The organism is Micromonospora inaquosa (assembly GCF_003857055.1).
GTDB lineage: Bacteria > Actinomycetota > Actinomycetes > Mycobacteriales > Micromonosporaceae > Micromonospora > Micromonospora inaquosa.
The window spans coordinates 1-45,787 of sequence record NZ_QGSZ01000364.1 but is presented as its reverse complement, the minus strand read 5'-3'; the positions used below and the strand labels follow the sequence as shown (position 1 = coordinate 45,787).

Sequence of the window (45,787 nt, the reverse complement as noted above, 5' to 3'; positions counted from 1 at the left end):
GCCTGGGGCCCACCCGGCCCGGGTGGCCCTGTCCAGGCCAGGCCGCCGAATCTGGGCCCGGCCGTTAGTGGGCGGCGGGAGTGAGGTCGGCTTCGACGGGTGGCGGGGTGACCGCGTCGGCGTTGCGGCGGCGGCGCAGCTCGATCGGGAGCACCACCAGTGTGACCAGCGCGCCGAGCGCACCGGTCACCACGAAGCCCCAGAGTGGTGCGCTGGCGTCGATCACCGCGCCGGCGAGCGGCGCGCCGATCGCGATGCCGACGGTGACAGCCGAGCCGTGCAGACCCATCGCCTCACCGCGTACCTCTGCCGGGACCAGGCGGCTGACCGCGTCCGAACCGGCCGCGATTGTCGGCGCGCAGAGCGCGCCGGCGGGGATCAGCGCCAGGCACAGCAGCCACCAGTGCGCACCGCCCAGACCCACCGGAATGGTGAACAGGGCCAGCGCGGCGGTCAGCGCCAACGGGGAGAACGAGCGGTGCACGGCCCCGTAGGCGAAACCGCCGGCCAGCGAGGCGACCGCCCAGATGGCCAGGACCGCGCCCGTCCAGCTGACCTCGCCGCTGGCTCGCAGGACGGCGACCACCGCCACGTCGGTGCCACCGAGCACGAGGGTCGCGGCGGCGCTGAGCGCCAGTACGGCAAGCAGTCGGGGTGTCAGCCACTCCCGACGCGGCACCTGGCGCTGTGGGCCGGTCGGCTCGGTGGCCTCCCGGATCGGTGGGTTGACCAGCCACAGGGCGATCCCTGCGGCGACGATGCCGCCACCGACCAGATACATGGTGGTCTGCGCGGAGATCGCGGTGACCAGGGCCACCGCCAACGCCGGGCCGATCATGAAGGACAGCTCCACCGACATCGAGTCCAGTGCGTAGGCCGGTCGGCGCTGGTCCTCGGGGACCAGCGCGGCGATCGACTGACGGACCACGGAGAAGATCGGTATGGCCAGGGAGCCGGCCACGAAGGCGGCCGGCAGGAGCAGCGGGTACGCCAGCGACGGCGCGGTGGACCAGAAGATCGCCTCGGCGATCCCGGTGAGCACCAGGACCGGGCGCAGTCCTCGTCGGTCCACCAGTCGGCCGAGCAGCGGCCCGCCGATCGCCGCACCCACGGTGACGGCCGCACCGACCAGGCCGGCCGCCCCGTAGCCCCGATCAAGATCGAACACCACGTGGAAGGTCAGCGTCACCCCGGTCGCGGTGAGCGGGATTCGAGCGAGGACGGCGATCAGCAGCAGCGACCGCAGGCCGGGCAGAGCGAGCGCCTGCCGGTAAGGCTTCATGTTCACGTGGGTCCGTACCTCCGGCGACATCCTCGACCGGCGGCGGTCCCTTGGCCAACCATTTACGGTCTCATGCGGCCCTGATCACAGGCTGGCCCTGCATGATCACCCCGGCGCCGTCCATCGAGCGGAGGGCCACGTCGGTGGTCGCCGGGGCGACGGCTGCGGTCAATTCGAGCAGCACAGTAGTGACGAAACCCTCCCGGGCGGCGTCCAGCGCGGTCGCCCGGACGCAGTGGTCCGTGGCGATCCCGACCAGGTCGACCCGGTCCACGTCGTGGCGGCGCAGCCAGTCGGCCAGGCATTCGCCGTCGTCGGCATGCCCCTCGAAACCGGAGTACGCCGCCGCGTGCTCGCCCTTGTGGAAGATCGCCTCGACCCGGGCGGTGTCCAGTTCGGGGTGGAACTCCGAACCGCTGGTGCCGACCACGCAGTGCCGGGGCCAGGACTCCACGAAGTCCGGCGGATCGCCGAAGTGGGCGCCCGGGTCGACGTGGTAGTCCTTGGTGGCGACCACGTGCGCCCACCGGTCCGGCTCGGCGGCGAGTAAGCGGGAGATGCCGGCGGCCACCCCTGCCCCGCCGCCGACGGCCAGCGAGCCGCCCTCGCAGAAGTCGTTCTGCACGTCCACGATGATCAGCGCGTTGGCCATCGGGTTTCCCTTCGAGATCGGATCGGCGGAAGGCTCAGCCAGCGGGTACGACGGTGACCGGCACGGCCGGGTCGCCGGTCGAAAGCTTCAGCCCCTCCCACGGGATGGAGATCAGACACTCACGCAGGTGCTCGCGTGACTCGTCGAGCGTGGGCAGCGGCACCGGCTCACCGGCGACCACGAACGACCGCTGGAGCAGGCGGTCGTTGGGCTGCCGGTCCGGCACGCCCTGCGGGACGATGATCTCCTCGGTGGCGGTGCCGGTCGGCTTGTGCCGGCGGACCGCGACCTTCCGACCGCCGATGGTCGCCTTGTGCTCGGAGCGCTTCACCACCGGCCGTCCCTCGACCTCGACCAGCTTGTAGACCAACCCGGCGGTCGGTGCCCCGGAACCGGTGACCACTGCCGTGCCGGCGCCGTACATGTCCACCGGTTCGGCGGCCAGCGCGGCGATCGCGTACTCGTCCAGGTCACCCGAAACGATGATCTTGGTCTCGGTGGCGCCCAGCGAGTCGAGCAACTCCCGGGACTGCTGAGCGATCACCGCGAGGTCGCCGGAGTCGATCCGCACCGCCCGCAGCTCCGGCCCGGCCACCGCGATCGCGTTACGGATGCCCTGGCTGATGTCGTACGTGTCGACCAGCAGCGTGGTGTCCTTACCCAGCGTGGCGACCTGCGAGGCGAACGCCGCCCGCTCGTCGTCGTGCAGCAGGGTGAAGGCGTGCGCCGCCGTGCCCGCCGTCGGGATGCCGTAGAGCGCACCGGCGGCGAGGTTGGACGTGAACCGGAAACCGGCCAGGTACGCGGCCCGCGCCGCGGCCACCGCCGCCTCCTCGTGTGCCCGACGCGACCCCATCTCGATCAGAGCCCGGCCCCGCGCCGCGGTCACCATCCGAGCTGCCGCCGCGGCCACCGCGCTGTCGTGGTTGAGCACGGACAGCACCAGCGTCTCCAGCACCACGCACTCGGCGAAACCGCCGGAGACGGTGAGGATCGGTGAACCGGGGAAGAACAGCTCACCCTCGGCGTATCCGTCGATGTCCCCGGTGAAGCGGTAGTCGGTGAGCCACGCCGCCGCCGTCTCGTCGACCACCCCGGTCCGCAGCAGGAACTCCACCTCGCTGGGCTCGAACCGGAAGTCGCGGATCAGCTCGATCAGCCGGGCCGTCCCGGCGACCACGCCGTACCGGCGGCCACTCGGCAACCGGCGGCTGAACACCTCGAAGACACACCGGCGGTCGGCGGTGCCGTCCTTCAGGGCCGCGCTGACCATCGTCAGCTCGTAGTGGTCGGTCAGCAGCGCGGGGCGGTGGATGCTCACCGCCCCAGCCTAAGGTTCAGCTCGTGTCGCCGCCGTCATGGCCCGGTATCGAGCGTAACGCCGCCCACAGCTCGGCCCGGCTGGTGACGCCGAGCTTGGCATAGATGCGCTGTAGGTGGTTCTCCACTGTGCGCGCGGAAAGGTAGAGCCGTTCAGCGATGGCCCGGCTGGCCGCACCGTGCGCGGCGAGACGGGCCACCTGCCACTCCCGTTCGGTGAGCACCGGCGCGCCGGCCTGGAGCGCCGGAGTCCGGATCAGGTCGCAGCGCCCGAGCAACCCGGCGAGGCGCTCCCGGGCGTCGTTGGCCGCGGCCGAGTGCTGCTGGCGCAACCGCTGAACGGCCTGGGAGGTGGCCTCGGCCGCGTACACGATCAACTCCAGTGCGGCGTAGTCGTCGGCGACCGCGAGCAGATCAGTGGAGGAATCGGTCACCGCGGCGCGGGCGTGCCGGGCCAGCAGCGGCGGGAGCACCCCGTCGACCCGCTCGGAGAGCTCGGCGAGGCGCTGCGCGACGGTGCGCCGACCGCCGTCGGAGCAGGTGGGCCCGACCGCCATGCCCGCCTGATCCAGTCGGACGAGGTCGTGCAGAACGTGCACCTCGTGCCCGGAGAAGCCGTCCGAGCGCAGCCGATCCACCAGGTCGCCCAGGTGCTTGATCGCGCCCATCAGGTCGCCCCCGGCGGCGAGCGACGCGCCCCGAGCCTGCTCCAGCCACGGGTAGAGCACCGCCATTCCCGGCGCGTGGGTGCGGTCGGCTTCGGCCATCGCCTCGGCTGCCTGCACGGCGTCACCGCGCAGCGCCGCCGACTGGGCGCGTTCGGCCTGGGCCAGACCGGCGTAGACCCGACTCGTGGCCAGCACCGCGCAGGCACTCAGGGAGGTCCGCATGGCCGCGCCGCTCTGCCCGCGCAGCCGGAACGAGAACGCCTGGAGGATGGCCAGATAGCCGGTGCCGAGGCGGAAGTCACCCTCCCCGGCGAGGTCGGCGAACTCGTCGGCGACGATCGCGTCGATTCCGGCCAGGTCGCCGGTGAGCATGAGCCGGGTGCCCCGGGCCAACTCCAGGGCCAGTTGGAGGTACGGCATGTCGGTGCGCCAGTTGGCTGCGGCCGAGTGCACCTGGGCGATCGCCGTACCGCTGAGGGTCAGCTCGCCCTGCGCGGCCTGGACGTACGCGATGGTGGAACGGGCCAGTTCGCGGGCGGCGACGCCGGCCGCCGGCCGGTCCAGGACGCGTTGGCTGAGTCGTACCGCGGCGGCCGTGTCCAGTCGGTGCAGGCGCATGATCGCCTCGAAGGCGTGCACCCGGGCCCGGTCGGCGGAGTCGCTGAGCTGCTCGACCTGGCCGGCGATCTCCTCCACCGTGGATTCCTGGCTCAACCCCCAGTAGCTGACCATGCCGCGGACGGTCAGCCAGCGACAGAATCGTCGTTCGTCGCCGGGCGCCGGGGTCACCGCGTCGAGGACTTCGATCGCCTCGCCGGGCCGGTCGGCGAACATCAGGATGGTGGCCAACAGCTCGGCGGCGTCGGAGCCGCCGTCGGCATTCAGCGCGGCCCGCGCCAGGCGGGTCGCCAGCGGTACGTCGTAGCGGGTGAACGCCTGTACGGCGGCCTCCAGCAGCAGGGCCGGGTCTTGTGCGGTGCCCGAGTCGAGTCGCCAGACGGCCACCCGCAGCAGGTCGTCGCGGCGGCGCTTGCCGACCTGTTCGAGTAGCTCGGCGAGGTGTGCCTGAAGCCGGCGGGTGCGGCTGACCGGACAGCGACGGCGCATCACCTCGCCGTAGAGCGGGTGGGCCAGCCGGACGTTGGTGCGTCGGTCGTGCTGGTCCACGGTGATCAGCCCGCGTTCCTCGGCGGTCTCCACGTCGGCCTGATCGGCGGCCTGTTTGAGCAGGTGCAGGCCGAGCGGTTCGCCGAAGGCGACAAGCTCGACGACCGCGCGGACGCCGTCGGTGAGCTTCCCGACCCGGGTGTCGATGAGGTCGGTCAGGTTGGGCGCCAGCTCCAACCGCCCGGTCCATTTCCAGATCCCGTACGTCTGCTTCAACTCCGCGCTGCCGTTGGCGGCGTGCACCAGCTCGCGCAGCAGCAGCGGGTTGCCGGACGACAGTCGGCCGAGCCGGTCGGCGGAGCCCGGGTCGACCGGGCCGCCCAGGATCGCCGCCAGCAGGCCAGCGGTCTCCGCCTGCGGCATCGGTGTCAGCTCGACGTGTTCGACCAGGTCGTCGGTCCAGAGTGCGCGGATCGGCAGCGGGATCTGCTCGCCGTCGCGCAGGGTGCCGACCACTGTGGCGTTCTCGGCGCGGGCGACCAGGTGCACCAGTGCGGCGGAGGGTGGGTCGAGCAGGTGGGCATCGTCGATGGCGAGCACGATCCGTCGGCCGGCAGCCTGCTGTTGCAGCACGTGGAGCGCCCAGCGCAGGACACCGGCGGGGGAGAGGCCCTGGGGCTGCTCGGCGGGGAGGACCTGGACCAGCCCGCCGAACGGCAGCGCCGCGGTGGTGGCGCTCGCGGCGATGGACCAGATCGCGAACCGGTCGGTGGGCAACGCGCCCACGCCCTCGCGCAGCAGTCGACTCTTGCCGATGCCAGCGCTGCCGCTGAAGAAGAGCCCGCGGCCGGCCTCACCGGTCACCGCCTCCAGCAGGCGGTTGAGCTCATCCGTGCGGCCGACGAACTCCCATCGACTCATCCGGGCAGCATATCGATCGGATTTCGTCCGCGCTCGCACCGTCACGGTGTGAAGTTGAGTAATCGCACAATTACCGGTGAGTATTCGAGGTGTTCTGCCCGGTCGTCAGCCCGCCCGTAGTCTTCCGACATCCGGGTTGGCGTACCGGAAGTTTCGCGACCGGACCTCCGATCACCTGCAACGGGAGGCACCTGATGAAGCAGGGCCCTCTCCCCTCGGTCGACTCGCCGGACGACATGACCGGCCCAACCGACCTACCCACCTGTGGCCCGCTCCCGACCCGGGTCGGCGTGACCGGCTCCGCCCCGGACGAGCCGCTCGGTGTGGTCGCCGTCGGCCCGGCCGGTGCCGAGCGGCGTGCCGTGCTCGCCACCCTGCTCGGGCTCGACCCGGTCATGCTCACCGTGCCCGCCGGCAGTTGGCTGGTGGTACGCGACGCCAAGGTGCCCACCCGGGCCGCGTTCGTGCCCGGTTACCGCCAGCCGCACTCGTACGGCGCGGACCGGGACGCGGCTGGTCCGGCGTTGGCCCGCCCGCCCCGGCGGGTCGAGCTGACAGTGCCCGAGCCCCTGCTGCGGCACTTCGCCCTGATCGACGTTCCGGACACCGCCACCCTCGGCGTCTCCGGCACCCGGGTGCTGCTCGAAGCGGCGGGCCGGGCCGGCGCGCTGCTGTTCGTGATCGCCGCCGACCAGGCTTTCACCGCCGCTGAGTTGAACCTGCTCGCCGAAGTCGCCCCGACTTCGGTGGAGGTCGTCTTCGCGGTCACCCCCGGCGCGGCGGGTTGGGCTCCGCTGGCCGACGGCGCGGCGACTACGGAGGGCGCGGGGGCGTCCGTCCCGCCGGTCGGGGGTGCGCAGACCGAGGTGGATGCGGTAGCGGTGACGGTGGAGGCACATCGGGCCGCGCTGCTGGCCGCGGTGCCGGCGCTGGCCGGCGCGCGGTGGTTCCCGGTCGACGACGCCGCCACCGCAGCCGATCTGCGACGGGCGCTGGTGGGTTGGGCGTCGCGTGAGGGGTTGCAGCGGGCCAGCGTCGACCCACCGGTCCTGCCGGGTCAGCAGGGCCGCGTCGCCGTGGCCGCCAATCCGGGTGACTGGTCCGAACGGCTCGACCGCCACACCCGCACGTGTGCTCAGCGGATCCGCCAGCACCTCGCCCTGGAGTTGGCGAACATCCACCTGCGGGCCGTTCAGGAGATCGTGTTCGGAGTCGGCTGCACCGGCCTACCGGATCTCCTCGACCGGGAGATGGCGGCGTTGTCGCTGTTGGCCACCGCGCAGTGCGATCAGGCGGTGCGCGGCATCGTGACCGACGTCGCGTCCCGGGTGCTGGCGCGCCGCCAACCGAAGGCGTGCGACGCCGGATCGCCAACGCGGTGCAGTACGGCCTGACCGATCACCGGCCCGGCCACGAATTGGACAAGGTGCTGTTGATCACCAGCACGGCCGGCGTGGCCGAGTTGACCGGCTCCGAGGCGATCGACGCTGCCGCCAGCTATCCGGTGGCGTCCCGTGACGAGGTGCTCCCGCCGGTCGCGGTGGCGCTCTCCGGTGGGTGCTGGCAACAGTGGCGTACCCCCGGCAACGACGACCACAGCGCGGCGCGGGCCTGGTCCCAGCGGGCGGTGCGCGAGGTCGAGCTGGGGTTGTCCAGGGAGATCTCCCGACGGTTCGAGGTGATCCGCCTCTCGCTGGGCGTGGTGCTCTCCGATGCAATTGATCACGGCATCCTGCTCGCCTGACGGCGCGCCCGCCGACCGGTCCGAGTCCGGTCCGGACCCCGCGTCCGGTGGCGTTCAGGGCGGGTCGGGAGTGCCCGGGGTGGGTGATCCGCGCCGGGCCGGCGTTCCGGTTCCTCGGTTCCGGGAAACCGGTGGCACGATGGGGGGCATGGCGGCTCCACAGGTTGTACCGGTCGAGACGCCGGACACTGACGAGGTGCCGGCGTCCGACCGGCAATGGGTGACGATCGTGTGGGACGACCCGGTCAATCTGATGACGTACGTGACCTGGGTTTTCCAGAAGCTTTTCGGCTACAGCCGGGAGAGGGCCGAACAGCTGATGCTGGACGTGCACCACAAGGGTCGTGCCGTGGTCTCCACCGGCGCCCGGGAGCGGATGGAGCACGACGCGTCACAGCTGCACGCGTACGGGCTGTGGGCGACGGTGGACAGGTCATGAGCATGTTCCGTCGCCAGGCCGGTCATTACGTCGCCGTCTTCGCCGTCGACGAGGTGCGGGTGCTGCGTAAGGTCGCCTCCGAGGTGGTGGGTCTGCTCACCGACGGCTTCGACCACACCGACCCGGTCGTCGGTCGGCTCTTCCCGGCGGTCTACCCGCAGGACGCCCCGGGCACGGCCGAGTTCCGCCGCTACACCGAGGGCGACCTGAAGACCGCGAAGATAGATCAGGCGGGGGCGATCCTGGCCGCGTTGCCGGACGACGCCGGTGGCGAGGTGCGGTTGGACGCCGAGGCCGCCGAGGCGTGGTTGCGGGCGCTGAACGACGCCCGGCTCGCGATGGGCGTCCGCCTGGAGATCAAGGACGGCACGGATCTGGGCGAGGAGTTGGACGACGCGGTCGCTGAGGACCCGGGTTCCAGCCGGGTGTTCCAGCTTTCGGTCTACGCCTATCTCGGGTATCTACAGGAGTCGCTGCTCAACGCCTTGATCGACTAGGGGTGACCGGCACCACTTCGGCCCGTGCTCGTCAGGCGTTAGGCTGGTGCACGTGCTGAGCATCGACCGGTCGATCATCGACGCGATCGTCGCCCACGCGCGGCGGGATCACCCCGACGAGGCGTGCGGCGTGGTCGCCGGTCCCGTCGGCAGCGACACCCCGACCCGGCACATCCCGATGGACAACGCGGCGCGGTCGATGACCTTCTACGAGTTCGACTCGATGGAGCACCTGCGCGTGTGGCGGGAGATGGACGACCGGGACGAGGAGCCCGTCGTCATCTACCACTCGCACACCGCCACCGAGGCGTACCCGTCGCGGACGGATGTCGCCTTCGCCGGTGAGCCGGGGGCGCACTACCTGCTCGTCTCGACCCGTGAGCCCGACTCGGAGGAGATCCGGTCGTTCCGGATCGTCGACGGCGTGGTCACCGAGGAGCCGGTCCGGGTCGTGGAGGCCGGCGTCGACCCGCACGCCGTTCAGTCCTACATGTTCGGGCAGAGCCCGGCGACGGTCGATTACGAGTGTTCCGGCCGCTGACCTGTCAGCGCCGCAGCCGTCTCGTCCCGTCACCGTAGGCACACCCGATCGAGGAGCTCGACATCATGGCTATTGAGGTTCGCATCCCCACCATCCTGCGCAGCTACACCGGCGGCGCCAAGGTCGTCGACGGCACCGGCGACACGCTCGCCGATCTGCTCACCGACCTGGATTCGCGGCACGGCGGTCTGCGCGGCCGGCTGATCACCGACGCGGGCACGTTGCACCGCTTCGTCAACGTCTACGTCAACGACGAGGATGTCCGCTTCCTCGGCGCGCTGGACGCGAAGCTCTCCGACGGCGACAGCGTCACGATCCTGCCGGCCGTGGCCGGCGGCGCGTTCGGCTTCGCCGCGGCAGCGGCGATCAGCTCGCACGGCGCTGCCGTCGCGGCTCGCTGAGGTCGGCCGCCATGGCGCGGTACGACAGCCTGCTCGACGCCTGCGGGGGCACGCCGCTTGTCGGCCTGCCCCGACTCTCCCCGACGGTGCCCGAGGGGGCCCCTCCGGTGCGGCTCTGGGCCAAGCTGGAGGACCGTAACCCCACCGGCAGCATCAAGGACCGCGCGGCGCTGTTCATGGTCCGGGCGGCGGAGGAGGCTGGCCGGCTCCGCACGGGTGACACCATCCTCGAACCGACGAGTGGCAACACCGGCATCTCGTTGGCGATGGTGGCCAAGCTGCGCGGCTACCGGCTGGTCTGCGTGATGCCCGAGAACGTCTCCACCGAGCGGGTCCAGTTGCTCCGGATGTACGGGGCCGAGATCATCTTCTCGCCGGCGGCGGGTGGCTCCAACCAGGCGGTCGCCACCGCCAAGCAGATCGCCGCCGAGCACCCCGACTGGGTGATGCTCTACCAGTACGGCAACGAGGCCAACGCGCGGGCGCACTACGAGACGACCGGGCCGGAGCTGCTGCACGACCTGCCCAGCATCACGCACTTCGTGGCCGGGCTGGGCACCACCGGCACCCTGATGGGCACCGGGCGTTACCTGCGGGAAAAGGTCGAGGGCATTCAGGTCGTGGCCGCCGAACCGCGCTACGGCGAGTTGGTCTACGGCCTGCGCAACATCGACGAGGGCTACGTTCCGGAGCTCTACGACGCCTCGGTGCTGTCCCGGCGCTTCTCCGTCGGCACCCGGGACGCGGTGTTGCGCACCCGCCAGTTGGTGGAGGTGGAGGGCATCTTCGCCGGGTTCTCCACCGGTGCCATCCTGCACGCCGCGCTGGCGGTGGCGCACGAGGCGGTTCGCGACGGCCGGCGGGCCGATGTGGCCTTCGTGGTCTGCGACGGCGGGTGGAAGTACCTGTCCACCGGCGCGTACGGCGGCACGCTCGCCGATGCCGAGGACGCCCTGGAGGGGCAGCTCTGGGCATGACCGATCTGGTCGGCCGACTACGGGCCGTCGACATCCGTCGACGGCCCGTTTCGCTGCCCGGCGTACCGCGAGCGGGTGTCACGTTCGTGACAACTTCCGTTGGATGATTCTTGCTGCCGGGCGCGCCAGCGTAGGCTGCGCAGCGTGGCGTACGCGTCGGTAGAGATCATGGCCGGGACGATCACCGGCACGGGTGCTACTGATAGTGACAGCGAGACCACTCGATGCGACTGACCGTTCTGGGAAGCGCCGGCAGTTTCCCTGGCCCCGAGTCGCCCTGCTCGGCCTATCTCGTCGAGGCCGACGGCTTCCGGCTCCTTGTCGACTTCGGCTCGGGGTCACTGTCCAGTCTCCAGCGGTACGCGGGATTGCACGCCCCGGACGCGATCCTGCTGACCCACCTGCACTGCGACCACATGTTCGACGCCGTGCTCTACGTGGTGGTGCGCCGGTACGCCCCGGACGGCCCCTACCCGGCGCTGCCGGTGTACGCGCCCGCCGGTGCGCCGGACCGGCTCAGCGCCGCGTACGGCGACGACGGTTCGGTGGAGGACGTGTACCAGTTCTACGCGCTTCAGCCGGGCACCTTCCCGATCGGCCCGTTCGCCGTCACCGTCGACCGGGTCAACCACCCCGTGGAGACGTACGGAGTGCGGCTGGAGCACGACGGCCGTTCGCTGTGCTACTCGTCGGACACCGCGCCCTGCGAGGCGCTGCTGCGGCTGGCCCAGAACGCCGACGTGTTCCTCTGCGAGGCCAGTTACCTCGACGGCGTGGACAATCCGCCGGATCTGCACCTGACCGGTCGGGAGGCCGGTGAGGCGGCGACCAAGGCCGCCGTGGGCCGGCTGCTGCTGACCCACCTGGTGTCCGCCTGGGGGAGCGAGGCGCACACGCTGGAGTCGGCCGCCTCCGCGTACACCGGGCCGCTCGAGGTGGTCCGGCCCGGCGCCAGCTACGACGTCTGATCCGGCACGTCCGGCCGTCGGTGGTGTCCGTCGGGGCACCCCGAACGAGGCGGATCACCGCACCGCATAGGGTGCAGGCATGGCGCGACCTGACGGGCGAGGGCCCTCTCAACTTCGACCGGTGACCCTGACCCGTGGCTGGAGCACCCATCCGGAGGGCTCGGTGCTCGTCGAGTTCGGCGGCACCCGCGTGCTCTGCACGGCGAGCGTCACCGAGGGGGTGCCCCGCTGGCGCAAGGGCTCCGGGCTCGGCTGGGTGACAGCCGAGTACGCGATGCTGCCCCGGGCCACCAACACCCGATCCGACCGGGAGAGCATCAAGGGCCGGGTCGGTGGCCGCACCCACGAGATCTCCCGGCTGATCGGCCGTAGCCTGCGGGCCAGCATCGACCTCAAGGCGCTCGGCGAGAACTCGATCGTGCTCGACTGCGACGTGCTCCAGGCCGACGGCGGCACCCGCACGGCGGCGATCACCGGCGCGTACGTCGCGTTGCACGACGCGGTGGGCTGGCTTGCCGCCCGCAAGGCCTTGGCCGGCAAGCCGGAGAAGGTGATGCACCGGTCGGTGGCTGCGGTCAGCGTGGGCATCATCGCGGGAGAGGCCCGGCTCGACCTCTGCTACGAGGAGGACGTCGCCGCCGAGGTGGACATGAACGTGGTGTGCACCGGTGCGGGTGACTTCGTGGAGGTGCAGGGCACCGGCGAGGCGGGCGTGTTCGCCCGCGACCAGCTTGACGCCCTGCTCGACCTGGCCGTCGCCGGCTGCGCCGAGTTGGCCGAAGCCCAGCGGAAGGCGCTCTCGTGAGCGCGAGGAGTGAGCTTGCGAGCCCCGCAGTCGCGAACAAAGGTGTCGCGGTGAGCGCGATGAGTGCGCTTGCGAGCCCGGCAGTCGCGAACAAAGGTGATTCAGCATGAACAAGGTCCTGCTCGCCACCCGTAACCGCAAGAAGCTGGTCGAGCTGCAGCGGATCCTGGACGGCGCGCTCGGCGCGCACCGGATCGCCCTGCTCGGCCTCGACGACGTCGAGCAGTACGCCGAGCTGCCGGAGACCGGCCTGACCTTCGGCGAGAACGCGCTGATCAAGGCGCGGGAGGGGTGCCGGCAGAGCGGGCTGCCCACCATCGCCGACGACTCCGGGCTCGCGGTCGACGCGCTCAACGGGATGCCGGGGGTGTTCAGCGCCCGCTGGTCCGGCCAGCACGGCGACGACCGGGCCAACCTTCAGCTGGTGCTGGATCAGATCGCCGACGTGCCCGACGAGCAGCGGGCCGCGTCGTTCGTCTGCACCGTGGCGTTGGTGCTGCCCGGTGGCAAGGAGCACCTCGTCGACGGCCGGCAGTCCGGGCGGGTGCTGCGCGCTCCACGCGGCGACGGTGGGTTCGGCTACGACCCGATCTTCCTGGGCGACGGACAGGACCGGACCAACGCCGAGCTGACCCCAACGGAGAAGGACGCGATCAGCCACCGGGGCAAGGCGCTGCGCGAGCTGGCCAAGTTGGTCGCCAAGGTGCTGCCGCCCGCCTGACGCGTCGTCGACGCCCTCCTGTGGGGCACGAAGGTGCCCCGGCCCGCCACAGTGGCCAGGTGTCCCTCCGTGGCGGGCCGGTTGGCAGTGAGAGGGTGTTCGTACCCACTGCCGGAGTGGTCAGGGCCTACTTCCGTACGGCAACCAGATAGCCATCGAGCTTCGTCAGGTTGAAGTCCTGCGGCGAGATCAAGGCCGTGGGGAACGTTGCGTCGTGTTCCTTGGATCCGTTGGGGAAGTCCATGTCTTTGTAGGTGAAGACGGCCTTGTCGCCCTGCACTCGAAGGACCAGAACGTCGATCCGGTCGAATGCGTTGCCGTCCAGCAGGGCGGTGAAGTCTGACGGTGTGGCAACCCGCGCGAAACTCTCCACCAGTTCGACCCGGCCACGGAAGTTCGCGGTCGGGTGCGAGTAGAAGGCGTTCCACTGGACAAAGCCGTAGTAGGGGTAGAAGGCGAAGAGGTCGATCCGATCGGAGAGCACCACCGGACGATCAGTCCCCTGGTAGTTACTCATGATCGCGGAACTCAGGGCCTGCGCCGTGGCTGTCGAAGCCGGCTTAGTCGGTTCGTCCGCGTAGCGGGGAAGCCGCCCATCCGGGAGTCGTTGATTGTGTGCGGACGCGACCCCGGGGTGTTTGACGACGTAGGTCACGAAATGATCGGCTGTGATGACTGCGAGTAGCGCGGCCATCGCGGCGATGAGTCGTCGAGCCTCGAAGCGGCGGGTCCACTCGATCGTGACTTCCGCAAGGTGCCTGAGGGCCATCACCGCCGCCACCAGGCAGACGGCGAGGATGAGTTCCTTCATCTTGAACGACATCAGTGGAAATCCGCCGAGCGCGGCGACGAATCCCACCACGTGCCACGCGTAGACCGCGACGAAGAAGGCCAGCAGATGTCGGCAGATGGTGTTGCGGGATGCACTCCAGATCATGTAAAGCAGCCCGGTCATCGCCAGTGCCCCGACAAAGTTCGGTTCGACCATTGGCAGCGCGATGTCGCCGAAACTCGGCCGGAAGTAGCGGTTGTTGTAGGAGAAGTAGTTTTCGGCGCTGAGGAAGTTCACGGCCAGGGGCAGCCAGAAGAACGCCGACCCTGCCGCTGCAATTAGCAGAACCAGGAGGCCGCGGCCAGCCTTCTGCCACGAGAACTCGCCCCGCGCCCTCTCGATGCCGAGCGCGATGAGGAATACCAGCGGGCCCAGGAAGAAGAAGTAGTAGTAGGTTGCGAACAGGGCGGCGCCGACCAACCCGGACACGATGATGGGCAGGGGCTTTACCTCGGCTCGCCGAATCCCCTGTACGGCTTCGATCCACCAGGGGACGAACGCCACGAACACGATCCAGGCGTAGGGCTCCGCGATGGTTCCGCTCGCTGCTGCCGCGGCGGTGATCAGTGTGGTGGCGGAGATCAGCGCCGCGATTCGTGGCGCAACCAGTCGACGCCACAAGAGGTAGGTGACAATGGGCGCAATGTAGGCGATTGCGAGGGTGCCGTACTTGAGGAGGCGCCAAGGTTCGAGACCGAACAGGTCGGCTGCTCGCCCCAGGAGCCACATCAGAGCTGGCGAATAATAGGCCGGCAGGTCACGGTAGGTAAAGTCCGCCAGCCCGGCGGTATCGGCGAACCGTGTCAGCGTGGCCGTTCGGAAGGACTGGTCGCCGTTGATCCCTTCGAGCGAGAAGGGCGTGCCGTGTAGGAATGTCAGCAGAGTTCCGGCGGTCACCACGGCCACGAGAACCGGCACCAGGTCGGTATCCCAGTCACGCCCGTGGTCGATGCACCACCAGGTTGCCGCAACCGCCGAGATGACGATCGTCAGGACGGCGCAGCGAACACCGTACGAAAGGAGCGGTGAGGAGTAGGGCTCGTCGGGCAACACCGAGTCAATGAAGGCGACGAATATTGCACCTAGGAGTGCGAAGTAGTAAGGCCGTAATGCTTTATGGTTTCGCTCGAACGTGGTTCCCACGCGGCGGTCGGCAATTGTCACGCCTTGTCCCTTTTGAACTCTCACGCGGCCTCGGACCGCGTGAGACTAGCAGGGTGGGGTGGCGGGCAATGGAACTGGTGAAGGCCGGCTTTCGGCCGCTTTTCCAAGGTTGGGAAAGGGCGCTGATTGGCCCACTTCCCCGAGATATGTCGGATTTTTCGAGGGTGCGTATCCGGTTTGTCCCTCAAGCAACACGCAAGGCCGCATCGACGCATCGATGATTAGCTGAGGGGGCCGATCTCCCGTTCGATCGCGACGCGGAGCTCATCACTTCGGACCGCATTTCGAGCGGCTTCGATGATTGGGGACAGGAAAACATCTGGGCCGGGGTCGCCCGCGAAGCGGCTGACGGTATCGACCGCGGCCCGGCCGGCCGGTGACGGCTCCAGCGGGGCGCGCAGTTGGAGGCCGCGTACGCCGGCCAGCAGTTCCACCGCGAGCAGGCTGGTCAGGTTGTCCAGCACGGTACGCAGCTTCTTGGCCGCGGCCCAGCCCATCGATACGTGGTCCTCCTGCATGCCGCTGGTGGGCAACGAGTCCACCGATGCCGGGGCGGCCAGCCGACGGTTCTCGGCGACGATCCCGGCCGCCGTGTACTGGGCGATCATCAGCCCGGAGTTGACCCCGGCGTCGGGGGAGAGGAACGCCGGCAGTTCCCGGGAGCGGGTGACGTCGAGCAGCCGGTCCACCCGCCGTTCGGCGATGGCGCCCACCTCCGCGGCGGCGATGGCGAGGAAGTCCGCGGCGAAGCCGAGCGGCGCGCCGTGGAAGTTACCTGTCGACTCGACCCGGCCGTCCGGGAGCACCACCGGGTTGTCCACCACGGACACCAACTCCCGGGCCGCGACCGTGCGGACGAAGTCCAGGGTGTCGCGGGCCGCGCCGGCCACCTGCGGCGCGCAACGCATCGAGTACGCGTCCTGGACGGCGTGCGCCAGGTCGTCGCGGTGCGAGTCCATCACCCGGGAGTCCTGCAAAAGCCGGTGGATGTTCGCCGCCGACGCCGCCTGACCGGGGTGTGGCCGGATCGTGTGCAGCTCGGGCAGGAACGGACGCTCCGAGCCGAGCATCGCCTCGATGGCCAGCGCGGCCGTCACGTCGGCCATCGCGAACAGGTGCGCCGCGTCGTGGATGGCCAGCAACAGCATGCCGAGCATGCCGTCGGTGCCGTTGATCAGCGCCAGCCCTTCCTTGGCGGCCAACTCGATCGGCTTGAGCCCGGCGGCCGTCAACGCGTCGGCCGCGTCCTGCCGCTCACCGGCCGGGCCGAGGACCCAGCCCTCGCCGAGCAGCACCAGCGCGCAGTGCGCCAGCGGCGCCAGGTCGCCGGAGGCGCCCAGCGAACCGTGCTCCGGCACCCACGGGGTGATGTCGTGGTTGAGCAGGTCGACCAGGGCCTCGGCGACCAGCGGCCGGACCCCGGAACGGCCCAGGGCGAGGGACCGGACCCGCAGCAGCATCATGGCCCGGACCACCTCGCGCGGCATCGGAGCGCCCACCCCGGCGGCGTGCGAGCGGATCAGCGCGTGTTGCAGCTCGGCCCGCCGCTCCGGCGCGATGAAGGTGTTGGCCAACGCCCCGAAACCGGTCGAGACGCCGTAGACGGGACGGCCCGACACCTCGATGCCGTCCACGATGGCCCGGCTGGTCGCCATCGCCTCGATGGTGGCCGGGGCGAGGACGACCGTGGCGGTGCCGCGGGCCACCGCGAGAACGTCGTCGGCGGTGATGCCGGTGGGCTGGATGGTCACGTTCGTCATTGCGGAACTCCGTTGCGTATTACCTGGCGGATCAGGGGGACACCGGGCCGGTAGGCCAGGTGCAGGTGCGACGGCGCGTCGAGGACGACGAGGTCGGCCCGCGCGCCGGGGGTGAGGACACCGATGTCGTCGCGGCGCAGCGCCAGCGCGCCACCGGCGGTGGCGGCCCAGACCGCCTCCGCCGGGGTCATCCGCATCTCGCGGACCGCGAGGGCCACACAGAACGGCATCGACGAGGTGTACGACGAGCCGGGGTTGCAGTCCGTCGCCAGCGCCACCGTGACACCGGCGTCGAGCAGCCGGCGCGCGTCCGGGTACGGCGAGCGGGTGGAGAACTCCGCGCCGGGCAGCAGGGTCGCCACCGTGCGGGTGCCCGACCCGTCGCTGTGGGCGGTGTCGGCCAGCGCGTCCACGTCGGCGTCGCTCAGGTAGGTGCAGTGGTCGACGCTCGCCGCGCCCAACTCCACCCCGAGCTGAACGCCGGGGCCGGGGCCGAGCTGGTTGGCGTGCACCCGGACGCCCAGCCCGACGGCCTGACCGCAGGCCAGGATGGCGCGGGCGTGGTCCACGTCGAAGGCGCCCCGCTCGCAGAACACGTCGATCCACTTCGCGTACGGGGCGGCGGCGGCCAGCATCGGCCCGCAGACCAGTCCGACGTAGTCGTCGGGGCGGTCGGCGTACTCGGCGGGCACCACGTGCGCGCCCAGGAAGGTGGTCTCGGTGCTGCTCTCGGCGGCGATCCGCAGCGAGCGGGCCTCGTCGGCGACGGTCAGGCCGTACCCACTCTTGATCTCCATGGTGGTGGTGCCCTGGCGCAGCGCCTCCCCGCGCAGCCGGCGCACGGTGCCCCGCAGTTCGTCGTCGGTCGCGGCCCGGGTCGCGCCGACGGTGGTCCGGATGCCACCGCCGGTGTAGGGCTGACCGGCCATCCGGGCGGCGAACTCGGCGGCCCGGTCCCCGGCGAAGACCAGGTGGGCGTGGCTGTCCACGAAGCCGGGCAGCACGGCCGCCCCACCGGCGTCGATCCGGTGGTCGGCGGCCGGCGCGTACGCGGACGGGCCGACCCAGGCCACCCGCCCCTCCTCGGCCAGCACGGCGGCGTCGCGGCGGATGCCCAGCGGGCCGTTACCGGGACTGTTGGTGACCAACTCCCCGATGTTGTCGATCAGCAGGCTGCCGCTCATGCGGGCGTCACCGCCTCGATGGCCGCCGACAGTTCGGTCGGCACGTCGACGGTCAGGTGCCGGCCCTCGGCCACCACCACCCGGCCGTCCACCACGACCTGTTCGACGTCCGCCGCGCCGGCCGCGAAGAACACGCCCACCGGCGGCACCCCGGCGGTGCGGGCGCTGTCCAGGCGTACCGTCACCAGGTCGGCGCGGGCACCCACGGCGATCCTCCCGGCGTCGGCCCAGCCCAGCGCGGCGTGCCCGGCGACGCCGGCAGCCGTCAGCAGGTCGAGCGGCGCGAAGTGGCCGCGCCGGCGGGTACGCAGCCGCTCGTCCAGCTCCACCGCCCGGGCCTCCTCGAACAGGTCGATCACCGCGTGGCTGTCGCTGCCGAGGCTCAACCGGATGCCCGCGTCGGCCATCCGTCGGGCCGGGCCGATGCCGTCGGCGAGGTCCCGCTCGGTGGTCGGGCAGAGGCACACCCCGGTCCGGCTGTCGGCGAGCAGGGTCAGGTCCGCGCTGGTGGGGTGGGTGGCGTGTACGGCGGTGGTGTCCGGCCCGAGCACGCCGTGCTCGGCGAGCAACGCGGTGGGCGTGCGCCCGTGCACGGCCCGGCACTCGTCGTTCTCGGCGGGCTGCTCGGAGAGGTGCACGTGCAGCGGTGCCTGCCGCTCCCGGGCCCAGTCGGCGACCGTGCGCAACTGGTCGGCCGGGACGGCCCGCACCGAGTGCACGGCCGCGCCGACCCGCGCGTGCGAATCCGTCGGCCGGAACCCCCCGGCCCGCTCCGCCCAACGACCCGCGTCACCGTCACCGAAGCGACGCTGCGGCCCGGCGAGAGGCTGACCGTCCACGCTGGCGCTCAGGTAGGCGGTGTCCAGCAGGGTGAGCCGGATCCCGGCGTGCGCCGCGGCCTCCACCAGCGCCGCGCCCATCGCGTTCGGGTCGTCGTACGCCCCGCCGTCCGGCCGGTGGTGCAGGTAGTGGAACTCGCCCACGCAGGTGATCCCGGCGAGCGCCATCTCGGCGTAGACGGCCCGGGCCAGGGCGAGATAGGTGTCCGGGTCCAGCCGGTCCGCGACGGCGTACATCTGGTCCCGCCAGGTCCAGAAGTCACCCCGCCCGCCGTGGGTGCGCCCGCGCAGCGCCCGGTGGAAGGCGTGCGAGTGCGCGTTGGCCAGGCCCGGCAGGGTCAGGCCGGGCAGCCGGGTGGCGTCGGCGTACACCTCGACCCCGGCCGGTGGCCTGCTGCCGGGGATCAGCGGCGTCACCGCCGCGATCCGGCCGGCTTCGACCTCGATGAGCACGTCGGGTGTGGGTTCGGCGTGCTCGGGCAGCCAGGCGTACTCGGCGAGCCAGCGGGTCGGTGTCACCGGCATGTCAGCTCCTCCAGCACCAGGGCCAACGCCCGTACCCCGGCCGCGCAGTCGTCGTCCGTCGCGGCCTCGGCGGGGGAGTGCGACACCCCGGTCGGGTTGCGCACGAAGAGCATCGCGGTGGGCAGGTGCGCGGCGAGCACCCCGGCGTCGTGCCCCGCGCCGGTCGGCAGCACCGGCGCGTCGAGGAGCTTGGCCAGTCGGTCGGCCAGCCCACCGTCGAAGGAGACCACCGGGGTGACCGACTCCTCGGTGACGGTCACCGTCGTACCGTCGCGGCGGGCCCGCTCGGCGAGCTTGCCGCGCACCGCGTCGACCAGCCCGGTCAGTGTCTGCGGGTCGGCGGCCCGGGCGTCCAACCAGCCGGTCACCTTCGACGGGATCGCGTTGGTGGCGTTGGGTTCGACGGCGACCCGGCCCACTGTGGCGTGCGCGCCGCGCAGTCGGGCCTCCTTGTTGGCGGCCAGCACCGTGAACGCGTAGGTCAGCATCGGGTCGCGCCGGTCGGCCATCCGGGTGGTACCCGCGTGGTTGCCCTCGCCGACGACGTCGAAGCGCCACCGGCCGTGCGGCCAGATCGCGCTGGCCACCGCGACCGGCGCGTCCGTGTCGACCAACGCGCGGCCCTGCTCGACGTGCAACTCCACGAAGGCGCCGAACCGGCCGAGCAACTCCGGCCGGGCGCCCGCCGGCCGGTCGCCGAGCGCCTCGGCGAAGCTCACCCCGGCCGCGTCGCGCAGGCCGGCCGCGCGCTCGGCCGACAGCGCACCGGTGAGCAGCCGCGACCCCAGACACGGTACGCCGAAGCGCGCCCCCTCCTCCTCGACGAAGGCACCCAGCACCAGCGGCCGTTCCGGGGTGACGCCGGCGGCGCGCAACTCGTCCACGGCGAGGAACGCGCTGACGATGCCGAGCGGCCCGTCGTACGCCCCGCCGTGCGGCACCGAGTCGAAGTGGCTGCCGGTGAGGACCGCGTCCGACGCCTCCGGGTCACCCCAGTGGGCGAAGAGGTTGCCGTTGCCGTCCTCGGTGACCGGCATGGCACGGTGTTCGGCCTGCGCGCGGAACCAGGCGCGCAGCTCCCGCTCCGGCTCGGTCAACGCGTACCGCAGGTAGCCGCCGCTGTCGGCGTCCCGCCCGACCGGCGCGATCTCGTCCCACAGCGCCCGGAACCGGGCCGAAAGGTCGCTCACGCTGCGCCTCCGTTGTTCGCGACTGCGGGGCTCCGCTGCGCTGCACTCCTCGCGCTCACGCGGTACCGCCCTCGGTCATCGGCACCCGCACGCCGGTACGGTCCGCGACCTCGCGGGCGCTCTCGTAGCCGGCGTCGACGTGCCGGATGACCCCCATCGCCGGGTCATTGGTGAGCACCCGCTCGATCTTCTGCCCGGCGAGGGCGGTGCCGTCGGCCACGCACACCTGTCCGGCGTGGATCGACCTGCCGATGCCCACCCCGCCGCCGTGGTGAATGGACACCCACGAGGCGCCGCTGGCTGTGTTGACCAGGGCGTTGAGCAGCGGCCAGTCGGCGATGGCGTCGGAACCGTCAGCCATTCCCTCGGTCTCCCGGTAGGGGCTCGCGACGCTGCCGGTGTCCAGGTGGTCCCGGCCGATCACCACCGGGGCGGAGAGTTCGCCGGAGGCGACCATGTCGTTGAACCGCACGCCCGCCCGGTCCCGTTCGCCCTGACCGAGCCAGCAGATCCGGGCCGGCAGGCCCTGGAAGGCGACCCGCTCGCCGGCCAGCTTGATCCAACGGGCCAGCGACTCGTTCTCCGGGAACAGGTCGAGGATGGCCCGGTCGGTGGCCGCGATGTCGGCCGGGTCGCCGGAGAGCGCCGCCCACCGGAACGGACCCCTGCCCTCACAGAACAACGGCCGGATGTACGCGGGCACGAAGCCCGGGAAGTCGAAGGCGCGCTGATAGCCGGCGAGCTGTGCCTCGCCCCGGATCGAGTTGCCGTAGTCGAACACCTCGGCGCCGGCGTCGAGGAAACCGACCATCGCGGCCACGTGCCGAGCCATCGACGACCGGGCCCGGTCGGTGAACTCGGCCGGCTTCGCCGCCGCGTACTCCCGGGCGTCGGCCAACTCCACACCCACCGGCAGGTACGACAGCGGGTCGTGCGCGCTGGTCTGGTCGGTCACGATGTCGATCTCCACGCCCTGCACCAGGAGTTCGGGGAAGACCACCGCCGCGTTGCCGACCACACCGACGGAGAGCGCGCGCCGGTCCCGCTTCGCGGCGAGCACCCGCCGCACCGCGTCGTCCAGCGAGTCGGCGACCTCGTCCAGGTAGCGGTCGCGCACCCGACGGTCGAGGCGGGTGCGGTCCACGTCCACGATCAGGCAAACGCCGCCGTTCATGGTGACCGCGAGTGGCTGCGCGCCGCCCATTCCGCCGCAGCCGGCGGTCAGCGTCAGCGTGCCGGCGAGGGTACCCGCGAACCTCTTGGCGGCGACCGCCGCGAACGTCTCGTAGGTGCCCTGGAGGATGCCCTGGGTGCCGATGTAGATCCACGAACCGGCCGTCATCTGCCCGTACATGGTCAGGCCGAGCTGTTCGAGGCGGCGGAACTCCGGCCAGGTCGCCCAGTCGCCGACCAGGTTCGAGTTGGCCAGCAGCACCCGGGGGGCCCACTCGTGGGTGCGCATGACCCCGACCGGGCGGCCCGACTGCACCAGCATCGTCTCGTCCTCGCGCAGGTCGGTCAGGGTGCGGACCAACGCGTGGTACGACGGCCAGTCCCGCGCCGCCTTGCCGGTGCCGCCGTAGACCACCAGGTCGTCGGGGCGTTCGGCCACCTCGGGGTCGAGGTTGTTCATCAACATCCGCAGGGCGGCCTCCTGCTGCCACCCGCGGGTGGTGAGCTGGCTGCCTCGTGCGGCGCGAATGGGCTGGGTCATCTCTGGTTCTCCTCCGGTCAACCGAGGAACAACTGTCGGCGGGCCGCGGAGGCTTCGAACGCCTCCAGTCGGCGCTGGGTGTCGGCCGGCGCGGCGTCGCAGATCGCCTGCAACAGCACCATGGCCAGGGTCATCGGGGCGGTGTGCAGGTCGAAGACGAGCTGCGCGCCGACCGCGGCGGCGAGCACCACGTCGGCGTACTCGGTGGCCGGGCTGACCGGCGAGTCGGTGATCGCCACCACTGTCAACCCGGCGTTGCGGGCGTCGCGCAGCGCGTCCAGGGTTTCCCGGGGGTAGCGGGGCAGCACGAAGGCGAGCACGGCGGACGCCCCGGCCTCAGCGGCCTGCTCCAGGCGGTCGGTGAGCAGGCTGCCGCCGTCGTCGAGGACCCGTACGTCCGGGTGCACCTTGGCCGCGAAGTAGGCGAAGTACGCGGCCAGCGGCGCGGCGGCGCGCAGGCCGAGCACCGGCAGCGGACGACTCTCGGCGAGCAACCGCCCGGTTTCGGCGATCCGGTCCCGGTCGGCGAGCTGACCGGCCAGTCGGTCCAGGTTCTCCATCTCGGCGCGTACCGCCTGCTGGAGCTCGTTGCCGGCGTCCGCCGATCCGCCCGGCGTGCTTGCGGTGAGGTCGCGCAGCCGGCGGCGCAGCGCCGGGTAGCCGTCGTGGCCGAGCGCGACGGCGAACCGGGTTACCGACGGCTGACTGACCCCGGCCAACTCGGCGACCTCGGCGGCGGACAGGTAGGCCACGGTGGGCGCGTGCTGCACCAGACAGTGCGCGATCCGGCGCTGAGTGGGGGTGAGCCGCACCCCGTCGAACAGGCCGAGCACCTGCTCGGCCGGCACCCCGACAGCTCCTTCATTCACATAGTGACTCTATGCATGAAAACTTTCAATAAGCAACAGACGCCGCACGGCGCTTGTCGGCGGCCTGGGAAACCCTTGATGGGCTGGGAAAAGGGCGCCTCGCGAGCCCGTCAGCCCACTGTCGCCCCGACGACCACCGGGGCGGTGGGCGAGCGCGCTCTCTGTAGTATCCGCACGGCGGTTGAGCAGAGGAGTACGCATGCAGCCGGTTGGTCCGTACAGGTTCACCCACATGCTGGGCACCTGCCCGGCCGGAAAAGCATGGGCAGCCATCGACGGGCAGGGCCGCTTCGTAACGATCGCCGTACTGAACGCAGCCGTCGCGAACGTACCGGGTTGGCGTGAGGCCTTCGTCGGCACCGCCAACGGCTTGGCGCAGGCACCCGGTGGCCAACCCTTTGCCTACGCCGACTTCTCCGCAGCCGAGCCGTGGGTGGCGTACCCCGCAGAGGCCGGCCCGGGCGCGGAGCGGCTGTTCCGGGCGCTCGGCCAGGAGTACCAGCCGGTGCCCGTGGAAGGTGGGGCCTCCGCTCCGGTCTCCGGCATACCGCAGCAGGTCTCCGGTATTCCACAGCAGGTGTCAGGTGTGCCGCAGCAGGTTTCCGGTGTGCCGCAGCAGGTCTCTGGCATACCGCAGCAGGTGTCGGGGGTGCCGCAGCAGGTTTCCGGTGTGCCGCAGCAGGTCTCCGGTGTGCCGCAGTTGACCTCGGGCCCTCCGCCGGCGCCGTGGGCGCTGCACGCCGGCCCGCCGGTGGTGCCCGACCCCACGCCGGCGCAACCCGTCGCCGACGAGCCGCAGTCGCCCGCCGCCCCATCGGCGGACGTCGCGCCACCCCACGATCCGTTCGCCGGGCCGGTGCGACGGATCCGGCCGTCGGAGCCACCGAAGCGCCGCACCGGCCTCTGGGTCAAAGTGGCCGCGCTCGCGCTGGTGGTGGCAGTGGGCAGCGGCGTGGGAGTCTGGGCGCTCACACCTGACGAGCCGGCTGGCCCCAGCGCCCCACCGACGGTTGGCGCCACCGCGTTCCCCACGGCCGCTGCCGTCGACCCACCGCTGAAGCCATGGGCGCAGGCCGCACCGTACAGTCCCGAGGAGCGCGCGTTGGCGGTTGCCGCGCCCGCACTCATCTTCGTCGAGACGGTCTTCACCGGCTACGTCCGCGACGCCAAGACCAACGCGCCGGTACGGGCCACGCCCATCACCTTCACTCGCCGGTGCAGTGCCTTCGTGGTCACCCCGGACGGGCACGCCCTCACCAGCAGCGCGTGCGTCAAGCCCACCCAGGAAACCGCCCGGCAGATCGCGCTCGACACGGTGGCCCGGATGCTCGTACGCGAGCAGAAACTGGCCCCCGCGCAGGTCCAGGAGTACATCCGGACCAACATGGGCACTACGAAGTTCACCGGCATCGATCCGGGCACCGAGCCCGGTACCCAGATCCGCGGCCAGCTCAACACCGCCAAGGGCAACCTCACCACGGAGCCGGCCATCCCGGCGCAGGTCGTCCGGGCGCTGCCGCCCGAGACCGGCAACATCGCGCTCATCAAGTTCGCGCGGGGGAGCCTGCCGGTGGTGGAGCTCAACCCGTCGGCGACCTTGGCCGAGGGAAGTTCCCTGCTGATTCTCGGCTTCGGGACCGCCGACGACGACTTCCGCACCGCCACGTACCGTCCGCGTTCGAAGCTCGTCGGCATCACGGGCACCGGCCGGCGGGGCGCGGAGTCGATCTCCCGAATCAACCAGGACATCGGAACCAGCTCCCACGGTGGTATAGCCCTGGACCCGAGCGGCCGGGTAGCTGGGATGATCGACCAGGATCAGGCTCGTCCCGACCGGGCAAATCGGGTGATCGTGCCGTCGTCGACCCTGAACGCGCTGCTCGGCCAGGCCGGAACGGCCAACAAGCTCGGTGACTCCGATCAGCTGTATCGCAAGGCCCTGGACGCCTACTTCGCTGGTCAGCACTCGACCGCGATCGCCCAGTTCGACGGGGTCGCGCAGGCATCCCCCGGCAACCTACTGGCCAAGGCGTACCGGCAGAATGCCGTGGAACGGCAGCAGAACGAGTCCGAGCCGAGCGACCAGTCGGTCTGGCCGATGGTGTTGCTCGCCGGTGCCGGCGGTGCCCTCGCCGTCGGTCTCATCGTGCTCGTGGTGATGCTGGTCCGACGCCGTAGGGACGTGTGATGAACGGTTCCATCCCCAGCGTGGCCCCTGCGACGAACCGGCCCACCCGGCCGATCTCCGGGCTGCTCTCCACAGCGATCGTGGTGGTCGTCGGCGCGCTGCTGGTGCATGTGCTCCTCGAAACCTGGGCACAGGTGCTGAGCGGGCCGACGAGCGTGGATCCACGAGCCAACCTCGACGGCTCCGCCCAGTGGCCCAAGCAACTGAAGACAGCCCTCTACCTGGGGCTTGCTGGGTTGACGGTGGTCAAGGTCGTCGTCGATCGGCTGTGGCACCGGTTCCGTACCGGCGCCGACCTCGCCCTGCTGGTGCTGGGGCTGGTGATGGTGCTCGCCGGCCTGGTGAACGACTCCTCGATGTCCCTGATGGGCGAGGCGCTGTTCGTCTACTTCCGCGGCGTCATCGTCTTCTACGCGCTGCGCGCCGCCGAGCTGAACGCGACGATGATCCGTCGCCTGCTCATCGTGGTGGCGGTGGTGGTGAGCGTCAACGTGCTGCTCGCTCTCATCCAGATGGTCGTGGGCGAGCCGGCCTACCGCGTACTCGGCTGGGTGGACCTGACGTGGTCGGAGCAGAGCCGCGCACAGGGGCTGCTGTCCCACCCGAACCACCTCGGCCACGTCCTGGGGCTGACCATGCTCGGCTTCGTCGCCTGGCTGGCGATTGCCACCGACGTCCGACGGCGCTGGTGGGCCGTGGCTGCCGTCGTCGCCGTCGCCATGTCGGCGACCCAGTCCCGGGAAACGCTGCTGGGCGTGCTGATCGGCGCGGTGGTGATCGCGGTGGTGGCCCGCACCAACACGCGACGCGTCCTCGCCGTCTGTCTGCTGGTGGTCCTCTGCACTGTCGCTCAGATCGCCGCCCGCCCCGACAACCGGGCCGAATGGGAACGCCGCATCGGCAACGCGTTCACGAGCTTCGACCACCCGGCCGGCAGCGAGTCGTCCCCGCCCGGGCCAGCCACGGCTAGGCCCACCCCGACGCCCACCGCTCGGCCGGACGATGGCTCGACGACGTCAGGTAGCCCCAAGGCCTCGGCGAAGCCGCCGACCTCGCCGGGGGCGAGTGGGGCCGGCGCCCCGCACGGCTCGCCGGCCGCGGTCGCGCCGCAGCCCACCCACTCGCCCGCGCCCGTCCGCGAGATCCGGGTGCTCTACCTACAGCAGGCAGCGAAGATCCTGCCGCATCAACCCCTTCTCGGCTTCGGTATCGGCCAGTTCGGTGGTGTGGTCGCCGAGAAGGACAATCCGAACTGGCACAAGAACCCGAAATTTGGCCCGGGTGGCTTCAACCGCTACGGCTTCCAGGCGGTTCAGGTGGACTCCTTCTGGCTGCACCTGGTCATGGAGGTCGGCGTTCTGGGGTTCGGCGCGTACCTGGTGTGGCTCTTCATGATTGCCAAACCACTGCTGGCCCGGACGCGTCAACTACGTCGTACCGGGCACCGGCCAGCGCCGGCCGTGCTGTGGGGAATCGCCGCAATCATATTCGCCTGCATCGTTGGCTTCCTTTCGCCATCGATGGAGGATCCCCTGCTCCCGCCCCTTCTCTGGACGATCGTCGGTCTGGCATGGTGGGCCGCGCGACGTTCCACATCCATCGATCAGAAGGAGGACGGGCCCACCGGTATCGGTGGCTCCGCCGGTGCCCGGGAGGACGACACCCGGATCCTCGCCACCGACGAGATCCTGGCGCACGCGCGTCAGGTGCGGCCCCCGGCGGGATTCCGCTGAGGTAGCGCGACACGCGTTTGTGTCACTACTCGTCCACATTCAGTAGTGGTGCGATCATGAGTGCATCGCTAGAATCCATCTGCCGCGCGCGGCGTCCAGATCGGGCGTCCTTCGGCGTGACAGTCCTACCGGAACGTCACGAGGGACGGCCAGCAGTGACCATCACGGGGGTTTTGGGCATGGGCGATACAAGTAGAGCCGATGGCTCGTCCGCTGGCCGGTCACCGGTCAGCGCGGGCCTCGCCCCGAGCGGCGGTCGACGCTCGCGGTGAGCGAAGGCCCTTTCGCGGTGCGCGCCGCCCAGTTGACCGACCGGGACCATCGCGCACTCCAGCCACTGCCGGGCGCTCCCGGCCCTAACGTCGACGCTCCGACCGTCGGGCTCACCGAGCCGGTGCGCCGGGTAACTCCGGCGATCTCGGTCTGCATCGCGGTGCGGGACCGTCCCGAACTGCTCGTGACGTCCATCCGCAGCGTGCTCAACGGCACCTTCGACGACTTCGAGATCGTCGTGGTCGACGACGGCTCCACCGTGCCGGCCCAGGAATGCCTGGCCGCCGCCGGTCTCCTGGCCGACCAGCGCATCCGACTCGTGCGGCAGAAGCCATCGGGCATCAGCACAGCCCGCAACACCGCCCTGCGCGTCGCCCGAGGCCGTTACATCACCGTCCTCGACTCCGACGACCAGTTCACTGAGGACGGCCTGGCCCGCATCCAGGAGTTCCTGACGGAGACCGGGTCCCTCTGGATCTACACCGACTACGAGGAGCTGGTGGGCAACTCCGCCCGGGTCATCAGTCTCCCGTCCTACCCGACGGCACGCCACATGCTCTGGTCGGTCCTGACCCGTCCGCGGCTGCCGTTCAAGCACTCCGGCATGTCCATCGAGCGTGAGCTGCTGCTCCGCCTCGGCGGCTACGACGAAAAACTACCCATCAAGGTCGACGTCGAGCTGGTCCTGCGGGCGCTCGCCAACGGCGTCCACCCGGCGCACCTCGGCCATCCGGTCGTCCGGTTCCACCGGCACGAGGGCAGCATCAGCCGCCGCCGGATCGCCGGGCTCAGCGTCTGGTTCCAGCTGATCAGCCGGTACACCCGACCACGGGTGCCGGGCCTGGCGCTGGTCATCAAGGCGGTGCGCGCCAGCAGCGAGATCGGCAAGTGGGCGGTCTCCGCGCTCGGGCGGTGAATCACACAACTCGGCCCGGCCACCCCCAGGGGCGGCCGGGCCGAATCGTTGTGGTGGCGCTAGTTGGGCGGCAGGAACCCGGTCGGGTTCTCGGCGAACATCTTGTTGGCCAGGCTGTAGTCGTCCACTCGCCCAATGTCCAACCAGAAGCCGCGGTGCCGCCAACTGGCGACCCGGCCGGTGGTGCTCAGCTGGTCGAGGATGAGTTGCGGCATGTCGTACGCGCCGGCCGGAATCTTCTCGAGCGCCTTGGGTGACATGGCGTAGGCGCCCATCGAGACGTCGAGGTTCAGCGTCGGCTTCTCGTCGTAGCCGATCACGTCACCGGACTCGTCAATCTTGAGGATGCCCAGCTCGATCTTCTCCGACCGGGTGTAGACGCTGATCGTCACCGGAGCTCCGCTGCCCCGGTGATGCGCCATCAGGGCGGTGAAGTCCAGGTCGGTGAGCAGGTCGCCGTTCATCACGAAGAAGTCGTCGACCAGGGACCCCGCCAGCTGGCGCAACGGCCCCGCCGTGCCCAGCGGCTGCTCCTCGCGAACGTAGTCGATGCGCAGACCCAGCTTGCCGCCATCCTCGAAGTACCCCTCCAGCAGGTACGCCAGGTGACCGGTCAATAGCGTCACGTCAGTGACGCCGTGTGCCTTGAGCTGGCGAAGCAGGATCTCCAGGATCGGGATGTCACCGACCGGCATCAGCGGTTTCGGAAAGCTGGTGGTGAAGGGACGCAACCGGGTGCCGCGCCCACCAGCGAGAATGATCGCCCTCATACCACGTACCGGTCCACATCGAAACGGCCCAGGTTCGCGCGCACGTAGTCGACGACCTCCGCGAGGCCCTGACGCAGCGACACAGTCGGCTCCCAGCCGCAGCGTTCCCGCGCCCGGTCGGTGCCGGCGATCAGTTCGAACACCTCGCTCTGCGGTGGCCGGAGCCGCTGGCTGTCCTCGACGATGTCGATGTCCGGCCGCCCCGCCACCTCCGCGATGAGGCGCGCCAGGTCGCCGATCGTGATGCCCCGGCCGTTGCCGATGTTGGTGACCTTCCCGACGCACTGGTCGGCGGCTGCTACGGCCATGAACCCGTCCGCCGTGTCGGTGACGTACGTCAGGTCGCGCACCGGCCGCAGGTCGCCGAGGGCGATCTTCTCCCGCCCCGCCACCACCTGAGCGGCGACGGTGGGGATCACCGCGCGGGCGCTCTGCCGGGGACCGTAGGTGTTGAACGGACGGATCACGGCCACCGGCAGATCGAACGACCGGTAGAACGACTCGGCCATCGCGTCGGCGCCGATCTTCGAGGCCGAGTAGGGCGACTGGGGCTGGATCGGGTGGTCCTCGTCGATCGGCGTGTAACGGGCCGTCCCGTACGTCTCGGAGGTGGACGTGTGCACCAGCCGCCGTACCCCGAGATCACGCGCCGCCTCCAGCACGTTGAGCGTGCCGGTCACGTTGGTCGCCACGTAGGACGCCGGCGCCACGTAGCTGTACGGGATCGCGATCAGGGCGGCCAGGTGGAAGACCGTGTCGCAGTCGGCGATGGCACGGCGGACCGCGAAGGGGTCGGTGATGTCGGAGTGCACCACCTCCACCGACCGGCGGATCTCCGGGTCGACGTCGGCGAGCATGCCGAGGTCGGACCTCCCGGTGTACCGGACCATGGCGCGTACCTCCGCGCCGGCCCTGACCAGCCGCTCGGTCAGGTGGGAGCCGATGAACCCGCCGGCACCGGTGACCAGAACCCGGCGCCCCGTCCAAGCCCCATCGGTTGATAACGCCGTCATCCCGTGCCTCTCCTTGTCGTTCATTGGCCGGCTCCGGCCGGGGTTGCCAACTCTGTCAGCAGGCCACGCAGGCTATCCCGCAACGGCGTCTCAGCCTTCCAGGGTGTCTCGGCGGCGAGTTTGGCGGCCGAGCCCACCTGACAGCGGATGTCGCTGCGCCCGGCGACCACGTCAACGACGGACCAGTCCAGCCCGGCCAGGTCCAGCAGAGTCTCCAGGACCTGCCGGACGGTCACCCCGGAACCCGAGCAGACATTGTAGATCTCGCCAGGTCTGCCCAACTCCGCCAGCTCGACGTACGCCCGCGCGACATCCCTGACATCGGTGAAGTCGCGCACCGCGTCGAGGTCGGCGACCTGAACCCGATCGGCGCGCCCGGCCACCACGTCAGCCACCCGTCGGGCCAGCGAGCCGGCCACCGTGGCACCGTCCTCGCCGGGGCCGACATGGTTGAAGGGCCGGGCGGCCAGCACGGCGATCCGCCCGTCGGCGCCGAGCGCGAGGGCCAGCGACTCGGCGGCCGCCTTGGCATGGCCGTAGGCGCCCATGGGGCGTGGCAACGTCTGCTCGGTGATGGGGTTCAGCTCTGGCGGTACCGCGCCGTACTGCGCGGAGGATCCGGCCAGGACGAGACGCGCCGGCCGGCCCGACCGGGTGTCGACCCGGCGCAGCTCCTGACAGAGGTTGTAGGTGGTGTGCACCGCATCGGCCACCACGTCTGCCGCGTTGGCCCCCCGCTGGGGGAGGGTCGCGGCCAGGTGGAAGACGACGTCGGGGCGTACCGCCTGGAGCCGTGCGCGGACCGCCTCCGGGTCGTGCAGGTCCAGTTGGTGGTAGGTCTCGCCTGGACCGGCCTGCCGGGGGCGGCGACCCAACCCGACCACCCGCTCACTGTTGGCGGCGACCAGGCGACGCAGGTGGGTGCCGACCCAGCCGTGCGACCCGGTCACGAGCGTGGTGCTCACGACCCGAGCACCGACCGGTAGATTTCTGCGATCCGCTCCGCCACCAGGCGCTCGTCCAGCCAGCTGCTTCGCTCGCGCCCGTTCGCCCGTGCTCCGTGGTGCAGCACCTCGCGGACCCGGTTGGCCAGCTCAGACACCAGGTGGTCGCGAGCCGCCCCGGCCACCGGACCGGCCGGGAACGGCACGACGGCTCCCGGCCGTACGTCGGCCAGCACCTCGGCGACGTCTCCGACGTCGACGGTGACGACCGGCAGGCCCATCGCGGTGGCTTCCTTGACCACCGTTGGTGAGCCCTCGCTGCCTGGCCGTGACGTGAACAGCATGACGTCGGCCGCGTCGTACTTGCGGACCAGCTCGGCCTCGGGCTGACCCGGCGCGGACAGGATCAGCTCCTGCACCGAGGGGTCCTGGCGCCGCAGTTCGGCCAGCGCGTCGCGAAAGACGTCGTAACCCTTCACCGCACGGCCGGGGTCGGCGCCGAAGAGCACCACCCGGGCGTCGGGGGCGATGCCGAGAGCACGCCGGGCGGCGACCCGGTCACCAGGCTGGAACAGTTGGAAGTCGACCCCGTTGGCCACCACGTGGCCGGCGGCGTCACCGGCCGTCTCGGCCAGCCGGCGAGACACGTAGATCCGGGCCCGCGTGCCACCCCAGCCCAGCTTCGTCATGAAACGTTGGCGGGGGGCGTTGACGTCACTGCCATAGAGCGACAGCACCCGGGCGGGGTGACCAGCGAGCCGGGCCGCCGGTGCCGTCATGCCGTAGTGCACGTGAACGATGTCGTAGCCGCCCTTCCGTGCCTGCCGGCGGATCCGGCCCGCGGCGGTGAAGTAATCCAGTTTGCCGCGGGACTGTGCCACCACCTCGACATCGACGTGGTGACCGAGCGCGCGCAGCGCGGACACCTGCCGCTGCACGAAGATGCCCCGGTAGCTGCCCTGCTCTGGCCAGAGGTTCGTCACCGCCAGGATGCGCAGGGTGCGCTGCTTGGCGAGGGGTGGTGACAACTGCTCGGACGTCTCGTTCACGCTGTTCTCTTTCTTCAGACGCTCTGTTGGGTCTTAGACGGGGGAGTGGTGACCGGGGTGGACGCGGACCCGCGGTGGCTGCGGGCGAGGACGAGCAGCCGACGAATGTCGCCACTGAGCACGAGCCCGGCCACGACGAACCCGGCGAGGGTCACCGTGGCGGCGGTCCACGACCAGGTCTGCATGACGTCCAGGCGGGTCACCAGCGCGGCGACCACGACCAGGGCGATGCTCCGGACCAGGGTCATCGTCCAGGCGAGCCGGTGCAGCCACCAGACCGTGACCACCGGAATGGTCGCGGTGACGGCGGTGCCCACCAGGTAGCCGAGGCCGACCCCGGTGGCACCCATCGACCTGGCCGTGGCCACCACCACGGCCAACCCGATCAGGCAGCCCACCACGGCGGAGATCACCGGCACCCGAGCCTGGGTCAGCGGCCCGCTGGCCAACGCGTTCACCGACGGCACCTGAAGGATGCCGAGGAAGGCGGCGCACAGCATGACGCGCAGCACTGTGGCACCGGCGGCGTACTCCTGGCCGCCGAAGAGACCCAACACGAGGGGCGCGGCCAGCAGGCCGACCACGAAGACCGGGGCCATCGTCACCGCGAGGGCACGCGTGGACGCGTCCACCTGTCGGCGTACCGCGGTGGTGTCCCCCGCGCCCTGAGCCCCCGCCATTGCCGGGAAGAGCGCCAGCGCGAGCGCCCGGGGCAGGAACCACAGCGGTGCGATCAGGGCGACGGCCGCGACCAGGTAGGCCACCTCGGACGGGTCCGCGAAGTGACCGCCGAGAAGCTGGGTCGTCTGGAGGAAACCGGCGCTGGCCAGGGTGCCGATGCTGCCCAGTACGGCGAAGGTGACGACCTCGCGTCGGTCGAACCGCCCACCGGCCGGCGCCCCCTCACGCCGACGGTGCGCGCGCAGCCGGTGCCGGCACAGGGCGACGAAGACGGCGTACCCCAGGCAGAGCGGCAGGAGGTAGACGGTCTCACCGGTGGCGATCACCACGACGGTGGTCACCACCGCCAGCGCGGACGTGGCCAGTTCGATGCGGGCGTACTGGGGGACGAGGCCGTGCCCGTACATGGCCGCCTTGTCCACCGTGTAGAGCGAGTAGGTGGCGGTCAACACCGCGAGCGTCAGCGTGTCCAGTGCGCCAAGGTGGTAGATCCACTGCACCACCAGCGCCGTCGCGGCGCCGAGCACCAGGCAGGCCGTCAGGCCGAGCCGGGAGAGGAACCGGTGTACGGCCCAGGCCGCGGGCAGGTCGCCGGCACCACGATGAAAGGCGACGAACTTGGACAGGCCGCTGGAGACGCCGCCGGGAAGCAGCAGGCTGGCGACCATGCTCGCGGCCAGCATGATGCCGACCAACCCGTAGGTGGCGCGGTCGGTGGCGTGGCTGGTGAGTGAGCCGTGCACCAGACGGGTCGCGCCCACCGCCACCAGGGCGAGCATCGAGAGCGCGCCGCTGCGCATGATGGCGGAGCCACCACGGACCGGGGGGTTCGGCGGGGACACCGCAGCCGTGCCGCGCGCAGCGGCGTCGCCCGGTGCCCCGCCGACTGGTGGGATCGCCGGATCCCGCAGGCTTGCCGCGCCGCCGTTGATGGGATGACCGTGCTGCACTGTCAGACCGCCGATGTCTCTATGGGTCGCGGCGCGACCGGGGGTGAACGCTGGCTGCGGTCGGCCTGCGCCGACACGTCGGCGCGGAGGAAGTCGGCCGACTGTCGGGCGGCCCCTTTGTGTCGGTGGCCGTAGGATCGATCAGGCGCATCAGTTGGGCCTCGTCACGCTGCGTCGCTACTTCTGTCTGGGGATGCTAATGACCGAAGAGGTCCGCGCCGGTGCCGCGACGGGCACCGTTGTCCGAACGGACGACGGCTGGCCGGTGTTGCAATCGCGGATGCCGACATCGGTCGACCGCACGATGTCACGGCTGGCCCGGGCTCGTGTGGTCGTGGTGTCGGTGGTGGTGCTGGTCCTCGTCGCCTGCGCAGCATACTTTGGCTGGGACCGCGGAGTGGGCCCGGCCGAGTCGGCTGCCGCGCCCACCGGAAAGCCGTCGCCCACCCCGGGTCCGCCGGCGCTGCGCGACCTGATGCCGTCGAACGTCAGGATCGGGTCCGCCGTCAACGGGCAGCTGTTGACTTCGGACGCGCGGTATCGCGGGACGCTTTCGAGTCAGTTCAACGCGGTCACCGCCGAAAACGCGATGAAGTGGACGATCCTGGAACCGCGGCCTGGCGTGTACGACTGGTCGGCCAGTGACCAGTTTGTCGACTTTGCCAGGGCCAACGGGCAGGCCGTCTACGGTCACACACTGCTCTGGCACAGCAACATCCCGGTGTGGATCACCGAGAGCTGGTCGCCTGAGCAACTGCGCGCCGTGCTCAGGCAGCACATCATCACCGTCGTCAGCCGCTACCGGGGCAAGATCTGGGCCTGGGACGTGGTCAACGAGGTGCTCGCCGAGGACGGGTCGCTGCGAGACTCGCTGTGGCTGCGCAAGCTGGGCCCGCGCTACATCGCCGACGCGTTCCGCTGGGCCCACGAGGCGGACCCGGACGCCCGACTGTTCATCAACGATTACGGCACCGAGGGTCGCACGCGTAAGGCCGATGGCCTGCTGCGGCTGGTCAAGTCGCTGCGCGCGGGTGGCGCGCCGGTGCACGGTGTCGGCTTCCAGAGCCATATCCGGTTGGGTTCGCCGCCGAAGGACGCGACGGGGAATCTGCGCCGCTTCGCCGCGTTGGGCGTCTCGGTGGCCATCACCGAGCTGGACGTGCGAGTGCCGTTGCCGATCACCACCCAGAAGCTGTTGGACCAGGCGTTGCTCTACCAACACATGCTCAAGGCATGTCTCGCCGTCTCCACCTGCGAATCGATCACGCTGTGGGGCTTCTCCGACGTCAGCAGCTGGATCGGTTCGCACTATCCGGGGTACGGCGCCGCCTGCGTCTTCAACGACGAGTTCGAGCCGAAGCCGGCCCACGGGGCGCTCGTGCAGGAGTTGAGTGCCCGGAAATCGGCACCGCGGAACTGATCCGGCTGAGGAAGGACCCGAACCGCCACTAGGCACGACACGGCATGGACGCATAGGGTGCTCGTCGCGATCTCCCGACGGGGGCGACATGGGAAAGGAAGGTCGTGTCCGCACAGACGCAATTCCTCACGGCTGTCTCGTCGCAGCAAAGACCGAGTTTCGACCCCGACCTGGGGGTGATCACGCCTCCCTCGAACGGCATGGCCCGGTCGGTGTTCGCACGTCCGGTCGCACCTCGGGCCAACTGGCGCCGTCGCTACGTAGCCTGGCTGGTCCTGCTCGACGTACTCGCGGCCCTGGCCGCCAGCCGGACGGTCGTCACCCTGCTCGCCGACGCCGACGCCGGTTTCTGGGACCAGCGGGTGCTCGGGAACGTCAGTTCCTTCAGCCTCGCGGCCTTTGTCGGCGTCCCGGTGGGCTGGCTGATCATGCTCGTCGCCGCCGGGGCGTATGACCAGCGTGCGCTGGGGCTGGGCACCGAAGAACTCAAGCGGGTCGCCCGGGCCAGCCTCGCGATGGCCGCGGCGGTCTCGTTCCTGGCGCTCGGCTTCAAGAAGGACCTGTCCCGGGCGACGGTCGCTGCCATCATCGTCTGCCTGCTGCTCTACACGCTGGTGGTTCGGTTCGCCGCCCGGGTGGTGCTGCGGCGGATCCGGCGTACCGGGCGGGCGTCGCAGAAGGTGCTGCTGGTCGGCCGCCTCGTCGACGCGCTCGCGGTGCACGAGGTGGTGACCCGTAACTACGGGGCCGGGCTGCACCCGGTCGCCATCCACCTGCCCCACCATCCCCGCCCAGGCGAACGGGTGAACGCCCCGGTGCCGGTGTACGTGGGCTGGGACCTGGTGCCGCTGGTCCAGCAACTCGGCGCGGACACCATCGCGGTCTGCGGCCCGGCCAGCCTGGAGTCGTACGAGCTTCGCAAGCTCGCCTGGCAGTTGGAGGGCACCGGCCTGAACCTGGTGGTGGTCCCCCAGGTCACCGACGTCACCGGTCCCCGCATCCACGTCCGGCCCATCGAGGGTCTTCCTCTGCTCAACGTGGACGAGCCGACCATCTCCGGTCTCTCCCTGTTGGCCAAGAGTGTTCTGGACCGGCTGACCGCGCTGGTCGGGCTGGTGCTGCTGAGCCCGGTGCTGTTCGCCATCGCGATGGCCATCAAGATCAACGACCCTGGGCCGGTGATGTTCCGGCAGACCCGGATCGGCCACGAGGGTCGGGCGTTCAAGGTCTGGAAGTTCCGGACGATGTACACCGACGCCGAGCAGCGGCTGGCAGCCCTGCAGGATCGGAACGAGAGTGACGGCCTGCTCTTCAAGATGAAGGACGACCCTCGGGTCACCCCGATCGGCCGGCACCTGCGGGCGCTCTCCCTCGACGAACTGCCGCAGCTGATCAACGTGCTGCGCGGGCAGATGTCGCTGGTCGGCCCGCGTCCGCTGCCCACCGAGGACGACGACTACCGCGGTGACGTGCGTCGGCGGCTGCTGGTGCGGCCGGGCATCACCGGCCTCTGGCAGATCTCCGGCCGCTCCAACCTCACCTGGGACGACGCGGTCCGGCTGGACCTGCACTACGTGGACAACTGGTCGCTGGTCTACGACCTCGCCATCCTCTGGAAGACGGTCAGCGTGGTGCTGGCCCGACGCGGGGCGTACTGACCGAACCCGATCACGGGTGGTGGTTCCCGGCAGGCCCACCGACACACAGCGACGGGCGGCGGCCGTGAGGCCGCCGCCCGTCTTTTGTGGTGACTGCCGGCGGGTTCCCGCGCCGGCCCCAGGTCTACTTCTTGCCGAGGCTGATGATCTCGCCGACCGAATCCCGGCGGACCGCGTCGTAGAACGTCTTCGCTCGGGCGTTGTCGGCCAACACCACGCTCTCCGAGCCGATCCGGCCGGTGCCCTTGGTGGGGCTGGTCACGAAGGTCATGTTCCCGCCGCGCACGCCGCGCATCTGCGTCGCCATGTCGAACAGCGACAGCTCCTTGTCCACCGAGACCGAGTTCGAGGTGGCCTTGAGGAAACTGTTCAACTTGCCGGGATTGGTGAGGATGCCTCCGGAGGAGGCCTTGTCGATGATGGCGCGGATCACCTGCTGCTGGTGGCGGATCCGGGCGAAGTCACCGTCGGCGAACTGCTTGCGCTGGCGCGAGTAGTCCAGAGCCGCCTCGCCGTCCATCCGCTGCACGCCCTTCTTGAAGTTGCGGAACGGCTCGTGGATCGAGGTGAAGCTCTTCTCCGAGTCGATGTCGACGCCGCCCAGCGCGTCGATGATCTCCTTGAAACCGGCAAAGTCGATCAACGTCACGTGGTCCACCCGGACGCCGGTGAACTTCTCCACCGTCTGCACCATGAGGGGCACCCCACCCCAGGCGTATGCGGCGTTCACCTTGGCGTCCCGGCCACCGTTGTTGCCGTCCGCCGACTTCGGCACCGAAACCCAGGTGTCGCGGGGGATCGAGATCAGCTGGGCGCTCTTCCGGTCCTTCGGCAGGTGGGCCAGGATGATCGTGTCGGTGCGTGACCCGCTCGTCTTCTCCGGGTCGCGTGAGTCGCTGCCCAGAATCATGATGTTCATCGCGCCGTCGACCGCCGCCTGTGGGCGGGACTCCTCGGGCACACCGTCGAAGGCGTCGACCCGCTCGATACCCGACTCGACCGATCGCAGGTAGAGGCCGCCGGCCACCATTCCGCTGCCACCCAGGACCAGCAAGATCAGAAGGCTGAACAGGGCGATCCGGCGCCAGCGACGGCGGCGGCGCGGTGGCGCGGCGTCCGGTGGCATCTCCTCGGTCGGTTGAGGCCCGCCGGCGGCGCCGTAACTCGGTTCCGTCCAGTGCTCCGCTGTTTGTTCACGACGTGGCATGGGCGCGATGCTACTGAACGTGGTTGCTGATCGCGTACCCTCGTCCGGCCACCATCGTGCGACGTGGGTTCCAAATCGGGCGGCGCACCATCCGCCATTTCCCTCTGCCAGCGTTCCCGAGGAAGTGGTATGAACCTTCGGTGGACGCAACGAAGCTCCGCCGAGCCATCGCCCGTACCCCGCTCGCACCCGTCGCCGCGTTCCCCAAGCGGCTCGCCCGGGTCGCCCGCCACGACGCCAGGGTGCTGCGCGCCTCGGCCCGGTGGCTGGTCACCTCCCGTGAACATCACAACTACACGTACGAGCTGACCAAGCTGAGCCGCCACCACCTGACCTGGTTCGTCAGCGTCGTCTGCGACATCCCCGTAAAGCAGGTCCGCGGCTACGTTGCCGAAATCGAGTCCGACGACGTGCTGCGCCAACACATCGAACGGGCCACCGCCGCAGCGGCCCGCCGCGGCCTCGCCGACAAGAAAGTCCGCTATGCCCGACGTGTGGGCTGGTACGCGATCGTCCGGGCCACCCACCCGGCACACGTGGTGGAAACCGGCGTCGACAAGGGGTTGGGCACCTGCGTCCTGGCATCCGCCCTGCTGCGCAACGCGCAGGACGGGCACCCGGGCCGGGTCACCTCGCTGGACATCAACCCCGAGGCCGGCTACCTCGCCCGGGTCGCGCCCTGGTCGGAGGTCGTCGACCTGGTGATCGGCGACTCCATCGCCTCGATCGGCGCGCTGGACCGCCCGGTCGACCTGTTCCTGCACGACAGCGACCACAGCCGTGCCCACGAAAAGCGTGAGTTCGACGCCGTGCAGCCCAAGCTCGCCCCCGGCGCGATCCTGCTCACCGACAACGTCACCAGCACCAACGTGCTCGCCGAACACGCCGAACGCACCGGCCGGCGGTTCCTCGCCTACCGGGAGAGCCCGGCCAAGCACTGGTACCCCGGCGACGGGATCGGCGTGGCATGGTAACCGGGTGCGGCTGACCTCGATTCACACGTACCCCATCAAGGGTTGTCACCGGCTCGACCACGACGGGGCGTTCGTGCACCAGTGGGGCCTGGCCGGCGACCGGCGCTGGATGGTCGTGGACGCCGACGGCGTCGGCGTGACACAGCGGGAAACGACCCGGCTCGTCGGCCTGCACGCCGCGGTGCGCCCCGGGGGCCTCACGCTGCGCGCCGACGGGCAACCCGACCTCGACGTGCCGGAACCGGCCGGCGGCGAACCGGTCGCGGTGCGAGTTTTTCGCAGCCGCAAGTTCTCGGTCCCCGCGCTACCGGCCGGCCAATCGGCCGACGACTGGCTCGGCGCCCTGCTCGGCCGACCGGTCCGGCTGGTCTGGCTGGCCCAGCCGACCCGCCAACGGGCCGCCGGGACCAGCGAACACGACACCGGTGACCAGGTCAGTTTCGCCGACGCCTACCCGCTGCTGCTGGCCAACGCCGCCTCCCTCGACGCCCTCAACGACTGGCTGGCCGAGGCGGGCGAGGAACCGGTGCCGATGACCCGGTTCCGACCCAACCTGGTGGTCGGCGGTGCGCCGGCCTGGGCCGAGGACGACTGGGTCGGTCTGCCTTTGCGCATCGGCGACCGGTTGTTCCGGGCCGCGGGACCGTGCGACCGCTGCGTGGTGACCACCACCGACCAGGAGACCGGGGTACGCACGAAAGAGCCGCTGCGCACCCTCGGGCGGCACCGCAACATCAAGCAGAAGCTCCTCTTCGGACTGAACCTGGTGCCGCTCGACAGTGGACCCCTCGCCGTGGACGCCCCGGTCGTCGTCGCGCCCTGACCGCGTCGCCCACCCGCAATTGGCACCCCCTCATCACCGTCCGTCGATGCTGTCTTAGCTTTGGCTTAGCCCGCTTGTCGGCACGCGCCCGAGTCCGGCAGCATCGCCCTCGTGCCGGACGGAAGCGCTGTCGACATCACCATCGACCTGGACCATCCCCCCGAGGACCGGCCGGCGCCGTCGTCCGGCGCGAAGCCCTGGCTGGTCGCCACCGGCGTCACCGTCCTCGCGGCCGCGCTCGGGCTCACCCTCACCCTGCGCTCCGGCTCCACCCCGGCCTGCGCCGCCGGCCGGACGCTCGCCGCCGCGCCACCCACCGGCACCGCCGCGCACACCGGCAAGGCCACCTTCTACGACTCCAAGGGCGCCGGCGGCAACTGCTCGAACCCGGCCGCCCCGGCCAACCGGCTCTACGTCGCGCTCGGTCCGACGGAATACTCCGCCGGAGCCGCCTGCGGCGGATTCCTCGACGTGATCGGCCCGAAGGGCACCGTCCGGGTGCTCATCATGGACCAGTGCCCGGAGTGCGAACCCGGGCACCTCGACCTGTCCCGCGAGGCGTTCGCCCGGATCGCCGACCCGGTCCAGGGCCTCGTTCCGGTCACCTACCGCGCGGTCGTCAACCCGCCGCTGCCCGGACCACTCACCTTCCGGATCAAGGAGGGCTCGTCGCAGTGGTGGTTCGCCGTCCGGGTCGGCAACCACGGCAACCCGCTACGGTCCGTCGAAATCCGGCAGGGTGACAGCGGTCCCTGGCAGTCGGCCGCCCGGCAGGACTACAACTACTGGCTGATCGCCTCCGGCGCCGGGCCGGGTCCGTTCAACGTCCGGATCAGCGACGTGTACGACAACCGGGTCACCGTCGGCGGCATCCGGATGGCACCGGGCCAGGTGCAGAACAGCACCGTCCGGATGTACGCACCTGGCGGCGGGGCGTCCACCCGACGTCCGTCCGCGTCGACCCGGCCGCCGGGCAACCGGCCCACCGCCACGCCGACGCCGACTCGTCGCCCGGTCGAGGTGGCGAGGGCGAGCGCGCCGGCCACCAACGCGCCGACCACCAGTTCGGCCCGGGCAAACGCGCGGTGGTGTGCGGGCTGACCGCTCAGTCGGCGTCCGTCAGATCGAGCCACATCAGAATCTCGTCCCGGTCGTCATCGGGGGCCACCCGCAACGCGCCCGGCAGCCGGCCGATCTCCCGATAACCGAGCCGGCCGTAGAACTTGTCCAACCCCAGCCCGTCGCGCACCGTGACGTGCAGCGCCTCGTGGCCGAACGCCCTGCCCAACCGGGCGGCCTCCACCATCAGCGCCGAGCCGTAGCCGGTGCCCTGGGTGTCCGGGTGGACCATCACCCGCTTCAACACACACCAGTGCGCCTTGAGTGGGAAGCGGTTGTCGTTGAAGATCAACATGGCCACCAGTCGGTCGCCGGAGTAGCCGACCAGCAGCCGGTCCGGTCCGTCGACGATGCCGGCGAAGGTCGGATCGGCGATGACGTGCACGTCGGTGGTGCTGACCGGTGGCACGAAACCGACCGCGCCGCCAGCGTTGCTGACGTCCACCCAGAGCTCCACGATCTCGGCGCGTAGCTGCGGGGTCAGGTCGGGGTCGAGGACGAAGCGCAGACTCACGCTCGCCATCCTGACGCGACGACCAGTGCCGCGACCCGCGACAGTGACGCGCCCAACAGCCGCCGTTCGGCATGTGGTGTGCGGTGCCCTGTGCGGGAGAGGGGATTCGAACCCCCACATCCTTCCGGATACAGGTTCCTAAGACCTGCGCGGCTGCCGTTACGCCACTCCCGCCAACTCCCTGAGTCTAGAGTGTCTGGCTCCGACGGTGTTGAGCCCGGCCTCCTTGAGAATGGCCGAGACCGTGCCATGACTCACCGTGCATGCCCCGCCAGGCAGGTTGCGGAGGATCCCCGACAGCCGTTTCGGTCCAGCATCCGGATTGGCCAGCGCCTGTTCGATCACCACGTCGCGATGAGCCCTGGAACGCCAGCGGCGGTCCGGACGCGGTGTCAGCACGCCTTCCTGCTCGAGCCTGCGCCGGACCTTGTACAGGTATGCCGGGCGACAGCCCAGGTGTCCTGCCGCATCAAGGGCCGTCATCTGTTGCGCGTCGACCCGACCGAACAGGTCGACGAGCTCTTCTCGCGCTGCTGGTCTGCGATCGGAACCGGCTGCCTCGTACGAGTGCTCCCCGCCGCCGGTCTCCGTTCCGATGGGAACGGTGAGGTCACGAGCCCGGTTCCGCCGGCCGGCGTAGGTGGCGGTCTGGCTGTGGCAGTTCGGGCAGAGGAGCCGAAGATTCGGTGGCCGGTTGTCGAGGAAGTCCCCGTTGATGTGGTCGACGTGCAGGATGAGTGACGCGCCTCGCCACACCGGCCCGATCCCACACCCCTCGCACTCCTCCGGCACGCCGACGGTGCCCAGCGCCCACTTCAACCGCACGCCCGGCGTCCGGCGGGACCCTTCGGGCAGCACCACCAGAAGCTGTGCCGAGGTGGTGCGCCGTTGACCACTGCGACCCTTGTTGTGTGCCTGCCTGGCGAAGTGTGACGTGTCGATGCCGAACCGCTTGAGCTGCCGGCTGATGTGCGCGTGCGAGCCACCGCTGACGCGTACGCCGAGCAACCGCATCACCTCGGTGATGTTGCGGGCGGCGGCGGCGGCGGCAGCGGCGGCCAGCGCTTCGGGCGTGTACTTGTATCGAACCACTGACGGACCGTAGCGAACCGGTACGACAGATCAGTCCAGGCCGAGGTCGCGGCGGAGCTTGGCTACGTGCCCGGTGGCCTTGACGTTGTAGAGCGCGCGTTCGATCTTGCCGTCGGCGTCGATCACGAAGGTCGAGCGGATCACGCCGGTGACGGTCTTGCCGTACGACTGCTTCTCGCCGTACGCGCCGTACGCGATCAGCACCGCCTTGTCCGGGTCCGACACCAGCGGGAAGGTGATCGCGTCGCGCTCGCGGAACTTCGCCAGCTTCTCCGGCTTGTCCGGGGAGATGCCGACGACCTCGTAGCCGGCGGCCTGGAGGGAGGCGAGCGAGTCGCGGAAGTCGCAGGCCTGCTTGGTGCAGCCGGGGGTCATCGCGGCCGGGTAGGCGTACAGGACGACCTTGCGGCCTCGCAGGTCGCTGAGGGAGAGCTGGTCGCCGGTGTCGGTGCCGAGGGTGAACTCGGGGGCGGGGTCACCGGGGGAGAGGCGGTCGGGCGCGGTCATGGGCCTGACCCTACCGCCGTGGCGCGGGGCGCGGCCGCCGAGACGCGTCGGTGTGCGCGACGCGTGAGCGGTGAGGCGCGGCGGGGGCGAGACGGCGGGCCGGCGCAGCCTGACCTGGAAAGGTGATCAAGCCCATGCCTTGTTGCCAGAGTCTGGCAATAACGATGCTTGGGAAATAGGCTGAGCCATGCCGGCCCGGTCGGGTCCGCTAAGGCGTGGGAGGTCGCGTGCAGACACTGGCGATGCACATCTCGAACGGGATCATCGACGGTCCCGTGGCAGCGATCTTCGCTGCGCTCGCTCTGGCCGCGCTCACCGTCTGCGTTCTACGCGGCCGGCGCGACCTGGACGACCGGCTGGCCCCGATGGCCGGCCTGGTGGCGGCGTTCATCTTCGCCGTCCAGATGCTCAACTTCCCGATCTTCACGGCCGGTGTCAGTGGCCACCTGCTCGGTGGCGCACTCGCCGCCATGCTGGTCGGCCCGTGGGTCGGCGCGCTCTGCGTGGCCGTGGTGCTGGTCGTGCAGGCACTGATCTTCGGCGATGGCGGCGTGGCGATGCTCGGCCTCAACATCACGAACATGGCGTTGCTCGGCACCGCTGCGGCGTACGCGCTGATCGCGCTGCTGTTGCGGGTGCTGCCCCGCACGCGGGCCGGCCTGGCCGTGACCGCGTTCGTCGCGGCGATGCTCAGCGTGGTCGTGGCGTCGCAGGGCTTCGTCCTGCAGTACTGGCTCGGCGGCACCACCGACCTGGGCGGCAACCTGGCCGGGCTGGCCGGCACGATGGCCGGCGTCCACCTGCTGATCGGCATCGGTGAGGGCCTGATCACCGCGACCACCGTGCTCACCGTCGCGAAGGTCCGCCCCGACCTGGTGTACGCGCTGCGTTCCCTGCGCGCGCCCGCCGCTCCCCTCGTCCCGGTCGCCGGAGGTGTCCGATGAAGAACCGATCCTGGGCCTTCCTGGCCGGCGGCCTGCTGGTCGCCCTGCTGCTCGCCGGGGTGGTGAGCAACTACGCCTCGTCCCACCCGGATGGGCTGGATTCGTCCCTGCTCAAGGGCTGCACGGTCGACGCCGACGACAACATCGTCGAGGGAAGCTGCCCGGCCCAGCAGGCCCGCGACCACGAGTTGGCCGACGGCCCACTCGCCGACTACGGCGTGCGGGGCGTGCGGAACAGCTTCGTCTCCACCGGCCTGTCCGGGGTGCTCGGGGTGCTGGTCACCTTCGCGATCGGGGCTGGCGGGTTCTGGCTGCTGCGCCGTCGAGGCAGCACGCCGACCGACGGTGACGTGGCGACGCCCACGCCCGCCGAGGATGACGCGGCGACGTCGCGCGCCGGCACGGCCAGCTGAGCAGGGGTACGCGAATGGGGGCCGGTCACGGGCACGTGCTGTACCGCGAGTCGGACTCGCCGGTGCACCGGCTCCCGCCCGAGGTCAAGATCGCGGCGATGGTGGTCTTCACCATCGCCGTGGTGGCCACCCCGCGTGAGGCGTTCTGGGCCTTCGGCGCGTACGCCGTGCTGGTGGCGGCGGTGGCGGCGCTGGCCCGGGTGGGACCACGGTGGTTGCTCAGCCGAGCGTTGATCGAGCTGCCGTTCGTGCTGTTCGCCGTGGCCCTGCCGTTCCTCGGCACCGGCGACCGGGTCGAGGTGCTGGGCCTGCGCTTGTCCGAGGACGGGCTGCACGGCGCGTGGAACATCCTGGCCAAGGGCACCCTGGGGGTGCTCGCCTCGCTGCTGCTCGCCGCGACCACCACCACCCGGGACCTGATCGTGGGGCTGGACCGGCTGCACTGCCCCCAGGTCCTCACCCAGATCGCCACGTTCATGCTGCGCTACCTGGACGTGCTGGTGGGCGAGGCGCGGCGGATGCGGGTGGCCCGGATCTCCCGGGGTGACGACCCGCGCTTCCTGTGGCAGCTGCGCGGCTTCGCCGCCGGGATCGGGGCGTTGTTCCTGCGCGCCTTCGAGCGCGGCGAGCGGGTCTACCTGGCGATGCTGTCCAGGGGTTACACCGGGCGGATGCCCGCGGTGTGGCAGGGCGAGGGTGCGGCGAGCGCCGGTCAGTGGCTGGTCGCGGCGACCGTGCCGGTGTTGGCGGCCTCCATCGCCGCCACCGCCCTCGTACTGTCATGATCGGTGTCGTGCAGACCGCTGTCTCGCTGGACGTTCGAGGCGTTCGCTACGCCTACCCGGACGGGCACGTCGCCCTGCAGGGGGTTGACCTGATCGTGCCGCGCGGCGACCGGGTGGCGCTGCTCGGGCCCAACGGCGCCGGCAAGACCACGCTGGTGCTGCACCTCAACGGCATCCTCACCCCCACCGAGGGGAGCGTTAGCGTCGGCGGGCTGACGGTCACAGCGGACCGGGCCAACCTGGCCGAGGTGCGCCGCCGGGTGGGCATCGTCTTTCAGGACCCGGACGACCAGCTGTTCCTGCCCACGGTGGCGGAGGACGTGGCGTTCGGGCCGGCGAACCTGGGTCTGCGCGGGGCCGAGCTGGCCGCCCGGGTGGACGAGGCGCTCGCCGCGGTGGGGATGAGTGAGCAGCGGGACCGGGCCCCGCAGCACCTGTCGTTCGGGCAGCGCCGCCGGGTGGCGGTGGCCACAGTGCTCGCCATGCACCCGGAGATCCTGGTGCTCGACGAGCCGTCGTCGAACCTGGACCCGGCGGCCCGTCGTGAGCTGGCCGAGATCCTGCGCGGCCTGCCGGTGACCCTGTTGATGGTCACGCACGACCTGCCGTACGCGGCGGAGCTGTGCGAGCGCTCGGTGATCCTGGACAGCGGTCGGATCGTCGCCGACGCCCCCACCCGCGCCCTCCTCAACGA

General features: G+C 70.7%; 42 protein-coding genes and 1 tRNA gene. 22 read left to right on the top strand and 21 right to left on the bottom strand.

The features are described from left to right. Window positions 1–64: 64 nt before the first annotated feature. From DLJ59_RS33250 to DLJ59_RS33235, 4 genes are read right to left on the bottom strand one after another with little or no spacing between them, the layout of a single operon-like run. On the bottom strand, window positions 65–1,312 hold the full coding sequence (locus tag DLJ59_RS33250; protein WP_124778077.1) for an MFS transporter: 1,248 nt from the start codon (window positions 1,310–1,312) through the stop codon (window positions 65–67). A 40-nt stretch (window positions 1,313–1,352) separates the two neighbouring features. Continuing rightward, window positions 1,353–1,934: an isochorismatase family protein gene (locus DLJ59_RS33245; protein WP_124778076.1), complete on the bottom strand. Its 582-nt coding sequence runs from the start codon at window positions 1,932–1,934 to the stop codon at window positions 1,353–1,355. Window positions 1,935–1,968: 34 nt separating this feature from the next. Further along, the gene (locus tag DLJ59_RS33240) at window positions 1,969–3,255 is read right to left on the bottom strand and encodes a nicotinate phosphoribosyltransferase (RefSeq protein WP_124778075.1); all 1,287 of its coding nucleotides are present in this window, start codon (window positions 3,253–3,255) and stop codon (window positions 1,969–1,971) included. Window positions 3,256–3,271: 16 nt separating this feature from the next. Beyond that, complete coding sequence (locus DLJ59_RS33235) at window positions 3,272–5,950, bottom strand: LuxR C-terminal-related transcriptional regulator (RefSeq protein WP_124778074.1); 2,679 nt, start codon at window positions 5,948–5,950, stop codon at window positions 3,272–3,274. 194 nt (window positions 5,951–6,144) lie between these two features. Here DLJ59_RS33235 and DLJ59_RS33230 point away from each other — a divergent pair, with 194 nt between their 5' ends. From DLJ59_RS33230 to rdgB, 10 genes are all read left to right on the top strand, one after another. Then, entirely contained in the window at window positions 6,145–7,344 is a 1,200-nt protein-coding gene (locus DLJ59_RS33230; protein WP_244236363.1) for a P-loop NTPase family protein, read from the top strand. Further along, on the top strand, window positions 7,305–7,694 hold the full coding sequence (locus DLJ59_RS37770; protein WP_244236362.1) for a hypothetical protein: 390 nt from the start codon (window positions 7,305–7,307) through the stop codon (window positions 7,692–7,694). Before DLJ59_RS33230 ends, DLJ59_RS37770 begins: the two co-directional genes overlap by 40 nt. Window positions 7,695–7,842: 148 nt before the next feature. Beyond that, window positions 7,843–8,133: an ATP-dependent Clp protease adapter ClpS gene (clpS, locus tag DLJ59_RS33225; RefSeq protein ID WP_030331276.1), complete on the top strand. Its 291-nt coding sequence runs from the start codon at window positions 7,843–7,845 to the stop codon at window positions 8,131–8,133. After that, entirely contained in the window at window positions 8,130–8,630 is a 501-nt protein-coding gene (locus DLJ59_RS33220) for a DUF2017 domain-containing protein (protein WP_030331274.1), read from the top strand. Before clpS ends, DLJ59_RS33220 begins: the two co-directional genes overlap by 4 nt. 52 nt (window positions 8,631–8,682) lie before the next feature. After that, window positions 8,683–9,171, top strand: coding sequence for a M67 family metallopeptidase (locus tag DLJ59_RS33215; RefSeq protein ID WP_030331272.1), 489 nt, complete (start codon window positions 8,683–8,685; stop codon window positions 9,169–9,171). 65 nt (window positions 9,172–9,236) lie between these two features. After that, window positions 9,237–9,572, top strand: a complete 336-nt coding sequence (locus DLJ59_RS33210; protein ID WP_124778073.1) for a MoaD/ThiS family protein — start codon at window positions 9,237–9,239, stop codon at window positions 9,570–9,572. A gap of 11 nt (window positions 9,573–9,583) precedes the next feature. Further along, the gene (locus tag DLJ59_RS33205; RefSeq protein ID WP_124778072.1) at window positions 9,584–10,549 is read left to right on the top strand and encodes a PLP-dependent cysteine synthase family protein; all 966 of its coding nucleotides are present in this window, start codon (window positions 9,584–9,586) and stop codon (window positions 10,547–10,549) included. A 224-nt stretch (window positions 10,550–10,773) separates the two neighbouring features. After that, window positions 10,774–11,517, top strand: a complete 744-nt coding sequence (locus DLJ59_RS33200; protein ID WP_124778071.1) for an MBL fold metallo-hydrolase — start codon at window positions 10,774–10,776, stop codon at window positions 11,515–11,517. Between the two features lie 79 nt (window positions 11,518–11,596). Further along, a complete protein-coding gene (gene rph / locus DLJ59_RS33195; protein ID WP_124778070.1) occupies window positions 11,597–12,322 on the top strand; it encodes a ribonuclease PH in 726 nt (241 codons plus the stop codon). A 106-nt stretch (window positions 12,323–12,428) separates the two neighbouring features. After that, window positions 12,429–13,043 carry an RdgB/HAM1 family non-canonical purine NTP pyrophosphatase gene (rdgB, locus tag DLJ59_RS33190; protein WP_124778069.1) on the top strand — a complete coding sequence of 205 codons (615 nt, stop codon included), beginning with the start codon at window positions 12,429–12,431 and terminating at the stop codon, window positions 13,041–13,043. Between the two features lie 127 nt (window positions 13,044–13,170). Here the strand turns inward: rdgB and DLJ59_RS33185 are convergent, their stop codons facing one another. From DLJ59_RS33185 to DLJ59_RS33155, 7 genes are all read right to left on the bottom strand, one after another. Continuing rightward, on the bottom strand, window positions 13,171–15,039 hold the full coding sequence (locus DLJ59_RS33185) for an arabinofuranosyltransferase (protein WP_158630943.1): 1,869 nt from the start codon (window positions 15,037–15,039) through the stop codon (window positions 13,171–13,173). Window positions 15,040–15,260: 221 nt separating this feature from the next. After that, on the bottom strand, window positions 15,261–16,799 hold the full coding sequence (gene hutH, locus DLJ59_RS33180; protein WP_124778067.1) for a histidine ammonia-lyase: 1,539 nt from the start codon (window positions 16,797–16,799) through the stop codon (window positions 15,261–15,263). Further along, complete coding sequence (gene hutI / locus DLJ59_RS33175; protein WP_124778066.1) at window positions 16,796–17,983, bottom strand: imidazolonepropionase; 1,188 nt, start codon at window positions 17,981–17,983, stop codon at window positions 16,796–16,798. Before hutI ends, hutH begins: the two co-directional genes overlap by 4 nt. Then, window positions 17,980–19,347 carry a formimidoylglutamate deiminase gene (locus tag DLJ59_RS33170; protein WP_124778065.1) on the bottom strand — a complete coding sequence of 456 codons (1,368 nt, stop codon included), beginning with the start codon at window positions 19,345–19,347 and terminating at the stop codon, window positions 17,980–17,982. The genes hutI and DLJ59_RS33170 overlap by 4 nt, the downstream gene beginning before the upstream one ends. Next, window positions 19,338–20,537 carry an allantoate amidohydrolase gene (locus tag DLJ59_RS33165; RefSeq protein ID WP_124778064.1) on the bottom strand — a complete coding sequence of 400 codons (1,200 nt, stop codon included), beginning with the start codon at window positions 20,535–20,537 and terminating at the stop codon, window positions 19,338–19,340. Before DLJ59_RS33165 ends, DLJ59_RS33170 begins: the two co-directional genes overlap by 10 nt. 55 nt (window positions 20,538–20,592) lie before the next feature. Then, window positions 20,593–22,251 carry a urocanate hydratase gene (gene hutU, locus DLJ59_RS33160; protein WP_124778063.1) on the bottom strand — a complete coding sequence of 553 codons (1,659 nt, stop codon included), beginning with the start codon at window positions 22,249–22,251 and terminating at the stop codon, window positions 20,593–20,595. 17 nt (window positions 22,252–22,268) lie between these two features. Next, window positions 22,269–23,120, bottom strand: coding sequence for a MurR/RpiR family transcriptional regulator (locus tag DLJ59_RS33155; RefSeq protein ID WP_124778062.1), 852 nt, complete (start codon window positions 23,118–23,120; stop codon window positions 22,269–22,271). A gap of 199 nt (window positions 23,121–23,319) precedes the next feature. Between DLJ59_RS33155 and DLJ59_RS33150 the strand changes: the two genes are divergently transcribed. The 3 genes from DLJ59_RS33150 (at window position 23,320) to DLJ59_RS33140 (ending at window position 28,230) form a co-directional block, all read left to right on the top strand. Next, window positions 23,320–25,308: a trypsin-like peptidase domain-containing protein gene (locus DLJ59_RS33150; RefSeq protein ID WP_124778061.1), complete on the top strand. Its 1,989-nt coding sequence runs from the start codon at window positions 23,320–23,322 to the stop codon at window positions 25,306–25,308. Then, window positions 25,308–27,041, top strand: coding sequence for an O-antigen ligase family protein (locus DLJ59_RS33145; protein ID WP_124778060.1), 1,734 nt, complete (start codon window positions 25,308–25,310; stop codon window positions 27,039–27,041). Before DLJ59_RS33150 ends, DLJ59_RS33145 begins: the two co-directional genes overlap by 1 nt. A 268-nt stretch (window positions 27,042–27,309) precedes the next feature. Next, the gene (locus DLJ59_RS33140; protein WP_124778058.1) at window positions 27,310–28,230 is read left to right on the top strand and encodes a glycosyltransferase family 2 protein; all 921 of its coding nucleotides are present in this window, start codon (window positions 27,310–27,312) and stop codon (window positions 28,228–28,230) included. A gap of 59 nt (window positions 28,231–28,289) precedes the next feature. On the opposite strand, the gene DLJ59_RS33135 is transcribed toward DLJ59_RS33140, so the two are convergent. Genes DLJ59_RS33135 through DLJ59_RS33115 form a run of 5 tightly spaced genes read right to left on the bottom strand, consistent with a single transcriptional unit; the run spans window position 28,290 to window position 33,487 of the window. Continuing rightward, on the bottom strand, window positions 28,290–29,000 hold the full coding sequence (locus DLJ59_RS33135; RefSeq protein ID WP_124778056.1) for a nucleotidyltransferase family protein: 711 nt from the start codon (window positions 28,998–29,000) through the stop codon (window positions 28,290–28,292). Next, window positions 28,997–30,013, bottom strand: coding sequence for a GDP-mannose 4,6-dehydratase (locus DLJ59_RS33130; protein ID WP_124778054.1), 1,017 nt, complete (start codon window positions 30,011–30,013; stop codon window positions 28,997–28,999). Before DLJ59_RS33130 ends, DLJ59_RS33135 begins: the two co-directional genes overlap by 4 nt. Before the next feature lie 20 nt (window positions 30,014–30,033). Further along, window positions 30,034–30,978 carry an NAD-dependent epimerase/dehydratase family protein gene (locus DLJ59_RS33125; protein ID WP_158630941.1) on the bottom strand — a complete coding sequence of 315 codons (945 nt, stop codon included), beginning with the start codon at window positions 30,976–30,978 and terminating at the stop codon, window positions 30,034–30,036. Beyond that, complete coding sequence (locus DLJ59_RS33120) at window positions 30,975–32,006, bottom strand: glycosyltransferase family 4 protein (protein ID WP_124778050.1); 1,032 nt, start codon at window positions 32,004–32,006, stop codon at window positions 30,975–30,977. The genes DLJ59_RS33125 and DLJ59_RS33120 overlap by 4 nt, the downstream gene beginning before the upstream one ends. Before the next feature lie 14 nt (window positions 32,007–32,020). After that, window positions 32,021–33,487, bottom strand: a complete 1,467-nt coding sequence (locus DLJ59_RS33115; RefSeq protein WP_158630940.1) for a lipopolysaccharide biosynthesis protein — start codon at window positions 33,485–33,487, stop codon at window positions 32,021–32,023. Between the two features lie 349 nt (window positions 33,488–33,836). Here DLJ59_RS33115 and DLJ59_RS33110 point away from each other — a divergent pair, with 349 nt between their 5' ends. Both DLJ59_RS33110 and DLJ59_RS33105 read left to right on the top strand, forming a co-directional pair. Beyond that, a complete protein-coding gene (locus tag DLJ59_RS33110) occupies window positions 33,837–35,057 on the top strand; it encodes an endo-1,4-beta-xylanase (protein WP_208648920.1) in 1,221 nt (406 codons plus the stop codon). Between the two features lie 200 nt (window positions 35,058–35,257). Beyond that, entirely contained in the window at window positions 35,258–36,715 is a 1,458-nt protein-coding gene (locus DLJ59_RS33105; RefSeq protein ID WP_124778079.1) for a sugar transferase, read from the top strand. A gap of 124 nt (window positions 36,716–36,839) precedes the next feature. Here the strand turns inward: DLJ59_RS33105 and DLJ59_RS33100 are convergent, their stop codons facing one another. Beyond that, complete coding sequence (locus tag DLJ59_RS33100) at window positions 36,840–37,922, bottom strand: LCP family protein (RefSeq protein ID WP_435826601.1); 1,083 nt, start codon at window positions 37,920–37,922, stop codon at window positions 36,840–36,842. A gap of 140 nt (window positions 37,923–38,062) precedes the next feature. Between DLJ59_RS33100 and DLJ59_RS33095 the strand changes: the two genes are divergently transcribed. From DLJ59_RS33095 to DLJ59_RS33085, 3 genes are all read left to right on the top strand, one after another. Beyond that, window positions 38,063–38,896, top strand: a complete 834-nt coding sequence (locus DLJ59_RS33095) for a class I SAM-dependent methyltransferase (protein WP_124778046.1) — start codon at window positions 38,063–38,065, stop codon at window positions 38,894–38,896. Window positions 38,897–38,900: 4 nt separating this feature from the next. Continuing rightward, window positions 38,901–39,719: an MOSC domain-containing protein gene (locus DLJ59_RS33090; protein WP_124778044.1), complete on the top strand. Its 819-nt coding sequence runs from the start codon at window positions 38,901–38,903 to the stop codon at window positions 39,717–39,719. Between the two features lie 111 nt (window positions 39,720–39,830). Then, window positions 39,831–40,820: an expansin EXLX1 family cellulose-binding protein gene (locus DLJ59_RS33085; RefSeq protein WP_244236361.1), complete on the top strand. Its 990-nt coding sequence runs from the start codon at window positions 39,831–39,833 to the stop codon at window positions 40,818–40,820. Between the two features lie 4 nt (window positions 40,821–40,824). On the opposite strand, the gene DLJ59_RS33080 is transcribed toward DLJ59_RS33085, so the two are convergent. From DLJ59_RS33080 to bcp, 4 genes are all read right to left on the bottom strand, one after another. Beyond that, window positions 40,825–41,352 (bottom strand): GNAT family N-acetyltransferase, encoded by a 528-nt coding sequence (locus DLJ59_RS33080; protein WP_208648919.1) that lies wholly within the window; start codon window positions 41,350–41,352, stop codon window positions 40,825–40,827. Window positions 41,353–41,443: 91 nt separating this feature from the next. Then, window positions 41,444–41,526 (bottom strand) — tRNA-Leu (locus DLJ59_RS33075). Then, the gene (locus tag DLJ59_RS36505; protein WP_208648918.1) at window positions 41,512–42,444 is read right to left on the bottom strand and encodes an HNH endonuclease signature motif containing protein; all 933 of its coding nucleotides are present in this window, start codon (window positions 42,442–42,444) and stop codon (window positions 41,512–41,514) included. The genes DLJ59_RS33075 and DLJ59_RS36505 overlap by 15 nt, the downstream gene beginning before the upstream one ends. Window positions 42,445–42,474: 30 nt before the next feature. Continuing rightward, a complete protein-coding gene (gene bcp / locus DLJ59_RS33065) occupies window positions 42,475–42,951 on the bottom strand; it encodes a thioredoxin-dependent thiol peroxidase (RefSeq protein WP_124778038.1) in 477 nt (158 codons plus the stop codon). Window positions 42,952–43,178: 227 nt separating this feature from the next. Between bcp and DLJ59_RS33060 the strand changes: the two genes are divergently transcribed. The 4 genes from DLJ59_RS33060 to DLJ59_RS33045 all read left to right on the top strand — a co-directional run. After that, window positions 43,179–43,895: an energy-coupling factor ABC transporter permease gene (locus DLJ59_RS33060; RefSeq protein WP_124778036.1), complete on the top strand. Its 717-nt coding sequence runs from the start codon at window positions 43,179–43,181 to the stop codon at window positions 43,893–43,895. Next, complete coding sequence (locus DLJ59_RS33055) at window positions 43,892–44,308, top strand: PDGLE domain-containing protein (protein WP_124778034.1); 417 nt, start codon at window positions 43,892–43,894, stop codon at window positions 44,306–44,308. The genes DLJ59_RS33060 and DLJ59_RS33055 overlap by 4 nt, the downstream gene beginning before the upstream one ends. A 14-nt stretch (window positions 44,309–44,322) precedes the next feature. Further along, complete coding sequence (gene cbiQ, locus DLJ59_RS33050; protein WP_124778032.1) at window positions 44,323–45,093, top strand: cobalt ECF transporter T component CbiQ; 771 nt, start codon at window positions 44,323–44,325, stop codon at window positions 45,091–45,093. Beyond that, window positions 45,090–45,787, top strand: a 698-nt coding sequence (locus DLJ59_RS33045; RefSeq protein ID WP_148096995.1) for an energy-coupling factor ABC transporter ATP-binding protein, incomplete at its 3' end; no start/stop codon positions are given. The genes cbiQ and DLJ59_RS33045, both read left to right, overlap by 4 nt.

Bases quoted from the DNA above. Each gene is read 5' to 3' on its own strand.
- DLJ59_RS33250 (WP_124778077.1), bottom strand. From the start codon at position 1,312: ATGTCGCCGGAGGTACGGACCCACGTGAACATGAAGCCTTACCGGCAG.
- DLJ59_RS33245 (WP_124778076.1), bottom strand. From the start codon at position 1,934: ATGGCCAACGCGCTGATCATCGTGGACGTGCAGAACGACTTCTGCGAG.
- DLJ59_RS33235 (WP_124778074.1), bottom strand. From the start codon at position 5,950: ATGAGTCGATGGGAGTTCGTCGGCCGCACGGATGAGCTCAACCGCCTG.
- DLJ59_RS33230 (WP_244236363.1), top strand. From the start codon at position 6,145: ATGAAGCAGGGCCCTCTCCCCTCGGTCGACTCGCCGGACGACATGACC.
- clpS (WP_030331276.1), top strand. From the start codon at position 7,843: ATGGCGGCTCCACAGGTTGTACCGGTCGAGACGCCGGACACTGACGAG.
- DLJ59_RS33220 (WP_030331274.1), top strand. From the start codon at position 8,130: ATGAGCATGTTCCGTCGCCAGGCCGGTCATTACGTCGCCGTCTTCGCC.
- DLJ59_RS33210 (WP_124778073.1), top strand. From the start codon at position 9,237: ATGGCTATTGAGGTTCGCATCCCCACCATCCTGCGCAGCTACACCGGC.
- DLJ59_RS33205 (WP_124778072.1), top strand. From the start codon at position 9,584: ATGGCGCGGTACGACAGCCTGCTCGACGCCTGCGGGGGCACGCCGCTT.
- DLJ59_RS33200 (WP_124778071.1), top strand. From the start codon at position 10,774: ATGCGACTGACCGTTCTGGGAAGCGCCGGCAGTTTCCCTGGCCCCGAG.
- rph (WP_124778070.1), top strand. From the start codon at position 11,597: ATGGCGCGACCTGACGGGCGAGGGCCCTCTCAACTTCGACCGGTGACC.
- rdgB (WP_124778069.1), top strand. From the start codon at position 12,429: ATGAACAAGGTCCTGCTCGCCACCCGTAACCGCAAGAAGCTGGTCGAG.
- hutH (WP_124778067.1), bottom strand. From the start codon at position 16,799: ATGACGAACGTGACCATCCAGCCCACCGGCATCACCGCCGACGACGTT.
- hutI (WP_124778066.1), bottom strand. From the start codon at position 17,983: ATGAGCGGCAGCCTGCTGATCGACAACATCGGGGAGTTGGTCACCAAC.
- DLJ59_RS33170 (WP_124778065.1), bottom strand. From the start codon at position 19,347: ATGCCGGTGACACCGACCCGCTGGCTCGCCGAGTACGCCTGGCTGCCC.
- hutU (WP_124778063.1), bottom strand. From the start codon at position 22,251: ATGACCCAGCCCATTCGCGCCGCACGAGGCAGCCAGCTCACCACCCGC.
- DLJ59_RS33150 (WP_124778061.1), top strand. From the start codon at position 23,320: ATGCAGCCGGTTGGTCCGTACAGGTTCACCCACATGCTGGGCACCTGC.
- DLJ59_RS33145 (WP_124778060.1), top strand. From the start codon at position 25,308: ATGAACGGTTCCATCCCCAGCGTGGCCCCTGCGACGAACCGGCCCACC.
- DLJ59_RS33135 (WP_124778056.1), bottom strand. From the start codon at position 29,000: ATGAGGGCGATCATTCTCGCTGGTGGGCGCGGCACCCGGTTGCGTCCC.
- DLJ59_RS33130 (WP_124778054.1), bottom strand. From the start codon at position 30,013: ATGACGGCGTTATCAACCGATGGGGCTTGGACGGGGCGCCGGGTTCTG.
- DLJ59_RS33115 (WP_158630940.1), bottom strand. From the start codon at position 33,487: ATGCGCAGCGGCGCGCTCTCGATGCTCGCCCTGGTGGCGGTGGGCGCG.
- DLJ59_RS33110 (WP_208648920.1), top strand. From the start codon at position 33,837: ATGACCGAAGAGGTCCGCGCCGGTGCCGCGACGGGCACCGTTGTCCGA.
- DLJ59_RS33105 (WP_124778079.1), top strand. From the start codon at position 35,258: ATGGCCCGGTCGGTGTTCGCACGTCCGGTCGCACCTCGGGCCAACTGG.
- DLJ59_RS33100 (WP_435826601.1), bottom strand. From the start codon at position 37,922: ATGCCACGTCGTGAACAAACAGCGGAGCACTGGACGGAACCGAGTTAC.
- bcp (WP_124778038.1), bottom strand. From the start codon at position 42,951: ATGACCGCGCCCGACCGCCTCTCCCCCGGTGACCCCGCCCCCGAGTTC.
- DLJ59_RS33055 (WP_124778034.1), top strand. From the start codon at position 43,892: ATGAAGAACCGATCCTGGGCCTTCCTGGCCGGCGGCCTGCTGGTCGCC.
- cbiQ (WP_124778032.1), top strand. From the start codon at position 44,323: ATGGGGGCCGGTCACGGGCACGTGCTGTACCGCGAGTCGGACTCGCCG.